Origin of the sequence: Pantoea sp. JKS000250 (genome assembly GCF_003201065.1) — a bacterium.
Classification (GTDB): Bacteria; Pseudomonadota; Gammaproteobacteria; order Enterobacterales; family Enterobacteriaceae; genus Pantoea; species Pantoea vagans.
On sequence record NZ_QICZ01000001.1, the window covers coordinates 3720198 to 3776482 of the forward strand.

60 protein-coding genes (2 of these 60 cut by a window edge) are annotated in these 56285 nt (G+C 55.4%); 41 read left to right on the forward strand and 19 right to left on the reverse strand.

What is annotated here, in order from left to right; all coding sequences use genetic code 11:
- The 6 genes from BY447_RS17620 to BY447_RS23405 form a co-directional block, all read left to right on the forward strand.
- Window positions 1-1152, forward strand: the 3' portion of a protein-coding gene (locus BY447_RS17620; RefSeq protein WP_110331678.1) for a beta-ketoacyl-[acyl-carrier-protein] synthase family protein. 9 nt of this gene lie to the left of the window's left edge; the window shows 1152 of its 1161 coding nt (coding positions 10-1161); the start codon falls outside the window, past its left edge; it ends in the stop codon at window positions 1150-1152.
- On the forward strand, window positions 1142-1618 hold the full coding sequence (locus tag BY447_RS17625; protein ID WP_033782599.1) for a hotdog family protein: 477 nt from the start codon (window positions 1142-1144) through the stop codon (window positions 1616-1618). Before BY447_RS17620 ends, BY447_RS17625 begins: the two co-directional genes overlap by 11 nt.
- Window positions 1615-2346, forward strand: coding sequence for a 3-ketoacyl-ACP reductase FabG2 (locus tag BY447_RS17630; protein ID WP_110331679.1), 732 nt, complete (start codon window positions 1615-1617; stop codon window positions 2344-2346). The genes BY447_RS17625 and BY447_RS17630 overlap by 4 nt, the downstream gene beginning before the upstream one ends.
- Window positions 2343-3578, forward strand: a complete 1236-nt coding sequence (locus BY447_RS17635) for a beta-ketoacyl-ACP synthase (protein WP_197061485.1) — start codon at window positions 2343-2345, stop codon at window positions 3576-3578. The genes BY447_RS17630 and BY447_RS17635 overlap by 4 nt, the downstream gene beginning before the upstream one ends.
- 131 nt (window positions 3579-3709) lie before the next feature.
- Window positions 3710-3853, forward strand: a complete 144-nt coding sequence (locus tag BY447_RS23400) for a hypothetical protein (protein ID WP_010246429.1) — start codon at window positions 3710-3712, stop codon at window positions 3851-3853.
- Between the two features lie 40 nt (window positions 3854-3893).
- Window positions 3894-4067, forward strand: a complete 174-nt coding sequence (locus tag BY447_RS23405; protein WP_197061486.1) for a hypothetical protein — start codon at window positions 3894-3896, stop codon at window positions 4065-4067.
- Here the strand turns inward: BY447_RS23405 and BY447_RS17640 are convergent.
- Window positions 4055-5218: a hypothetical protein gene (locus BY447_RS17640; RefSeq protein ID WP_061062140.1), complete on the reverse strand. Its 1164-nt coding sequence runs from the start codon at window positions 5216-5218 to the stop codon at window positions 4055-4057. The genes BY447_RS23405 and BY447_RS17640 overlap by 13 nt on opposite strands.
- Window positions 5219-5373: 155 nt before the next feature.
- On the opposite strand from BY447_RS17640, the gene BY447_RS17645 reads away from it, so the two are divergent.
- Entirely contained in the window at window positions 5374-6834 is a 1461-nt protein-coding gene (locus BY447_RS17645; protein ID WP_110331680.1) for a phospholipase D family protein, read from the forward strand.
- Window positions 6835-7002: 168 nt separating this feature from the next.
- Here BY447_RS17645 and mdoC read toward each other — a convergent pair whose 3' ends face one another.
- Window positions 7003-8145 (reverse strand): glucans biosynthesis protein MdoC, encoded by a 1143-nt coding sequence (mdoC, locus tag BY447_RS17650; RefSeq protein ID WP_013357417.1) that lies wholly within the window; start codon window positions 8143-8145, stop codon window positions 7003-7005.
- Between the two features lie 268 nt (window positions 8146-8413).
- On the opposite strand from mdoC, the gene BY447_RS17655 reads away from it, so the two are divergent.
- The 3 genes from BY447_RS17655 (at window position 8414) to BY447_RS17665 (ending at window position 12864) form a co-directional block, all read left to right on the forward strand.
- The gene (locus BY447_RS17655) at window positions 8414-9949 is read left to right on the forward strand and encodes a glucan biosynthesis protein G (protein WP_179291200.1); all 1536 of its coding nucleotides are present in this window, start codon (window positions 8414-8416) and stop codon (window positions 9947-9949) included.
- Window positions 9942-12494 (forward strand): glucans biosynthesis glucosyltransferase MdoH, encoded by a 2553-nt coding sequence (gene mdoH / locus BY447_RS17660; RefSeq protein WP_110331681.1) that lies wholly within the window; start codon window positions 9942-9944, stop codon window positions 12492-12494. Before BY447_RS17655 ends, mdoH begins: the two co-directional genes overlap by 8 nt.
- Before the next feature lie 157 nt (window positions 12495-12651).
- Window positions 12652-12864 (forward strand): YceK/YidQ family lipoprotein, encoded by a 213-nt coding sequence (locus tag BY447_RS17665; protein WP_161733850.1) that lies wholly within the window; start codon window positions 12652-12654, stop codon window positions 12862-12864.
- Here the strand turns inward: BY447_RS17665 and BY447_RS17670 are convergent.
- From BY447_RS17670 to BY447_RS17680, 3 genes are all read right to left on the reverse strand, one after another.
- Window positions 12855-13256, reverse strand: coding sequence for a MysB family protein (locus BY447_RS17670; protein ID WP_110331682.1), 402 nt, complete (start codon window positions 13254-13256; stop codon window positions 12855-12857). The two genes, BY447_RS17665 and BY447_RS17670, sit on opposite strands and share 10 nt — an antisense overlap.
- Window positions 13257-13386: 130 nt before the next feature.
- Window positions 13387-13653 carry a hypothetical protein gene (locus BY447_RS17675; RefSeq protein WP_110331683.1) on the reverse strand — a complete coding sequence of 89 codons (267 nt, stop codon included), beginning with the start codon at window positions 13651-13653 and terminating at the stop codon, window positions 13387-13389.
- Window positions 13654-14192: 539 nt separating this feature from the next.
- The gene (locus BY447_RS17680; protein ID WP_013357422.1) at window positions 14193-15116 is read right to left on the reverse strand and encodes a Kdo(2)-lipid IV(A) acyltransferase; all 924 of its coding nucleotides are present in this window, start codon (window positions 15114-15116) and stop codon (window positions 14193-14195) included.
- Window positions 15117-15369: 253 nt separating this feature from the next.
- Here BY447_RS17680 and BY447_RS17685 point away from each other — a divergent pair, with 253 nt between their 5' ends.
- Complete coding sequence (locus BY447_RS17685) at window positions 15370-16419, forward strand: rhodanese-related sulfurtransferase (protein ID WP_110331684.1); 1050 nt, start codon at window positions 15370-15372, stop codon at window positions 16417-16419.
- Between the two features lie 39 nt (window positions 16420-16458).
- Here the strand turns inward: BY447_RS17685 and BY447_RS17690 are convergent, their stop codons facing one another.
- From BY447_RS17690 to grxB, 9 genes are all read right to left on the reverse strand, one after another.
- On the reverse strand, window positions 16459-17034 hold the full coding sequence (locus BY447_RS17690) for a YceI family protein (protein ID WP_107319529.1): 576 nt from the start codon (window positions 17032-17034) through the stop codon (window positions 16459-16461).
- Between the two features lies 1 nt (window position 17035).
- Window positions 17036-17611 (reverse strand): cytochrome b, encoded by a 576-nt coding sequence (locus BY447_RS17695; protein ID WP_033782613.1) that lies wholly within the window; start codon window positions 17609-17611, stop codon window positions 17036-17038.
- Window positions 17612-17906: 295 nt separating this feature from the next.
- Window positions 17907-19019 carry an N-methyl-L-tryptophan oxidase gene (solA, locus tag BY447_RS17700; protein WP_110331685.1) on the reverse strand — a complete coding sequence of 371 codons (1113 nt, stop codon included), beginning with the start codon at window positions 19017-19019 and terminating at the stop codon, window positions 17907-17909.
- Window positions 19020-19113: 94 nt separating this feature from the next.
- Window positions 19114-19368 (reverse strand): biofilm formation regulator BssS, encoded by a 255-nt coding sequence (gene bssS / locus BY447_RS17705; protein WP_110331686.1) that lies wholly within the window; start codon window positions 19366-19368, stop codon window positions 19114-19116.
- 246 nt (window positions 19369-19614) lie between these two features.
- The gene (locus BY447_RS17710; RefSeq protein WP_013357428.1) at window positions 19615-19887 is read right to left on the reverse strand and encodes a hypothetical protein; all 273 of its coding nucleotides are present in this window, start codon (window positions 19885-19887) and stop codon (window positions 19615-19617) included.
- A gap of 145 nt (window positions 19888-20032) precedes the next feature.
- Window positions 20033-20278 (reverse strand): DNA damage-inducible protein I, encoded by a 246-nt coding sequence (gene dinI, locus BY447_RS17715; protein WP_003849907.1) that lies wholly within the window; start codon window positions 20276-20278, stop codon window positions 20033-20035.
- Between the two features lie 62 nt (window positions 20279-20340).
- On the reverse strand, window positions 20341-21384 hold the full coding sequence (gene pyrC, locus BY447_RS17720; protein WP_110331687.1) for a dihydroorotase: 1044 nt from the start codon (window positions 21382-21384) through the stop codon (window positions 20341-20343).
- Window positions 21385-21518: 134 nt separating this feature from the next.
- Window positions 21519-22082 carry a lipoprotein gene (locus tag BY447_RS17725; RefSeq protein WP_013357430.1) on the reverse strand — a complete coding sequence of 188 codons (564 nt, stop codon included), beginning with the start codon at window positions 22080-22082 and terminating at the stop codon, window positions 21519-21521.
- Window positions 22083-22197: 115 nt separating this feature from the next.
- The gene (gene grxB / locus BY447_RS17730; protein WP_013357431.1) at window positions 22198-22845 is read right to left on the reverse strand and encodes a glutaredoxin 2; all 648 of its coding nucleotides are present in this window, start codon (window positions 22843-22845) and stop codon (window positions 22198-22200) included.
- A 288-nt stretch (window positions 22846-23133) separates the two neighbouring features.
- Here grxB and rimJ point away from each other — a divergent pair, with 288 nt between their 5' ends.
- The 4 genes from rimJ to murJ all read left to right on the forward strand — a co-directional run bounded on the left by rimJ (window position 23134) and on the right by murJ (window position 26961).
- On the forward strand, window positions 23134-23727 hold the full coding sequence (gene rimJ, locus BY447_RS17735) for a ribosomal protein S5-alanine N-acetyltransferase (RefSeq protein WP_013357432.1): 594 nt from the start codon (window positions 23134-23136) through the stop codon (window positions 23725-23727).
- A gap of 13 nt (window positions 23728-23740) precedes the next feature.
- Window positions 23741-24379, forward strand: a complete 639-nt coding sequence (locus tag BY447_RS17740) for a DUF480 domain-containing protein (RefSeq protein ID WP_110331688.1) — start codon at window positions 23741-23743, stop codon at window positions 24377-24379.
- A gap of 1 nt (window position 24380) precedes the next feature.
- A complete protein-coding gene (locus BY447_RS17745) occupies window positions 24381-25301 on the forward strand; it encodes a Gfo/Idh/MocA family protein (RefSeq protein WP_110331689.1) in 921 nt (306 codons plus the stop codon).
- Window positions 25302-25422: 121 nt separating this feature from the next.
- Window positions 25423-26961, forward strand: a complete 1539-nt coding sequence (gene murJ / locus BY447_RS17750; protein WP_110331690.1) for a murein biosynthesis integral membrane protein MurJ — start codon at window positions 25423-25425, stop codon at window positions 26959-26961.
- A gap of 66 nt (window positions 26962-27027) precedes the next feature.
- On the opposite strand, the gene flgN is transcribed toward murJ, so the two are convergent.
- From flgN to flgA, 3 genes are all read right to left on the reverse strand, one after another.
- Entirely contained in the window at window positions 27028-27459 is a 432-nt protein-coding gene (flgN, locus tag BY447_RS17755; protein ID WP_013357436.1) for a flagellar export chaperone FlgN, read from the reverse strand.
- Between the two features lie 5 nt (window positions 27460-27464).
- Window positions 27465-27770: a flagellar biosynthesis anti-sigma factor FlgM gene (gene flgM, locus BY447_RS17760; RefSeq protein ID WP_033732238.1), complete on the reverse strand. Its 306-nt coding sequence runs from the start codon at window positions 27768-27770 to the stop codon at window positions 27465-27467.
- A 104-nt stretch (window positions 27771-27874) separates the two neighbouring features.
- Complete coding sequence (gene flgA, locus BY447_RS17765) at window positions 27875-28534, reverse strand: flagellar basal body P-ring formation chaperone FlgA (protein ID WP_033782620.1); 660 nt, start codon at window positions 28532-28534, stop codon at window positions 27875-27877.
- Between the two features lie 154 nt (window positions 28535-28688).
- Between flgA and flgB the strand changes: the two genes are divergently transcribed.
- From flgB to flgL, 11 genes are all read left to right on the forward strand, one after another.
- Entirely contained in the window at window positions 28689-29102 is a 414-nt protein-coding gene (gene flgB, locus BY447_RS17770; RefSeq protein WP_013357439.1) for a flagellar basal body rod protein FlgB, read from the forward strand.
- A gap of 2 nt (window positions 29103-29104) precedes the next feature.
- Window positions 29105-29509: a flagellar basal body rod protein FlgC gene (gene flgC / locus BY447_RS17775; RefSeq protein ID WP_013357440.1), complete on the forward strand. Its 405-nt coding sequence runs from the start codon at window positions 29105-29107 to the stop codon at window positions 29507-29509.
- A 12-nt stretch (window positions 29510-29521) separates the two neighbouring features.
- Window positions 29522-30196 (forward strand): flagellar hook assembly protein FlgD, encoded by a 675-nt coding sequence (flgD, locus tag BY447_RS17780; RefSeq protein ID WP_013357441.1) that lies wholly within the window; start codon window positions 29522-29524, stop codon window positions 30194-30196.
- A 26-nt stretch (window positions 30197-30222) separates the two neighbouring features.
- On the forward strand, window positions 30223-31479 hold the full coding sequence (flgE, locus tag BY447_RS17785; protein ID WP_110331691.1) for a flagellar hook protein FlgE: 1257 nt from the start codon (window positions 30223-30225) through the stop codon (window positions 31477-31479).
- Between the two features lie 20 nt (window positions 31480-31499).
- Window positions 31500-32255, forward strand: coding sequence for a flagellar basal body rod protein FlgF (locus BY447_RS17790; RefSeq protein WP_013357443.1), 756 nt, complete (start codon window positions 31500-31502; stop codon window positions 32253-32255).
- Between the two features lie 17 nt (window positions 32256-32272).
- Window positions 32273-33055: a flagellar basal-body rod protein FlgG gene (flgG, locus tag BY447_RS17795; RefSeq protein ID WP_003849881.1), complete on the forward strand. Its 783-nt coding sequence runs from the start codon at window positions 32273-32275 to the stop codon at window positions 33053-33055.
- A 60-nt stretch (window positions 33056-33115) separates the two neighbouring features.
- A complete protein-coding gene (locus BY447_RS17800; RefSeq protein WP_033732242.1) occupies window positions 33116-33826 on the forward strand; it encodes a flagellar basal body L-ring protein FlgH in 711 nt (236 codons plus the stop codon).
- Window positions 33827-33835: 9 nt separating this feature from the next.
- Window positions 33836-34945: a flagellar basal body P-ring protein FlgI gene (locus BY447_RS17805; RefSeq protein ID WP_095707388.1), complete on the forward strand. Its 1110-nt coding sequence runs from the start codon at window positions 33836-33838 to the stop codon at window positions 34943-34945.
- The gene (gene flgJ, locus BY447_RS17810) at window positions 34945-35907 is read left to right on the forward strand and encodes a flagellar assembly peptidoglycan hydrolase FlgJ (RefSeq protein WP_013357446.1); all 963 of its coding nucleotides are present in this window, start codon (window positions 34945-34947) and stop codon (window positions 35905-35907) included. Before BY447_RS17805 ends, flgJ begins: the two co-directional genes overlap by 1 nt.
- Window positions 35908-36030: 123 nt before the next feature.
- Window positions 36031-37680, forward strand: a complete 1650-nt coding sequence (gene flgK / locus BY447_RS17815) for a flagellar hook-associated protein FlgK (RefSeq protein ID WP_110331692.1) — start codon at window positions 36031-36033, stop codon at window positions 37678-37680.
- 14 nt (window positions 37681-37694) lie between these two features.
- Window positions 37695-38660: a flagellar hook-associated protein FlgL gene (gene flgL / locus BY447_RS17820; protein WP_110331693.1), complete on the forward strand. Its 966-nt coding sequence runs from the start codon at window positions 37695-37697 to the stop codon at window positions 38658-38660.
- Window positions 38661-39008: 348 nt separating this feature from the next.
- On the opposite strand, the gene rne is transcribed toward flgL, so the two are convergent.
- Window positions 39009-42437 (reverse strand): ribonuclease E, encoded by a 3429-nt coding sequence (rne, locus tag BY447_RS17825; protein WP_110331694.1) that lies wholly within the window; start codon window positions 42435-42437, stop codon window positions 39009-39011.
- Between the two features lie 573 nt (window positions 42438-43010).
- Here rne and rluC point away from each other — a divergent pair.
- A complete protein-coding gene (gene rluC / locus BY447_RS17835; RefSeq protein ID WP_110331695.1) occupies window positions 43011-43967 on the forward strand; it encodes a 23S rRNA pseudouridine(955/2504/2580) synthase RluC in 957 nt (318 codons plus the stop codon).
- A 13-nt stretch (window positions 43968-43980) separates the two neighbouring features.
- Here the strand turns inward: rluC and BY447_RS17840 are convergent, their stop codons facing one another.
- A complete protein-coding gene (locus BY447_RS17840; protein ID WP_110331696.1) occupies window positions 43981-44568 on the reverse strand; it encodes a Maf family protein in 588 nt (195 codons plus the stop codon).
- Between the two features lie 140 nt (window positions 44569-44708).
- Here BY447_RS17840 and yceD point away from each other — a divergent pair, with 140 nt between their 5' ends.
- From yceD to ptsG, 14 genes are all read left to right on the forward strand, one after another.
- On the forward strand, window positions 44709-45230 hold the full coding sequence (gene yceD, locus BY447_RS17845) for a 23S rRNA accumulation protein YceD (protein WP_008925931.1): 522 nt from the start codon (window positions 44709-44711) through the stop codon (window positions 45228-45230).
- A gap of 14 nt (window positions 45231-45244) precedes the next feature.
- Window positions 45245-45415 carry a 50S ribosomal protein L32 gene (gene rpmF, locus BY447_RS17850; RefSeq protein WP_003849870.1) on the forward strand — a complete coding sequence of 57 codons (171 nt, stop codon included), beginning with the start codon at window positions 45245-45247 and terminating at the stop codon, window positions 45413-45415.
- A 25-nt stretch (window positions 45416-45440) separates the two neighbouring features.
- Window positions 45441-46481 carry a phosphate acyltransferase PlsX gene (gene plsX, locus BY447_RS17855; protein ID WP_013357452.1) on the forward strand — a complete coding sequence of 347 codons (1041 nt, stop codon included), beginning with the start codon at window positions 45441-45443 and terminating at the stop codon, window positions 46479-46481.
- Complete coding sequence (locus tag BY447_RS17860; RefSeq protein WP_110331697.1) at window positions 46482-47435, forward strand: beta-ketoacyl-ACP synthase III; 954 nt, start codon at window positions 46482-46484, stop codon at window positions 47433-47435.
- A 16-nt stretch (window positions 47436-47451) separates the two neighbouring features.
- Window positions 47452-48384 carry an ACP S-malonyltransferase gene (fabD, locus tag BY447_RS17865; protein WP_013357454.1) on the forward strand — a complete coding sequence of 311 codons (933 nt, stop codon included), beginning with the start codon at window positions 47452-47454 and terminating at the stop codon, window positions 48382-48384.
- Between the two features lie 10 nt (window positions 48385-48394).
- Complete coding sequence (gene fabG, locus BY447_RS17870) at window positions 48395-49129, forward strand: 3-oxoacyl-ACP reductase FabG (protein ID WP_013357455.1); 735 nt, start codon at window positions 48395-48397, stop codon at window positions 49127-49129.
- A gap of 154 nt (window positions 49130-49283) precedes the next feature.
- The gene (acpP, locus tag BY447_RS17875) at window positions 49284-49520 is read left to right on the forward strand and encodes an acyl carrier protein (protein ID WP_003849865.1); all 237 of its coding nucleotides are present in this window, start codon (window positions 49284-49286) and stop codon (window positions 49518-49520) included.
- Between the two features lie 85 nt (window positions 49521-49605).
- Window positions 49606-50847: a beta-ketoacyl-ACP synthase II gene (gene fabF, locus BY447_RS17880; protein WP_033782642.1), complete on the forward strand. Its 1242-nt coding sequence runs from the start codon at window positions 49606-49608 to the stop codon at window positions 50845-50847.
- A gap of 91 nt (window positions 50848-50938) precedes the next feature.
- On the forward strand, window positions 50939-51754 hold the full coding sequence (pabC, locus tag BY447_RS17885) for an aminodeoxychorismate lyase (protein ID WP_110331698.1): 816 nt from the start codon (window positions 50939-50941) through the stop codon (window positions 51752-51754).
- The gene (gene mltG, locus BY447_RS17890; protein WP_110331699.1) at window positions 51751-52770 is read left to right on the forward strand and encodes an endolytic transglycosylase MltG; all 1020 of its coding nucleotides are present in this window, start codon (window positions 51751-51753) and stop codon (window positions 52768-52770) included. The genes pabC and mltG overlap by 4 nt, the downstream gene beginning before the upstream one ends.
- Window positions 52760-53392, forward strand: a complete 633-nt coding sequence (gene tmk / locus BY447_RS17895) for a dTMP kinase (protein WP_110331700.1) — start codon at window positions 52760-52762, stop codon at window positions 53390-53392. Before mltG ends, tmk begins: the two co-directional genes overlap by 11 nt.
- Complete coding sequence (holB, locus tag BY447_RS17900) at window positions 53392-54381, forward strand: DNA polymerase III subunit delta' (protein ID WP_033732261.1); 990 nt, start codon at window positions 53392-53394, stop codon at window positions 54379-54381. Before tmk ends, holB begins: the two co-directional genes overlap by 1 nt.
- Window positions 54382-54399: 18 nt before the next feature.
- Window positions 54400-55191, forward strand: coding sequence for a metal-dependent hydrolase (locus tag BY447_RS17905; protein ID WP_110331701.1), 792 nt, complete (start codon window positions 54400-54402; stop codon window positions 55189-55191).
- Window positions 55192-55480: 289 nt separating this feature from the next.
- Window positions 55481-56285, forward strand: partial view of a PTS glucose transporter subunit IIBC gene (gene ptsG, locus BY447_RS17910; RefSeq protein WP_110331702.1) — the 5' portion only. Its footprint extends 632 nt past the window's final position; the window shows 805 of its 1437 coding nt (coding positions 1-805); the start codon lies at window positions 55481-55483; its stop codon lies off the right edge, out of view.

The window sequence follows — 56285 nt, forward strand, 5'->3', positions numbered from 1 at the left end:
ATCTCTGCCATCGGCATGCTGAATGCCCTGGGTAATGACAATCAGCAGATTGTGGCCAGCCTGAAGAAAGGTGAGGCGCCCGGCATGCAGCTGCGTCATGGCTGGCTGAGCGGTAATCGTAGCTGCTGGCTCGGCAGGGTTGACGGCGAATTACCCCCGATCCCGGTCGCCCTGAGTGCGCATAACACCCGTAATAATCAGCTGCTACTTGCCGCGCTGGCGCAGATCCGCCCGGCACTTGATGCGGCGATTACGCGCTATGGTGCCAGCAGAGTGGCGATTGTGCTGGGGACCAGCACCTCGGGCGTGGATGAGGGCGATCAGCAGATTTGCGGTAGCCAGCCGGATTATCACTACCAGATGCAGGAGCTGGGCGATCCTTCCCGTTTTCTGGCTCACTATCTGCATCTGGATGGTCCGGCCTATACCATTTCCACCGCCTGTTCCTCCAGTGCCCGCGCCATTATCAGCGGCCAGCGGCTGATCGCGGCAGGGCTGGTGGATGTGGCGCTGGTGGGCGGTGCGGACTCGCTGAGCCGGATGCCGATTAACGGCTTCGACAGTCTGGAATCGCTGTCGGAACGCCGCTGCGCCCCGTTCAGCCGCGATCGCGACGGCATCTCGATTGGCGAAGGGGCCGCGCTAATGCTGCTGACGCGCGAACCGCAGCCGCTGGCGCTGCTGGGCGTCGGCGAATCTTCTGACGCCTGGCACATGTCTGCGCCCCATCCGCAGGGTGAGGGCGCTGAACGGGCGATGCGCATGGCGCTGCAACAGGCGAATCTGTTGCCGCAGCAGGTGGGTTATATCAATCTGCACGGCACAGCGACGCCGCTGAACGATCAAATGGAAGCCGCCGTGATAGCGCGTCTGTCTGGCAATGCAGTGCCGTGCAGTTCGACCAAACATCTGACCGGCCATACGCTCGGTGCGGCGGGCGTATGCGAAGCCGCACTCAGTGCGCTGATCCTGCAGGAAAATCTGCCGCTGCCCGCGCAGGATTTCAGTGAGGCGGCGCAGGATGAGACACTGCCGGATTGCGGCTTGCTGTTACAGCCACAGGCGCTGCAACGGCCGGTCATCGCCTCTAATTCATTCGCCTTTGGCGGTAACAACACCTGTCTGATTCTGGGGCGGCCTGATAATGATTAACTCTCCCGCGGCGCTCTGGCTGCCGCACGCTGCACCGATGCTGCTGCTTGATCAACTGATTGCCGTCGATGATGAGCAGGTTCACTGTCAGGTGTCGACCTGCGCTGGTGGCTTACTGGCACCGTTCCTGACGCCACAGGGTGAACTGCCCGCCTGGTTTGGCGTGGAGATGATGGCGCAAACTGTGGGCGTCTGGTCGGGCTGGCATGCAAAGCAGGGCGGTGCAACCCTGATCCCACCCGGTATGCTGCTGGGCGGACGCGGCTGGCGGGCAGAGCATCCCCGGTTTCCCGCTAATGTCACGCTGGATATCCGGATGACGCTGCTGATGCGCGACGACCGCATGGGCAGCTTTGAAGGCGACATTCGTTATGGCACGCAGCGGCTTGCCAGCGGCCGTCTGAATACTTATCAACCCAATGAAGCAGAGTTACAGCAATTAATGTCACAAGGAAATCAGCCATGACAGATTCAGTATTGGTCACGGGCGCCAGTAAAGGCATAGGCCGCGCAATAGCGCTGCGTCTCGCTCAGGATGGCTATCAGGTTATCGTACATTTCAACCGCGATCGCGATGGTGCTGAGCAGTGCCTGCAACAGATCGAGACTGCAGGCGGCAGTGGACGGGTGCTGGGATTTGATGTTGCTGACCGGGCGGCAACCCGCGCCGCGCTGGAGGCGGACATTGCGCAACACGGTGCCTACTATGGCGTGGTGAGCAATGCCGGTATCAGCCGTGATGCAGCCTTTCCCGCGCTGACGGATCAGGAATGGGACAGCGTAATCCATACCAATCTCGACAGCTTTTACAACGTGATCCAGCCCTGCGTGATGCCGATGATCGGCCTGCGACGCGGTGGCCGCATTATCACGCTCTCTTCGGTATCCGGGATGATGGGCAATCGCGGCCAGGTCAACTACAGTGCGGCTAAAGCAGGCATTATTGGTGCCACCAAGGCGCTGGCGATTGAACTGGCTAAACGTAAAATCACGGTTAACTGCATCGCGCCGGGGCTGATCGACACCGGCATGGAAGGGCTGGAGCCGCAGGTGATTGAAGAGGCGATGAAGATCGTGCCGATGAAGCGCATGGGTGCGGCTGAAGAGGTCGCCGGGCTGGCGAGCTATCTGATGTCCGATATCGCCGGTTACGTGACGCGTCAGGTGATTTCGATTAATGGAGGCATGCTGTGATCCAGCGGGTCGTCGTAACCGGCATGGGCGGCGTGACCGCCTTTGGGGAGTCCTGGGCTGAGATCTCGGCACGCATCCGTGCTGGCCGCAATGCGGTACGTTTTATGCCGGAGTGGCAGGTTTATGACGGACTGCATACTCTGCTGGCCGCGCCCGTGGATGATTTTGTGCTGCCTGCGCACTACACCCGCAAGCGTATCCGCGCCATGGGCCGTGTTTCGCTGCTGGCAACGCGCGCGACCGAGCTGGCACTGACTCAGGCGGGCCTGATTGATCATCCGGTGCTGACCAGTGGAGAAACGGGTATCGCCTACGGTTCGTCGACCGGCAGCACCGGGCCGGTCAGCGAGTTCGCCACCATGCTGACGGAAAAGCACACTAACAATATTACCGGCACCACCTATGTGCAGATGATGCCGCATACCGCTGCCGTTAATGCCGGGCTGTTTTTCGGCCTGCGCGGCCGGGTGATCCCGACCTCCAGCGCCTGCACCTCTGGCAGTCAGGCGATTGGCTATGCCTGGGAAGCGATTCGTCACGGCTATCAGACGGTGATGGTGGCGGGGGGAGCCGAAGAACTCTGTCCGTCGGAAGCCGCAGTGTTCGATACGCTGTTTGCCACCAGCCAGCGTAACGACGCTCCCCACACCACACCCGCGCCTTTTGATCAGCAGCGCGATGGTCTGGTGATTGGTGAAGGGGCAGGCACGCTGATTCTGGAGTCGCTGGAACATGCTCAGGCGCGCGGCGCCACCATTTACGCCGAGCTCACCGGTTTTCACACCAACTGTGACGCGGCCCATATCACGCAGCCGCAGCGGGAAACCATGCAGATTTGCATCGAGCGGGCATTACAGAGTGCAGGAATTACAGCGTCAGAGGTGGGCTACGTGAATGCGCACGGCACAGCCACTGAGCGCGGTGATATGGCCGAAAGTCTGGCGACTGCGGCGGTTTTTGGCGAAACCACGCCCATTTCTTCATTGAAATCCTATTTTGGTCATACGCTGGGTGCCTGTGGGGCGCTGGAAGCCTGGATGAGCATTGAGATGATGCGCGAAGGGTGGTTTGCACCCACCCTGAATCTGACACAACCTGCCGCCGACGGTGGTCAGCTGGATTACATCATGGGTAAGCCTCGAGAGCTGGAGACCGACTATATCCAGAGCAACAATTTTGCCTTTGGTGGAATTAATACCTCACTGATCTTCAGGCGCTGGCGCGGCGTCTGATCTCAGGCCCGTGCTGCACTGGCACGGGCCGGTTTATCTTTCAGAAGAAAAAAGGGACGATAATCAGCCTTTGATTTACACTGTCACCCGCCGCATCACTGTCGGCGATCCCTATTTTTCACAGGATAGTTATGTCTTTGCCCTTGCCGCCCGACGATCACGATGAGCCGATTCGCCAGTCACTGGACGATGCGCACTTTGCGATAGTGGTGCTTGCGGTGACCTCGGTAACGCTTATAATCTTTGTGCTGATGATTACGCTCTGGATGAGCTGACGCAGACAGGGGATCCAACGGACTGAATAAGGAGAAGGCGATGGACTCCGGAGATGATAAATTAATCGCAATTATCGGTTTACTGGCTGCCTGCCTGATCGGGGTGACCTTCCTGTTTACGATGGTCTGGCTGACCGACGTTCGTCATCCTGCCGACCCCACGCTCGACGTTCAGTCCTGTCACCCCAAAAAAGTACCGTCTCAGCCTGTCTGATTACGCGTCGCAAACTTAATCTGCTGACTGCGCAACACCAGCGCCAACGCCTCATGCAGGTTCCGGTTGCCATTGGGATCGGCTAATCCCAGCAGCGGACCTGGCGAACGTCGGTCATCGGCCCAGGCGGGATATTCCACCACCGGATAGAGCGATATCCCCTCCACCGCAATGCCCTGATCCAGCGCCACCGCCACATTTTCACTGATCTCCTGTAGCCAGGGCGCACGTGCATCACCTTCTGCGCCGGTTTCGGCAATCAGCATCGGACGCCGGAAGCGTTGCCAGCACTGCGCCAGCAGAATATGCAGCGGCTCGCGCACCGGATCATCCTGTGACATCGGCTGATTGGGGAAAAACCAGTGGTTGTCGGGATAGTAGTTCAGGCCCAGAATATCCAGGCAATCTTCACTGCCGCCTAACTCCTTATCAACGCGGCCAGCCAGCATATCCCAGGCTTCAAACTGCGCCTGGTGATGCGCATCGGCATAAGGCTTGCTGTCCGGGTTATCAGGATGATGGGCAATCTGAACCAGCGGGTCGGTCAGCACAAAGCGTGCCTCCGGATAGACGTCGCGAATCGCATGAATCGCCGCCAGCGAGGCGCGGACCAGCTGGCGCTTCAGCTCTTTACCACGCTGTGCGGCATGGGGATTAAACCAGGCGACATCCGCACCGGCCCACGACCAGAATGAGATTTGATTCACCGGTGTAAAAAAGGGGCGCTCAATGCCCTGGTCGCGCATCAGTTGCGCCATCGCGCGGGCGAACCGGCTAAAATGATCAACAAATTCGGCTTTCCAGATATTAAGATGATCGGGATAACCAAAGTGCGCCAGCTCCCAGATGATCTCCATCTGCTGACGTCGTGCGGCGTCAACCATGGGCAGAAAGCTCTGCCAGTCATACTGACCGGGAATCTTTTCAATCAGATGCCAGCGCGCACCGTCGCGGGCGGTGAGCAGATGCTGCTCAGCCAGCGCGGCATAATCTTTTTCCAGCAGCATATCGTGTCCGCTGCTGATCACCATATCCAGACGTTTCCCTGGCGTACGGCAGGCGGTGGAGCAGGGGAAACTACCCTGGAAAAAGCTGCGAAACAGGCTGGGATGGTAGCGCTGGCGGGCATCTGTAAGGGATTGATGAGACATATTCCTCTCCTGCCGGACAAATGCCGGTCACAGATCGTCCGGTTAAGTCTAGACTAAAAAACGCCCGTGACCGCTCACTCAATCGGAGCAGAGGTATGGCGTCAGACGCCGGGCCGGGGAATAATAAAAATAACTGCATTTTACAGGGAATTTTCATGACCGAAGCGTTTGAGCTCTCGCAGCCATCAGAACAGACCAGCTGGCTGGAAACACGGCTGGAGCCTCAGTGTCAGCGCCATCCAGGGCTGAGCGGTGTCCATCAGCTGAGCGACGGGCTGGATGCCTTTGCTGCCCGCTATCTGCTGATGCAGAAAGCGGAGCGTTCACTCGATATTCAGTATTACATCTGGCAAAACGATCTCTCTGGCCGGCTGCTGTTCAGCGCTGTACTGGAAGCAGCCCGGCGCGGCGTGAAGGTACGGCTGTTGCTGGATGACAATAATACGCCGGGTCTGGACGAGACGCTGGCCCAGCTTAATCGCCATCCCAATATTGAGGTCCGGCTGTTTAACCCATTCTCGTTTCGCACGCTGCGAGCGCTGGGCTATCTCACCGATTTTGCCCGTCTGAACCGCCGCATGCACAACAAAAGCTTTACGGTGGATGGCGTGACGACCGTGGTCGGCGGGCGCAATATCGGCGACGAATATTTCGGCACCGGAAATGAACCGCTGTTTGCCGATCTCGATGTGATGGCGATTGGCCCGGTGGTGAAAGAGGTTGCAGAGGATTTTGAGCGCTACTGGCACAGTAAGCCGGTGTCGCCGCTGCAGAAGGTGCTGGATGACGAGGCGCCGGAAGAGGACAGTGTGAGTCTGCCAGCAGAATGGCGTCACAGTGAACCGGTGCAGCGCTACCTGCAGCGGCTGGAAAATTCATCGCTGCTGCAGGAGCTGGAAGAGGGGACGCTGGCGCTGACCTGGGCAAAAGCGCGTCTGCTGAGTGACGATCCGCGTAAAGGGCTGGGTAAAGCGCGCGCCAGAAGCCTGCTGCCGCAGCGGATGCTGGAGGTGATTGGCACGCCACAGCAACAGTTCGACATCATTTCGGCCTACTTTGTGCCAACCCGCGCAGGCGTCGCCCAACTGCTGGCGCTGAAGCGCAAAGGGGTGAAAATTGCCATTCTGACCAACTCGCTGGCGGCCAACGATGTGTCGATTGTTCATGCCGGTTACGCTAAATGGCGCAAAAAGCTGCTGCGCCACGGCATTGCGCTTTATGAGCTGAAACCGCAGGCGGGCGTCCCTGAAGCCCCGCACGACCGGGGCTTAACCGGTAACTCTGGCTCCAGCCTGCATGCCAAAACCTTTTCGGTGGACCAAAAAACGTTGTTTATCGGCTCGTTTAACTTCGATCCCCGTTCAGCGGTGCTGAATACCGAGATGGGACTGGTTATCGAGAGTGCGGCGCTGGCCGGAGAAACGCATCAACGTTTCAGCCAGTCGATGCGCGATCGGGCATGGACACTGCGGCTGGATAAGTGGGGACGGGTAAACTGGCTGGAGTATCCGGATGAGCCGCAGCAGATCGTGCACAAGCACGAGCCGGGCTGCTCCTGGTGGCAACGGCTTCAGGTGCGGTTAGTGTGGCGACTGCCGATTGAGTGGCTGCTGTAAGATCCAGGATGGACCCTGCGCGGGCTCAGGGAGCATACGCCCTTCGCAAAGACGCAAAACCCGCCATCCATGGCGGGCTCAGCGCGGGTCATCCCTGGCCCGCTATGCTTTGCTACTGGCGTTTGCTCCCATCGCTTTAATTTTTTGTGCTGTCTGTATATAACACCATCAATTCCCTTGTCCGGCCTGTTTGCGCTCAAACTTCCCGGAGAACAGGAACCGCAGCAGCGGGATGCGCAGGTGAATCTCATACAGCAGAAACGCGATGCCAAACACCATCAACAGGCCAACGAAGAAGCCCAGCGTGTTATTTTCGATGCGCGGCGTGACATAAATGCCATACAGCAGCGTCAGCGGATGGTGCACCAGGTAGATAAACAGCGATGCATTGACCAGATACATGATGCGCGGTGAATGCGCGTTCAGCAGTTTGTGACCAAAGCAGAAGCAGACGTTCAGCATGCAGAGGCCCATCAGCGTCGTGATGATCGCATCCAGCTCATATAACCAGCCATCGCCGCTGCTCAGTCGCTGATTGGTACAGTAGGCGACAAACATCAACACCGCGCCAATCCACATCACCGGATTAAACCGTACAAACAGCTGCTTCAGCGGTGGATGCTTCCACGCCAGCGCCCCGAGCATAAAGAATGGCAGATAGAAAAGTGTCTGCATCACAACAATGCTGAACAAACCATCCATCAGCCAGGCGGGCTGAAACATAAACACCAGACGGCGGAACACGCACCACACCAGCGCCCACGCCAGCATGCCAGCGGTCAGTGCACCCCAGCCAACCCGTGTGTAATCAATGGTGCGATGCTGATCGCGCAACCAGCGGAACGTCACCATGCCCAGCGTAGTCAGCATCACCAGCACCACCAGGAACCACAGGTGTGAAATGAGCTCCCACATCAGGTTATTAAACTTCTGATACGGCGTGAAACGCGGCCAGTCAGCCAGTTTATCTGTCCACGCTTTCAGCATGAAAAATTGCGGCAGCGTGAGCAGCGGAACGGCGGTGAGAAGCGGTATCCCCACGCGTTCCAGTCGCACCTTCAGGAAACGGCGTGGCTGATAGCGCAGATACAGCATGTAGGAGAAATAGCCCGAGATGACAAAAAAGACCTGCATGCGAAACGCATGGATAAAATCATTCAGCAGCGTCAGCCATAACGAGGCCTCCTGGCTGTTTACTGCCCATTTCTGTGCTGAGTAAATGAGGGAAACGTGAAACGGCACCCCCAGTAACATCAGATATGCGCGGATGGAGTCGAGGAAGTATTCACGTTCAGGTTTTACAGTACTCATAAAGTTCCAGTTCGTTAGTACGTTTGGCCAGTTTCACCCTGAAACCGGATTATGCTCTGGCAGAATTCTACCTGGGATAAACCGGGTATACTATCAGTGGAATCCGTAGTGTCTAATTGTCCTAAAAGTAGCGTTAAGCCTGACGAAATGCGGGAACAATGTTGCGCATAAGCTGTCGGAAAACCGAATAATCCTTTAAGATAAACGGGTTTGATTTAAGCACACGAAAGGGGGGGATGTGCTGACTAAAGAAAAAAATAAAGCCGGACTGATGAAGGTACGCTGGATTGGTACTGCGGTTCTGCTGGCGTTGTACGCTAATAACAGTTGGGCGTTTAACATCGATGATGTTGCAAAACAAGCCAAAGCGTTGGCAGGGAAAAGCTTCGAAGCGCCTAAAAGCAATTTACCCTCTCAATTTCGTGAAATGAAATTTGCTGATTATCAGCAGATCCAGTTTAACCACGATAAAGCGTATTGGGGCAAACTGCGCACGCCATTCAAGCTGGAGTTCTATCATCAGGGTATGTACTTCGATACCCCGGTGCAGATTAACGAAGTGACCGCCAGCGCGGTGCGCGAGATTAAATACAACCCCGATTATTTTAATTTCGGTAATGTAAAACATGACGCGGATGCGGTGAAAAACCTCGGTTTTGCCGGTTTCAAAGTGCTTTACCCTCTTAACAACAAGGGTAAAAACGATGAGATCGCCAGCTTCCTGGGTGCCAGCTACTTCCGGGTGATCGGTGCCGGTCAGGTTTATGGCCTGTCGGCGCGTGGACTCGCCATCGATACGGCACTGCCGTCCGGTGAAGAGTTCCCGCGTTTCAAAGAGTTCTGGATTCAGCGTCCTAAACCACAGGACAAACAGCTGGTGATCTATGCACTGCTCGATTCGCCGCGCGCGGCGGGTGCCTATCGCTTTGTGCTGCATCCGGGTGAGGCGTCAACCGTTGATGTGCAGTCAAAAGTTTACCTGCGTGATAACGTCGGCAAACTGGGTATTGCGCCGCTGACCAGTATGTTCCTGTTTGGTCAGAATCAGCCATCCACGGTGAACAACTTCCGTCCGGCACTGCACGACTCGGACGGTCTCTCCATCCACAATGGCAACGGGGAGTGGATTTGGCGTCCGCTGAATAACCCGCGTCATCTGGCGGTGAGCACTTACACCATCGAAAATCCAAAAGGTTTTGGTCTGCTGCAGCGCGGGCGTGACTTTAACAACTATCAGGATCTTGATGACCGCTATGACCTGCGTCCAAGCGGCTGGGTTGAGCCAATCGGCGACTGGGGTAAAGGCCGGGTTGAACTGGTTGAAATCCCGACGGCAGACGAAACCAACGACAACATCGTTGCGTTCTGGACGCCAGAGACACTGCCAGAGCCTGGCAAAGAGATGAACTTCAAATACCGTCTGCATTTCTCGCGCGACGAAAACCAGCTGCACTCCGATGATACGGCCTGGGTCAAAAATACCCTCCGTTCAGCGGGTGACGTGAAGCAGTCTAATCTCGTGCGTCAGCCGGATGGCACCGTGGCTTTCACCATCGACTTCGTGGGTAAAGACATGAGTAAGATGGCGGAAAACAGCCAGGTGGCCCCGCAGGTCAGCGTCGGCAAAAATGCCGATGTGGTTGAGCAGAGCGTACGTTATAACCCGGTCACCAAAGGCTGGCGTCTGGTGTTGCGTCTGCGTGTGAAAGATACCAAGCAGTCCACCGAAATGCGTGCGGCCCTGGTAAGCGGCGACAAGACATTGACGGAAACCTGGAGCTATCAGTTACCTGCCAATGAATAAATCCACTTTTACACCTCAACGTTATGTGGAATCTCTGCCGCTGGATGCGGCAGGGAAGGCCCGCCTGAGCGTCTCATTGCAGAATGCCGGTGAGTTCCACTTCATCCATGATGCGCTGGGCAGGGATGTCGCAGCCAGTGATCGTCCCGACGATGCGCCGTTAAAATCGGTCTCATCGCGGGTCGAAATGGCCTGGCCCGATTCGCTGGCTGACGGCCAGCAGTTAGGTAAAGATTATCTCGACCGCACCACGCTGAAAGCGATGCCGAAGGTCAAACGCTCACTGATGTTCCCGGAAGCCTGGCGTACCAACCCGGTTGCCCGTGCCTGGGACTCATTGCGTGGACACAAATCGGTGCCGCGTTATGCCAATGCGGAAGAGCAGCGTGCCGAAGAGAAGTGGCGTCATGTCGGTTCGATTCGCCGCTACATCCTGCTGATCCTGACTATTTTCCAGACCGTGGTCGCCACCTGGTACATGAAGAGCATTCTGCCCTATCAGGGCTGGACGCTGCTGGACCCGATGGAGATGATCAATCAGAACTGGCAGCAGTCGGTGATGCAGATCCTGCCCTATGTGTTGCAGACCGGCATCCTGTTCCTGTTCGCTATCCTGTTCTGCTGGGTTTCAGCCGGTTTCTGGACCGCCCTGATGGGCTTCCTGCAGCTGTTGATTGGCCGTGACAAATACAGTATCTCGTATTCAACGGTCGGAGATGAGCCGCTTAATCCGGCGCATCGTACCGCGCTGATTATGCCGATTTGTAATGAAGACGTTGAACGTGTCTATGCGGGTCTGCGTGCAACCTGGGAATCCGTGGTTCGCACCGGGAACGCTGAACATTTTGACGTCTACATTCTCAGCGACAGTTACGATGCGGATATCGCCATTGCCGAGCAGAAAGCCTGGATGGAACTGGTGCGGGATGTTGGCGGGGCGGGCAAGATCTTCTATCGCCGCCGTCGTCGTCGTGTGAAGCGTAAAAGCGGTAACATCGATGACTTCTGCCGTCGCTGGGGTAGCAACTACAGCTACATGGTCGTACTGGATGCCGATAGCGTCATGAGCGGTGAGTGTCTGACCGGTCTGGTGCGCATGATGGATGCGAATCCGAATGCCGGTATCATCCAGTCGTCGCCGAAAGCTTCGGGTATGGATACGCTCTATGCACGCTGTCAGCAGTTCGCAACCCGCGTCTACGGTCCGTTGTTTACTGCCGGTCTGCACTTCTGGCAGCTGGGCGAGTCTCACTACTGGGGCCATAACGCCATTATCCGCGTGAAACCCTTTATTGAGCACTGTGCGCTGGCCCCGTTACCGGGTGAAGGCTCTTTTGCCGGTTCGATCATGTCGCATGACTTCGTTGAAGCCGCGCTGATGCGTCGTGCAGGCTGGGGCGTCTGGATTGCCTATGACCTGCCGGGCTCATATGAAGAGCTGCCACCAAACCTGCTGGATGAGCTGAAGCGTGACCGCCGCTGGTGTCATGGTAACCTGATGAACTTCCGCCTGTTCCTGGTAAAAGGGATGCACCCGGTTCACCGTGCGGTGTTCCTGACCGGTGTCATGTCCTATCTGTCGGCTCCGCTGTGGTTCATGTTTCTGGCGCTCTCCACTGCCTTACAGGTGGTGCATACGCTGATGGAACCGACCTACTTCCTGCAACCCAGACAGCTGTTCCCGGTCTGGCCGCAGTGGCGTCCTGAGCTGGCGATAGCGCTGTTCTCAACCACGATGGTGCTGCTGTTCCTGCCGAAGATGCTGAGTGTGGTGTTGATCTGGTTTAAAGGATCGAAGGCCTACGGTGGTCCGCTGCGCCTGCTGGCATCACTGGTGCTGGAAACGCTGTTCTCGGTGCTGCTGGCACCAGTGCGCATGCTGTTCCATACGGTGTTTGTGGTCAGTGCTTTCCTCGGCTGGGAAGTGGTGTGGAACTCACCGCAGCGTGATGACGATGCCACTCCATGGAGCGAGGCGTTTAAACGTCACGGCTCGCAGATGGCATTGGGTCTGGTGTGGGCAATTGGTATGGGACTGCTGGATCTTAACTTCCTGTGGTGGCTGGCTCCGATTGTCTTCTCACTGATCCTGTCGCCGTTTGTTTCGGTGATGTCGAGTCGCTCAACCCTGGGGATTAAGAGCAAGAAAGCCAAACTGTTCCTGATCCCGGAAGAGTACTCGCCGCCGCAGGAGCTGGTCGATACCGATCGCTATGTGCTGCTGAATCGTGAGCGCGCGCTGGAAAATGGCTTTATGCATGCCCTGTTCCATCCCGCCTTCAACGCGCTGGCAACGGCACTGGCGACATCGCGTCATAAGCAGAGTCAGTTACTGGACTATGCGCGTGACCGCCGTGTAGATCAGGCGCTGAGCGATGCTCCGGATAAACTGGGTCGTGAACAGCGTCTGCAGTTGATCAGCGATCCGGTAGTGCTGGCCCGTGTTCACACCCGACTGTGGGAAAACGCGGACAAGTATCATCAGTGGGTAGAGAGTTATCAGAAACTTAACCTCAACCCTCACGCGCTGGCAAAAAACGCGTAATCTGAAAAAGCGGCAGCGATGCCGCTTTTTTTATCGGATTAAAACAGCGTCAGGATGATAAATTGAGTGCTGGACGCTACCGCAGGTAGCGCGTGACGACTTCAACGGCTGTTCAGGGCGGATATCAGTGGTGAAAGGGTTATTAAAGACAGGCGTTATCGTTGCGGCTGTGCTCTGTTTAAGCGGATGCGGCAGTATTATCAGCCGTACCGTGCCCGGACAGGGGCACGGTAATCAATATTATCCCGGCGTGCAGTGGGATGTGCGTGACAGCGGGTGGCGGGTACTGACTATCCTTGATCTGCCGCTGTCCCTGGTGATGGACACCCTGTTGTTACCGGTGGATGCCAGTCACGGTCCTTACGAATAACTGCGATCGGAGTCGCTGTTATCATCCTCCCACTCTTGTGCCGCTGCTTCACCCTCTTCGGTGTCAAGCGGCGGCTCCAGCTGGAATTCGCCATCATCCCACTCGTGCAGCGTATTTTCCCCCAGCCACTCCTGACGCAGCTCCACTTCATCAAAGTCAGCATCAAAAATAGCCTGTGCGCCTTCACCGCTGCGGAAAGGCAGACATTCACCCGCATCACCTTCATCTGCCAGGAACTCAGCCTGCCACATGATATCGCCGTCCTGCATCACATATTTCTGCAGACCAAACTGACCGATTGAGGCTTCTTCTTCATCCACTTCAGGGTTGTTAGCGAGAAACTCCTCACGTGCAGCATCAATCGCTTCCTCTAACGTACTGTACATGCTCATCGCTCTTCTCCTTACGGGTTCATTAACTACGGATTGTTTTGATTTCAGTGAAGGATAGACGAAATCTGTAGGAGGGAAAGGGCAGGGCGGTGCAACTGGCGGGAAATAAGCCATTTCCCGCCAGCCAGGGTCAGATCATCTTTTGCGGGAAGTGCAGAACAGGTTGAACAGACTCATGAATCACCGGTGCGGAGTAGCGGATACAACATTTTATACAGGGCTTCACTTTCTTAAAATTAATTCTGGCGATCGAAAGTGCCTGACTCAGATTATATAATGTGCCGATAAATATCAGCTCTTCTTTATCTGGCAGGCGTTTGCACCCCTTTCGATGCAGAAAATGATAATTGTCCTGATCGGTGCTGATAGTAACGTAATAGTAGAGACCTTTGTTCATATAATCTGTCCCGCTAGAGGTTGCTGTGTATTGTCTTTTTATAATTTTAGTCAGGTCCATTAAAGGTCTGACTGTTACAAATGAAATTACCGATAAGCATAAACGACTACAAATTCCATAACGATCTATCCGCATGTTAAAAAAAAGCAAAATGGAATATAAGCCAAATTAACCAGGTAATTGATTGTAAAATAAGTTAATTTTTATCGATTGATAAGCGCGGAGATACCATTAAGGCTGGCTAAATAGGATTAGGCCTGGAATACGGAATAAATAGCGCCAGATGAAATTAAACCGAGATCGATGCAATATTAATTAATAAAAAGCTAAAGTGCGCGCGCAGCGCTTTCCGGTAAAGGAATGGGTTAGCGAGTTTAACGGTAAACAGAAAGAAATTATATTCCGTCTATGGTCCCATACTCATCACTGGCACTGAAATATGGCTGAAAGGATTCTTCTGTGATGAGCGACTGATTTATTTAGCTGGATGTCGGGTCAGAAACGCGCTAAATGCCTGGCGGACATTTAGCGCGAACTGATTAATAACGTGAGGGCTCGCCTTCGGGGCGCGTTTTAAAGCGGCGGTGGAGCCACATGTACTGTTCGGGGGCCAGCAGGACGCCCTCTTCGACCACTTTATTCATTCTGGCGGCGGTCACTTCATCGCTTTCCAGCGTAAATTCGGCGCTGATGTCAGGCAGTATCATCAGTTCATAACCACGTCCGCCGGGCAGACGACGTGGCACGAAGGGGATAACCGCCGGTTTGCCGGTGCGGATCAGCAGATGAGTGCCCACCGTCGTGGCTGCTTTTTCCACGGCAAAAAAGGGCACAAAGACGCTGCTACGCGGGCCATAATCGTGATCGGGTGCGTACCAGATGATGTCACCGTTCTTCAGTGCGCGGATCATGCCTTTGAGATCTTTCCGGTCGATCATGCTTTTATTCGACCGCATCCGGCCTTTTACCTGCAGCCAGTCGATCAGTTTGTTGTCATTAGGACGATAGACGCCAATGCCAGGATTATGGATGCCAAACATGCGTGCACCAATCTCCAGTGTCAGAAAGTGCATACCAATGAGCAGTACGCCACGCTGACTATCGCGCGCCTGCTGGATATGCTCCAGTCCCGAAGGCTTATGCCATTTGTTGATGCGCCAGTCCGGCCAGAACCATGCCATACCGGTCTCAATCAATCCCATGCCGACTGATTCGAAATTGTGCTTAACCATCGCTTCGCGTTCATTAACCGGCATATCCGGAAATGTTAATTCCAGATTACGTCGGGCTATATTGACGCGGCGCTTCATAAAACGCATCCCAATACGACCAATATTGCAGCCGAGCACATAAAGCAGGGGATAAGGAAGTAGCACCAAAAGATAAAGAGAAGCGACACCCAGCCAGGTCAGCCAATAGCGCGGGTGAAGCAGTTCTCGTGAAAACTGAGGCAACTGAGTCATGTGAAGGTTAATTTTCCTGCGTCGCGCACCATTCAGTGCTGATATCTCATTGATTTGCGCCATTGTGCCAGTTTTTATCGTGCGTATAAATATCACTGACAGACCAGGCTACTGCAGGCTGATGTTAAATAACCAGATAGTGCCGGAAAAAACAGCAATCCGCGCATAATTCCGAGACTGGCCTTTGCATCCCGGTGAAATCAGGTATCATGTGCCCGCTAAATTTCTCCTATTGATAACAGGAAAGAACACCATGCCAGTGTTACATAACCTCGTTTCCAATAAAGAGCTAAAGGCGCGCATGCTGGCTGAAACCGAGCCGCGCACTACTGTCTCTTTTTATAAATATTTCCAGATTGCCGACCCTAAAGCCTTCCGCGATGCGCTCTACCTTGGCCTGACGTCACTCAAAGTCTTTGGCCGCGTCTATGTCGCACATGAAGGCATCAATGCGCAGATCAGCGTGCCCGCCAGCCAGTATGAAAAGATGAAAGCGTGGCTGTATGGCTTTGACCCGGCGCTAAACAACCTGCGAATGAATATTGCGCTGGATGACGATGGAAAATCATTCTGGGTGCTGCGTCTTAAAGTGCGCGACCGCATTGTGGCGGACGGTATTGAAGACGATAGCTTTGATGCCAGCGACGTGGGTCAGTATCTCAAAGCGGCCGAGGTTAACGCCATGCTGGACGATCCTGATGCCCTGTTCGTCGATATGCGTAACCATTATGAATATGAAGTGGGCCGCTTCGATAATGCGCTGGAAGTGCCTGCTGATACCTTTCGCGATCAGCTGCCGATGGCGGTTGATATGTTGCAGGATCAAAAAGACAAAAAGATCGTCATGTACTGCACCGGCGGGATCCGCTGTGAAAAGGCGAGCGCCTGGATGCGGCATAACGGCTTCGAGGATGTCTACCACATTGAAGGCGGCATCATTGAGTATGCCCGACGCGCCCGTGAACAGGGATTACCGGTTCGCTTCAAAGGCAAAAACTTTGTGTTTGATGAGCGAATGGGTGAGCGGATCTCTGACGACGTGCTGTCGAACTGTCATCAGTGCGGCGAACCCTGTGATACCCATGTCAATTGCGTGAATGACGGCTGTCATCTGCTGTTTATCCAGTGCAAAAGCTGCGCAGAGAAGTTTGAGAACTGCTGTAGCCCGATCTGTCAGGAAGAAGCAAAACTTTCACCGGAGGAGCAGCGCGCTCGCCGGGCGGGACGTGAGAATGGTAACAAGATCTTTAACAAGTCGCGTGGCCTGTTAAACATGACTATTCCGTCGCCAGTGAAGAAATAAGCGTGGCCGCCTGAAATGAGCTTCAGGCGGCTTGCTGTTTTACTGGCGCACACCTTCAACCGAGATCATCAGCTCAACCTTCTGCGAAGCTGGTCCCAGATCTTTGGTAATATTAAAATCTTTCAGTGTAATTTCGCCTTCGGCTTCAAAGCCAGCGCGGTAACCGCCCCACGGATCTTTACCTTCACCCAGCATTTTCGCCGCCAGCGTCACCGGTTTAGTCACGCCATTCAGCGTGAGATCGCCGGTAATCTTCAGCTCGTCACCCTCTTTTTTCACTGCTGTGGATTTGAACGTTGCCTGCGGGTTTTTGCTGCTGTTCAGGAAGTCAGCACTACGCAGGTGCTTGTCACGCTCCGCATGATTGGTGTCAACGCTGCTGGTATTAATGGTCACGTCAACTTTATCTGAGGCCGGATTCTTTTCATCGAAGGTGAAGCTGCCGTCAAAATCTTTGAAGGTGCCGTAGAGCCAGCTGTAACCCAGATGCTGAATGCGGAACTGGATAAAGGCGTGCTGACCCTCTTTATCAATCTTATAGTCCGCGGCACCGGCAGTCATCGAGCCGAGCAGCAGGCCGGCACCGGTCATCGCCAGTAAAGTCTTCTTAAACATATTATTTATCCTTTTCAGAGGGTAAGGGGAGACGTAAACCTGACATCCGTTTTAGGGTGATATCGCGATCGATAACGTGATGCTTTAGCGCAGCCAGACCATGCAGTACCGACAGGACCACAACCGTCCAGGCCAGCCAGAGATGAATGTCGCCTGCCAGATCTGCCTGTTCGCCTGCGCCGCTGAACAGTGCGGGCAGTGTAAACCAGTTAAATACGGCGATCGGTTTGCCATCGGCGGTGGAGATCAGATAGCCACTGATCAGAATGGCCAGCAGCAGGGTATAAAGGAGCAGGTGCGCCACTACCGAACTGATGCGTACCAGCGGGGAATAGCTGCTTAGCGGCTTTGGCGGCGGGGAAATAACGCGCCACAGCAGACGAATGATCAGCGTCAGCAACAGGATGACGCCAATACTTTTGTGGATTTCCGGTGCGTCGTGATACCAGCTGTCGTAATAGCCGAGACCAACCATCCAGAGTCCCAGTGCAAACATGGCATAAATTGCCAGCGCCATTGACCAGTGCAGTAGTACAGCAACCAGCCCAAACTGATGAGGTGTATTACGTAATAACATAATATGGGTTTCATGAAGAAATAATCTGAAATAAGCATCCACATTATGAAATATAAAAGCAATCGACCTTACGCTTCTATAAATTTTAATTTTCGGGGTGAAAAGGTTGAATAAAACTGCGGCGAGATGACCAGTATTACTGAATGAGATATTTCTGGCGGGATAGTCGTCAACGTTAAATGACGGTAATTAACGATATGGGCGAAATATAAGTCACCGTTATGTCATTAAGGTTCAGTTTTCGTCAGTTTATGTCAGCAGGGCGGCATCATACTGATGCCACCCGTTTTCAGAGTCAGAAACGCGAGAGACGGAAGGGGGACAAATCAAAGGAGAACGGTTTTTGCTGTGCGAATTCCGCAGCAAGCTCGCCTAACACGCTGGCAAATTTAAACCCATGTCCGCTGAGTCCGGTGATCAACAGGCGGTCAGGTTCACCCGGCAGGGTATCGATAATAAAGTCTTCGTCCGGGCTGAAATCGTAGCTGCAGGCTTCGCCATGCAGACAGACGCCGACGCCAGGTAAAAACTGACGGAGAAAACCAAAGGCCTCACTGCCGTCCGCCGCTACCGCGCCAAAAGGTTTACGATCTTCAGGCTGCTGCATCAGCTGACCGCCATCATGGCGACCTACCTTCAGTGCGTTATTATCCGCTGGAAAGCCGTAAAACTGGCTGCCATCTGCCATTTCAACCGTAAAGCCGGGAAACTTATTATTCTCGCTGTAGCGGCCATCTGCCTGATACCAGGCAAATACTTTGCGGGTAGGGACGACCGGCAGGCCAGGGATTAATTTGCAGACCCAGGTGCCAGCGCTTATCAGCATTTTGCGGCCCCGATAGATGCCATCCAGAGTGGTGACCTGCTGCAGGTCGCCATCACGACCAATCTCTGAGACCGGGCAGTTAAACAGCTGCGCACAGCCCGCCTGTTCCGCCAGCTGGATCCAGCTGCGAACCGCCTGTTCACATTTCAGAAAGCCGGACTGCGGCTCAAAGACGCCCATATAACCCTCTGGCACGTTGATTTGCGGCCAGCGCTTACGCACGTCATCGGGCTGCATCACCTCGATATTGAGCTGCCAGCGGCTCGCGCTGTCGATAACGTTCCGGATAAAGGGGGAGTGGTCAGGTGCAAGGTTAAGTACGCCGCTGCGGTGCATGATGCGCTCACCGGCGCGCTGTTCCAGCTCATCCCACAGCGTCTGCGCCCGCAGAACCAGCGGAACATAATGTTCGCCTTCACCATACGCGTGACGAATCAGCCGGCTCTCGCCATGATGCGTTCCCTGATTGTGGGGAGGATGGGCGCTGTCGATCATTAATACCGATAAACCCGCCTGGGTAGCATAGTAGGCAGCCGCTGCGCCCACTGAGCCGCTGCCGACGACGATAAGATCATAAATCATGATAACGACACTCTAAGAGTCACATAATCAAAAGCATACCAGAAACAGAAACGAAAAAGGCACCCCTGAGGGCGCCTCTTTGATGCGGCAGAAATTAATGCTTATTGAGGAGTCGTTCTGGTTGCTCGGCTGATTCTATCTTGGCGATGCCTGCCTCGAGGATCGAGATAAACTGCCTTGCCACATCCGTTGTCAGCCAGTAGGTCGGGCCAACATCCGCTTCTTCTTCTTTTTGATCCTGCGACGACAGCGAGTGCAGGCGGATCATCATGGCGTCATAGCTATCAACGGTACTGATGTCCCAGCCCACCAGTGGATGGGTCTGGATAACGTCTTTTTTTCTGTCCATTATAACCTCCTTATTACTCGTTAAACGAAGTGCATGATGAGGTTCAATGCGGCTTTTTTATTCCGATAGCGAAACAATTATAACAGTAAACCCGGGTATCACTGTTTAAAAAATGCCGTGAGCCAGCTTCTCACAGAATATTTGCGTTTGAAAGGAGGGCGTTGAAAAATAAAATGCCTGACGGGCAGGCATTTTTATCACTGTTCAATGGGCATGCAAAAAGCGGGTTAAGCCGCGTGAACGGGCTTAAAGTGCCGGCGTTTCCGGCACGATGCCGCCGCCACGTTTTTGCAGTGTTTCTGCCAGACGGGCAAAGTGCTGCTGAAGCTGCTCATCATGGTTTTGATTTTGGGCTTCCAGCGACAGATTGTGCACCAGCAACTGACTGGCACGATCGTCAAGACAGAAAATCAGACTGGAAAAGGCATTTTCCAGCACCGTTAAACGACGCTGCTGATCACCAATCAGTGCTAACAACTCACCAAAGGTCATCGCCTCTTCCGGTTTATCAGTAGTCATGGTGTCGCACCTCCTGTTATGCGTGACGAGCGCAAGGATAGGGCATTGATCAGTAAGAGTCTAGATGCAGAGAGGGGGAAGTGCGAGAGGGGAGAAAAGATAAAAAAACCGGGTGGCGACACCCGGAAAAAAAGCACAGTGGCGGTTAATCAGTAATGAACCAGTCGTCAGCGCTTTCCCACGTCTGCTGCAGGATTTCGCTGATCTGGTCGCGCGTCTCTTTTCCACCGCCCAGCACGCTGAGATTGTTAGCACTGGCGTAACGTACCTTGACGTGATTGGTCGAGTCAGGGAACTGTTCGTCGATGCGGCGCGATAATTCATCGCTTAACGCTTCTATCGCGCCAGCAGGAAGAGGTCGGGTATTGGATACGGTAATTTCAACGCGCATAATAGCCTCCGGTTAAGATACTGTATATATTTACAGTATTGGTGGTCCGGAGGCAAGTAAAATTATGCGATGCGCCAGTTCAGCGTTTCACCGGCCAGGAACGGCACCAGTGAGTGGCTGCCGAGCGCAATTGACTCCGGCACCTGCCACGGCTCACGCACCAGCGTGATCGTCCCCTCATTCAGTGGCAGACCGTAAAAACGCGGGCCATTTTCAGAACAGAACGCTTCAAAATGTTCCAGCGCATTCAGCTCTTCAAAAACGGTGGCGTAGGCGGGCAACGACGTCGGCGCATTAAAAACGCCCGCACAGCCGCAACTGGCCTCTTTAAGATGACGCAGATGCGGCGCGGTATCGGTGCCAAGGAAGAAGCGTGGATTCCCGCTCGCTACCACTTTACGCAACGCTTCCTGATGCACGTTGCGCTTAAGGATGGGCAGGCAGTAGAGGTGCGGGCGAATTCCGCCCACCAGCATATGGTTGCGGTTAAACATCAGATGCTGCGGGGTAATGGTTGCGCCCAGCGTCTCACCGGCATCAGCAACATATTCAGCGGCGTCCTGCGTCGTAATGTGCTCCATCACCACTTTCAGTGCCGGAAACTGGCTGCGTAGCGGCACCATCACGGTTTCAATAAAGCGGGCTTCGCGGTCAAAAATATCGATATGTGCATCAGTCACTTCACCATGGATCAGCAGTGGCATACCGAGCGTCTGCATCCGATCCAGCACGCGGGCAATCGACGCGATATTGGTCACGCCATGACTGGAGTTGGTGGTAGCGTGCGCCGGATAGAGCTTCGCCGCGGTGAACAGACCGGCGGTGAAACCGCGCTCAAGCTCATCAGGATCCAGCGAGTCGGTCAGGTAGCAGGTCATCAGCGGCGTAAAGGCGTGATCGGCGGGCAGTGCCGCCAGAATGCGATCGCGGTACGCTTCACCGGCCGCCACGCTGGTTACCGGCGGCACCAGGTTTGGCATCACAATGGCACGACCATTCACTGCGGTGGTATAAGGCAGGACCGTTTTAAGCATCTCATCATCACGCAGATGAATATGCCAGTCGTCAGGGCGACGCAGGGTAAGTTGCTGAGGTTGTGCTGTCATCAGTGAAGCTCCGGCAGAAAGGAAACAAAAGGCGTGTTTTGGCCGGGGTCTAAGCATAAGGATTCAGGCAACCGTTTGCACCTGCTTTTTATGCCGCCAGAGAAAATCCGCGCCAGTAGGCGCGGAAATCGGGATTACTGCGTAAAGGGAATGACCAGTTCGCCGGGCTTCACTTCCAGTCCTTTGGCAAATTTTTTCGCCAGCGATTCGCCTTTGCTGCGGTCAGCGCTGAGCACATAGGCGGGTTTTTGATCAAAATAGCTTTTCAGCGACTGATTCAGATAAGGCGTCAGCGTCTTCATGATTGAGGCCATTTTTTCCGGGGCAACCTGGGCATCGACAATCTCCAGATCGCGCAGATAAATTGCGCCCTGCTGCTGATCATAAACCGGCTGAGCACGCATCTTCAGTTGCATATCGGCCTGCTGCGGGCCAAACAATGAGGTCACATTAATTTTAGCGTTGCCGGAGAGCGTCACTTTACCCGGCTCTTCGCGGCCAATCTGACTGGTCAGGTTGTTCAGCACGATGTGTGCGTTAACCAGTCCGGAAACGCCAATATCCTTCTCGTAGTTGTTGTGCTTCTGCAGCGCCTGGTTTACTTCCTGTTCGCTGATGGTGTATTGCGTCAGTTGATTACAGCCGCTGACCAGCAGCGCCATCAACAGGGCAGTCAGCCCGAAAAAAGCCTTTTTCATCGATCTTTATCCTGAATATCAGAGCCAGTAAACAGGCCATAGCCTGCCTGAATGCGTGACGGGTGTCATCAGGAAAGGGATGAGAAACGCCGCAGCGTCTCTCATCAGGGCGGGACTAATGCGCTATCGAAGAGAGCAGATTAACCTGGGTCTGTTTGGCCATGTTATCGCGGTAGTCCGCCACCCGGCTCGGCCAGTCGATACCGGCGACCAGCGTCAGGGAGCGCAGTAGCGGGAAGAGATTAAAATCATCTTCCGACAGTTCGCCGTTTACCGCATTAGGCTGAACGATGAGTTTGTCCAGTTTGCGCAGATCCTCACTCACATTCTTAATCAGCCCGGCAGAGTGACTCTTCAACGTTTCAAAATCACCGAGGCTCGCCTGTTTTTTGCTGCGGAAATAGGCACGCGCCTCAGGCGTCGCGAATTCGGCAAAGGCCGCTTCGGCAATGCGCGGCAGCAGCAGTTTATTGACATAGCTGTTCATGTGGCGCAGCCAGTCGCCAATCGCCGGGTTCAGCGCGCCGGTGATCAGCGGCGCGCCATCCTGCTGATCGACATAATGCACGATCTCCATGCTCTCAGGCATTGCGCTGCCATCCTGCTTTTGCAGAATCGGTGCCATTTTTTGCCCGATCAGTCGTTTTGGCGTCTCTTCATCGTCGTTGAGCATCACCACCAGCTCAACCGGCTTATTCTTCAGACCGAAAATCATTCGCGCCTTAACGCAGAAAGGACAGTGGTCATAGATATAGAGTTTCATCCTGATCTCCCGGATTTTTACAGGTTTAGTGTTTAACAGAGTGAATCAATTCATCCTGTTTTCGGGCGCTCAAAAAGTATGGAAGAGATTACCCTGCAGGGCAAACCTGCCAGCCAGGATTGGTGGCTGTAGCCGGGCGAACCGACGGGTCATCGCTGTGATAACAGAGCAAAATCAACCTCTTTAAAGCTAAACCGCTGTAACGTTTTACCGCAGCCCAGGCGGCGGTTATAGTGAAAGCCGGGTAATGACGGCTTTCACTCACAGCCATTGATTTCAGGAGTCAGGATGTTTGGCTATCGTTCTGCCGCGCCCAGGGTGCGATTAACCACCGATCGACTGGTGGTCCGTCTGGTTCACGAACGTGATGCCTGGCGAATGGCAGATTACTATTCGGAAAACCGCCTGTTTTTAAAACCGTGGGAGCCGGTGCGCGATGACAGCCACTGCTACCCGTCGGGCTGGCAGGCGCGCCTCGGGCTGATTTCCGACATGCATAAGCAGGGGTCGGCCTTCTATTTCATTTTAATGGACAGCGATGAAACCGAAGTGCGGGGCGTGGCGAACTTCAGCAACGTGCTGCGTGGTTCCTTTCACGCCTGTTATCTCGGCTATTCACTGGGTGAAAAGTGGCAGGGGCAGGGGCTGATGTTTGAAGCCTTGCAGTCGGCTATCCGCTATATGCAGCGCCAGCAGCATATTCACCGCATCATGGCGAACTACATGCCGCACAACCAGCGCAGCGGCGATCTGCTGGCGCGACTCGGTTTTGAAAAAGAGGGTTACGCGAAAGATTATCTGCTGATCGACGGACGCTGGCAGGATCACGTGCTGACGGCCTTAACCCTGCGGGAATGGACGCCTGACCGGCGTGGACAATAATGAGGACGCGAGCATGAAGATGGCTTTATCCGCGCAGGCATTGCGCGTGCTGGGCTGCCTGCTGGAGAAGCAGGTCACCACGCCAGAGCAGTATCCGCTGTCACTGAATGGCGTAGTGGTGGCCTGTAATCAGAAATCGAATCGCGAGCCGGTGATGGAGCTGAGTGAAAGCGAGGTACAGAATCAGCTCGATCAGCTCGAAAAGCGTCATCTGGTCACCGGCAGCAGCGCCGCCGGACAGCGGGTGGTGAAATATGAGCAGCGTTTCTGTAATTCCGCGTTTGGTACACTGAAACTCAATAGTGCGGAAGTCGCTCTTCTCACCCTGCTGCTGTTGCGCGGGCCGCAGACGCCAGGCGAACTGCGTACCCGCAGCGGACGTCTGCACGAGTTCAGTGATGTCGGCGACGTCGAGCAGACGCTGGAAGGCTTGATGCAGCGCGAAGACAGTGCACAGGTCATCCGCCTGGCGCGTGAGCCAGGCAAGCGTGAAAGCCGCTTTATGCATCTGCTGGGCGATGAAGATGACGCGCATCAGGCTGCCGACGCGCCGGAAGAGCAGGGCGACCTGGCGGCGCGCGTCACTACGCTGGAACACCAGGTCGCCGCGCTGCAGGCACAACTCACCCAATTGCTGCAACCGGAGAGCTGAGATGACATTACGTATTGGCGTGGTGGGATTGGGCGGTATCGCACAGAAAGCCTGGCTGCCGGTGTTGTCGGCCGCGACAGACTGGACGCTGGTGGGGGCGTTTTCCCCGAATCAGGCCAAAGCCCGCCCGGTCTGTGACAGCTATCGCATGCAGTGCTTTGGCTCACTGAATGAGTTAGCCGCAGCCTGCGACGCGGTGTTTGTTCACAGCAGCACCGCCACCCACTATGAGGTGGTCAGGGCGCTGCTGCTGGCAGGAAAAGATGTCTGCGTCGACAAGCCGCTGGCTGAAACCCTGGAGCAGGCTGAAGCGCTGGTGGCGCTGGCGGAAAAACACCAGCGTAAACTGATGGTGGCCTTTAACCGCCGGTTCGCCCCGCGCTATCAGCAGCTGCGGGCGGAGATGGCTGGCGCGGCTTCTCTGCGGATTGAAAAGCACCGCAGCGACAGCGTCGGACCATGGGATCTTCGCTTTACCCTGCTTGATGACTACCTGCATGTGGTGGACACCGCGCTCTGGCTGGGCGGCAAGCCGTTTCGCCAGGTTCAGGGACGCATTGATACCAACGAGCAGGGGCAGATGCTCTATGCCGAGCACCATTTCGCTGTTGAAGGCCTGGCGATCACCACCAGCATGCACCGGCGCGCAGGCAGTCAGCGCGAGCGGGTCAGCGCAGTGTGTGACGGTAAGTGCATCGACATCAGCGAGATGCGCGACTGGCAGGAAGAGCGCAGTGATGGCCTGCTAATCACCCCGCCGCCCGCCTGGCAGAGTCATCTGACACAGCGCGGCTTCAGCGGTGCCGCACGCCATTTTATTGACTGCGTACAAAATCAGACGAAGCCTGAAACCAGCGGTGAGCAGGCGCTGATGGCGCAGCGTGTGGTGGAAAAACTGTGGCGTGAGGCGACGCAGGAATAACGCCTTGTAACACTCCGCGCTGGTCATTTCCCTCCGTGGCAGTAGACTGTCGCCGGGCATCCTCGGGTGCCCGCGCTAATTCTCCTTTTTTGCCGATTCTTTTCAGGATGCGCCGTCAATTATGAATTTGTTGAAATCGCTGGCAGCGGTCAGTTCTATGACCCTGTTTTCCCGCGTACTGGGCTTTGCCCGTGATGCCATCGTGGCGCGGGTGTTTGGTGCCGGAATGGCGACCGATGCCTTCTTTGTTGCGTTTAAACTGCCCAATCTGCTGCGCCGTATTTTTGCTGAAGGCGCATTTTCTCAGGCGTTCGTGCCGATTCTGGCTGAATATAAAAACAAGCAGGGTGAAGAGGCGACGAAACTGTTTCTGGCTTACGTCTCAGGCCTGCTGACGCTGGCACTGGCGCTGGTCACGGTGGCGGGGATGATCGCTGCGCCCTGGGTCATCATGGTCACGGCCCCCGGCTTTGCCGACAGTGCTGATAAGTTTGCCCTGACCAGCTCGCTGCTGCGGGTGACGTTCCCCTACATTATGCTGATTTCGCTGGCCTCGCTGGCGGGGGCGGTGCTGAACACCTGGAACCGCTTCTCGGTGCCGGCGTTTGCGCCAACCCTGCTGAATGTCAGCATGATTGGTTTTGCGCTGTTTGCTGCGCCGCACTTTCATCCACCGGTAATGGCGCTGGCCTGGGCGGTAGTCGCGGGCGGCGTGCTGCAGCTCGGCTATCAGCTTCCTCATCTGAAAAAGCTGGGAATGCTGGTGCTGCCGCGTCTTAATCTGCGCGACGCGGGCGTATGGCGAGTGATGCGTCAGATGGGCCCGGCCATTCTGGGCGTTTCCGTCAGTCAGATCTCGCTGATCATCAACACCATCTTCGCCTCGTTTCTGGTTTCGGGTTCGGTCTCCTGGATGTACTACGCGGATCGCCTGATGGAGTTCCCTTCGGGTGTGCTGGGTGTGGCGCTGGGCACCATTCTGCTGCCGTCGCTGGCTAAAAGTTTTGCCAGCGGCAACCATGATGAATATTCCCGACTGATGGACTGGGGTCTGCGCCTCTGCTTCCTGCTGGCGCTGCCGAGTGCCGTGGCGCTGGGCATGCTCTCCGGTCCGCTGACCGTGGCACTGTTCCAGTACGGTAAGTTCACCGCCTTTGATGCATTGATGACGCAGCGTGCGCTGATCGCTTACTCCGTCGGACTAATGGGCCTGATTGTGGTTAAGGTGCTGGCGCCGGGCTTCTATTCCCGTCAGGACATCAAAACGCCGGTGAAAATCGCGATTATCACGCTGATCATGACGCAGCTAATGAACCTGGCGTTTATTGGCCCGCTGAAACATGCCGGTCTGTCACTGTCGATTGGTCTGGCGGCCTGTCTGAATGCGTCGCTGCTCTACTGGCAGCTGCGTAAGAAGAATATCTTTATGCCGCAGCCGGGCTGGAGCAGCTTCCTGCTCCGCCTGCTGATCGCTGTGGTAGTGATGGCCGGCGCGCTGTTTGCCATGCTGCAGTGGATGCCGGCCTGGGAGCAGGGCTCCATGCTGTGGCGACTGCTGCGTCTGGCGGCGGTTTGTGCTGTCGGCGGCGGCGCTTATTTCCTGGCGCTGGGAGTGCTGGGCTTCAGGCTGCGCGACTATGCACGGCGCACCGCTGTGTAAGACTGAGCCTAAAGCAGACAATAAAAAATCCCGCACCAGGCGGGATTTTTTTCGCTACTTTGCGGCTCAGGCTTTACGACTTAACGTCGCCTGGCCTTTACCCATCCCATCCGGGCCATAAAAGGCCTGAGTCTGATGCGGCTTCAGCACTTCAAGTGCATTTTCGGTGTAGCGAATCTGATGCTGCAGCAGCATGCCATTATGAACATTGGCATCCTGCAGACGACGGGTATGCTGCTGAATAGTGTCCCAGCGGCGCGCCATGTCGTTCTGACCACGATAAGGTGCCGATGTCGCCTGACTCTGTTCAGCGGTACGGCGCATCTCATCCAGATAGTTCAGCGTACTGAGCAGCGCACTTTTATCTTCGGTGATGCGCTGCAACAGGTTGCTGTTAATGCTGCCCGCTGCCAGTTGCTGCTGCTCTTCTTCCAGCACCGCTGAAAGCGACGCCAGCACGTCCTGCATCTTATCTAATGTGGTCTGCAAATTACTCATGGGAATTAATTACCCTCTAAATACGCCTTAGTGTCGGCAATCAGCGCATCGGCGATTTTGCCGGTATCCATCTTCAGTTCGCCATTACGAATGGCGGTTTTCAGTTGTTCAACGCGCTCGACGTTAATATCTTTGCTGCTCGGCTGCATCAGCTGCGACTGCGCGCTGCTCAGGCTGACCTGCGCTGCAGCAGGGGTCGTGGCTGCTACCGGGCTGGCACTCTGACGCACTTTGCTGCTGCCAGACTCACTGCTGTCGCGGCTTTGTACGGTGCTGGCGGGTTTCAGAGGTTGCGTTCTGTCAATGCTCATATTCGGGCTCCTGTACGGTCAGGGGAAGTCTGCCACCTGAATCATAATAGCGTTATCGCTTTGTTGATTCTTCTATCGGCAGCACTGCGGGCTTCTTTAACACTTTACAGCGTTATAAGAATATTCCCATCGTCGCGCACCTTACCGCTGACAATCTGGCCATTTCCCATCCTCACCCGAACCGACTGCGAGCGGGCGGCGTTGTTCAGCGCCTTGCCTTCACCGCTGGCGTCAAAGCCGTCACCGCTGGCAATTACCATCACATTCTGACCCGCCTTAACACGCCATGGCTGACGCAGCGTGGAGGGATTAATCGGCTGTCCTGGCTGGATATCACGCAGCACTACGGCGTCTGCGACTGCGTCCGCATTCAACAGGGCGCGGGCAGGCAGGGTATCAAGGCGGCCGGTCTGCAGCGTGAAATCACTTTCGCTGACGCTGCTGCCCTGGCTCAGCAGCCGGGTCGCCACCAGATAAGACCCGGTGACCTGAACCTGTACCTGGATATAACGGCGATTCTCATCGCAGTTTGCCGCCACGCTCATGTTGCCCCATAACCGGCTATTGCCTGGCAGGGTGAACTTAGGCGTCTCACAGGCTGGCCATTGCTCTTTCGGCGTGCGCACCACGACCACCATGCCTTCAGCATGCTGAGCGTCACGCGCTTTAAAAAATTGATTCAGTTGTGCATTGAGATCCCCGGCAGAAGCCGGCAGGGCGATCACGACCAGCAGGCTGGTCAGCAGAGTCAGATATCGACGCATTGTGCAGTTCCTCACTGATGATGGCGACGAGTGTACTCGTTAAGAAAAATCCTCAATTGTCAAAATAGCGGTCATTTAAGGCGTTATTCAGACGATGACGGCTTGCTTTTTCAAATTAAGCTGCGAGCTCGAAATTCTCATACGCGGAGGAAACATGCTCGACAAACTGGATGCGGCGCTGAAATTTGGAACGGAGGCCCTCAACCTGCGTGCTCAACGTCAGGAGATCCTGGCGTCAAATATTGCCAACGCCGATACCCCTGGTTATCAGGCCCGGGATATCGACTTTGCCAGCGAGCTGAGTCGGGTGATGTCCAATGGTCGTGCGGAAGGCAGCAGCATGGCGTTAAAAGTCACGTCAGCTCGCCACATTGAAGCACAGACAAACGGGGCGCCATCAATGGATATGCTTTATCGCATTCCTGACCAGCCGGCTGCCGACGGCAACACCGTAGATATGGACCGTGAGCGTACACAGTTCGCGGATAACAGCCTGAAATATCAAACCGACCTCACCCTCATCAGTAGCCAAATCAAAGGCATGATGAGCGTGTTACAAGGGCAATAATTATGGCCTTGCTGAATATTTTTGACATTGCCGGCTCAGCGATGACCGCGCAATCACAGCGATTAAACGTCAGTGCCAGTAACCTGGCAAACGCCGACAGCGTCACCGGCCCCGATGGCAAGCCTTACGTGGCAAAGCAGGTGGTCTTCCAGACTGATGCGGCACCGGGTTCAGCGACCGGCGGTGTGAAAGTGGCACGCGTCGTGGACGATCCTACCCCTGCGAAGCTGGTCTATGACCCGGGCAACCCGATGGCCGATGCCAAAGGCTACGTGAAGATGCCGAACGTGGATGTGGTTTCTGAAAGCGTCAACACCATGTCGGCGTCACGCAGCTACCAGGCCAACGTCGAGGTGCTCAACACCGTGAAGTCGATGATGATGAAAACCCTGACGATCGGGCAATAACGGAGAAAAATTATGGCTATCGCGGTAGGCGTTAATGAAAAGCTGGACCCCACGGTCCTTAGCTCATCCAGCACCAGTGGCACCGGCAACAACGCGCAGGATCTGCAGAATCAGTTCCTGACCATGCTGGTGACGCAGTTAAAAAACCAGGATCCAACCAATCCAATGGATAACAGCCAGCTCACCACGCAGCTGGCACAGATCAATACCCTGAGCGGCATTGAAAAACTGAATACCACACTGGGATCGATCTCCGGACAGATCAGCACCAGCCAGTCGCTGCAGAGCTCCACGCTGATTGGGCATGGCGTGATGGTTAATGGCGGACAGATTCTGGTAGGCAACGGCACCACAACACCATTTGGCGTGGAGCTGGCTTCCGCCTCTACCGGCGCATCCGCCACCATTAAAGATGCCAATGGCACGGTGATCGACACCGTCGATCTGGGCGCGCTGAGTGCTGGCGTCCACACCTTCTCGTGGGATGGCAAGCTGACTGATGGCTCTGTCGCACCGGATGGTAAATACAGCGTTGCGATTGCCGCAAGCAATGGCAACACACAACTGGTGGCACAACCGCTTAACTACGCCTACGTCAATGGGGTGAGTACTGCGAACAACACCACAAAACTGGATCTCGGCACCATGGGCTCCGCCACCCTTGACGACGTACGTCAGATTCTCTGATTAACCTGTAGACAGGAAACAAACACATGTCATTTTCCCAAGCGGTCAGCGGCCTTGGTGCTGCTTCAAGTAACCTTGATGTCATCGGTAACAACATTGCTAACTCCGCGACAGCGGGCTTTAAATCCAGCACCATCGCGTTTGCCGATATGTTTGCCGGTTCTAACGTCGGTCTCGGTACCAAAGTCGCTGCGGTGATCCAGAACTTTAACGATGGCGCGACCACCACCACCAGCCGTGGCCTGGACGTTGCGCTGAGCGGCAACGGTTTCTTCCGTATGACCGACAGCAGCGGCGGCGTCTTCTATTCACGTAACGGCCAGTTAACGCTGGATGCCAACCGTAACCTGGTGAACACCCAGGGTCTGAACGTGACCGGCTATCCGGCAAGCGGTTCACCGGCCACCATCCAGGCGGGTGCGAACCCGGTGGCGCTGACTATTCCTACCACGCAGATGTCAGCCCGCGCGACCACCACTGCTGGACTGGTTGCCAACCTGAACTCAACGGATACCACGCCAACGGTGACCACCTTCTCGACGGCGAACGCAGACAGCTACAACAAGAAAACCACCGCCACCGTGTTCGATTCGCAGGGTAATGACCACGCGCTCGACATGTATTTCGTGAAAGACACCACGAGCAACAGCTGGACCGTCCACACCATTGATGGTAACACCGGCACCTCAGCGGGTGACTTCAGAATGGCGTTTGACACCAGCGGTAAGCTGACCAGCGTCTCTAAGCTGGATGCCACCGGTGCCGTTGTGAGCACCACCACGGATGGCACCGTCGGCCTGACGCTGAACGTGGGCGGCGCCAATGGCGCGGTCGCCAATCAGCCGATCAACCTGAGCATGCTGGGCAGCCTGCAGCAGAACACCGGCACTACCACCTTTGGCAGCCCGACGCAGGATGGCTATGCACCAGGCGATCTGACCAGCTACGCGATCAATGATGACGGCACCATTACCGGTAGCTACTCAAACCAGAAAACCCAACTGCTGGGTCAGATTGTCCTGTCGAGCTTCTCAAACCCGGAAGGTCTGGAATCGAAAGGCGACAACGTCTGGCAGGCTTCGAGTGCATCCGGTCAGGCAGCCATTGGTCTGGCTAACACCGGCACCTTCGGCTCACTGACGGCAGGCGCACTGGAATCGTCCAACGTCGATATGAGTAAAGAGCTGGTGAACATGATCGTCGCACAGCGTAACTATCAGGCGAATGCGCAGACCATCAAAACTCAGGACCAGATTCTCAACACGCTGGTTAACTTACGTTAATTCGCTAACAGGATTGCCATATGGATCACGCGATATATACCGCGATGGGCGCGGCCAGCCAGACGCTGGATCAGCAGGCGGTTACCGCCAGCAACCTCGCCAACGCCTCAACACCCGGTTTTCGTGCACAGCTGAATGCGCTGCGCGCGGTGCCGGTGAGTGGCTGGTCGCTGCCGACCCGTACGCTGGTCGCCGCCTCAACACCCGGCGCCGACATGAGTCAGGGCGCGATGGATTACACCGAGCGTCCGCTCGATGTGGCGGTGCAGCAGGATGGCTGGCTGGCGGTGCGTACCGCTGACGGCAGCGAAGCCTATACCCGCAACGGCAATATGCAAATCAGTCCGACCGGTACGCTGACGGTTCAGGGCAATCCTGTGATGGGCGATGGCGGTCCGATTGTGATCCCGCAGGGTACGGAAATCACCATTGCGGCAGACGGCTCCATCACCGGGCTGAACGCCGGTGATTCGCCGAACGCCACGGTTCAGCTGGGCAAGCTGAAGCTGGTCAGGGCAACCGGACAGGAGCTGCAGCGCAGTGATGACGGCATGTTCCGTCCGACTGCATCGACGCAGGCGACTCGCGGTGCTGCACTGCAGGCTGACGCCACCATGCAGGTAATGCCTGGCGTGCTGGAAGGCAGCAACGTTAAACCAGTGGAAACCATGGTCGATATGATCGCCAACGCCCGACGTTTTGAGATGCAGATGAAAGTCATCACCAACGTCGACGAAAATGAACAAAAAGCCAATCAGCTCCTGAACATGAGCTAAGGCGCGAGGATAACAACATGATTCGTTCTTTATGGATCGCTAAGACCGGTCTTGATGCGCAGCAGATGAACATGGACGTCATTGCCAACAACCTGGCAAACGTCAGCACCAACGGCTTTAAACGTTCACGTGCCGTGTTCGAAGATCTGATGTACCAGACTATGCGCCAGCCGGGCACGCAGTCATCAGAACAGACAACGCTGCCATCGGGCCTGCAAATCGGTACTGGTGTGCGTCCGGTGACCACTGAGCGTCTGCACACCCAAGGCAACCTGTCGCAGACCAGTAACTCAAAAGATATCGCTATTAACGGTCAGGGTTATTTTCAGATTCAGATGCCGGACGGCACCTCTGCGTATACCCGTGATGGCGCGTTTCAGGTTGATCAGAACGGCCAACTGGTGACTAACTCCGGTTTCCCAGTGCAGCCAGGCATTACCATTCCGGCCAACGCCACCAGCATTACGGTGTCGCGTGACGGTGTGGTCAGCGTGACGCAGCAGGGGCAGGCTCAGGCAGCGCAGGTCGGTCAGTTAACGCTGAGCACCTTTATGAACGACGCCGGTCTCGATAGCGTGGGTGAAAACCTCTACAAGGAAACCCAGGCATCGGGCGCACCGACGGACAGTACCCCAGGCCAGAACGGCGCGGGTCTGCTCTATCAGGGCTATACCGAAACCTCGAACGTTAACGTAGCGGAAGAGCTGGTCACCATGATTCAGACGCAGCGTGCTTACGAAATCAACAGCAAAGCGATCAGCACCTCTGATCAGATGCTGGCGAAATTAACTCAGCTTTAATCCCGAACAGGGCCAGCCCGTGCTGGCCTGAGATACAGACATTAATAAGGTCGTGACACCGTGGCGAAGCAACAGATTCTCAAGCCTGGACATTGGTTAGTCGCCTCGTTGCTGCTAACTCTTAACGGATGTGCCCTGGTCCCGCGTACTCCGCTGGTCGAAGGGGCAACCACGGCGCAGCCGATGCCGTCCGCGCCACCGGTGGTAAACGGCTCTATATTCCAGGGCGTCGCGCCACTTAACTACGGCTATCAGCCGCTGTTTGAAGATCGCCGTCCACGCAACATCGGCGATACCCTGACCATCACGCTGCAGGAAAACGTCAGCGCCAGCAAAAGCTCCTCAGCCAGTGCCAGCCGCGACGGCAGCAACAGCTTTGGTGTGAGCGGCGTGCCGACGGGTCTGGCAGGCCTGGTGGGTGCAGGTGGCGAAAAAGCCAATCTCAGCGCCGAAGGCAAAAACGACTTCGCAGGTAAAGGCGGCGCATCTGCCAATAACACCTTTACCGGCACCATTACCGTCACCGTGGATCAGGTGTTGTCAAACGGCAACCTGCACGTGGTCGGTGAAAAACAGATCGCCATTAATCAGGGCACGGAGTTCATTCGCTTCTCGGGCGTGGTCAACCCACGCACCATCAGCGCCAGTAACGCCGTGTTATCTACCGCTGTCGCCGATGCACGTATTGAGTACGTCGGAAATGGTTACATCAATGAGGCGCAGACCATGGGCTGGTTCCAGCGTTTCTTCCTGAACATCTCGCCGATGTAAGAGGTTTCAATGAAAAAGTTAACGCTGTTACGCGCCGGGCTGGCGCTGCTGCTGGGCGTCAGCCTGCTGGCCAAAGCCGATTTGATTCGCGATTTAACCACGATACAGGGCGTACGTGATAACCAGCTGCTGGGCTACGGCCTGGTCGTGGGCCTGGATGGCACCGGTGACCAGACCACGCAGACGCCATTTACTACCCAGACAGTGAGCAACATGTTGTCACAGCTTGGCATCACCGTGCCTGCGGGCACCAACATGCAGCTGAAAAACGTGGCAGCCGTTATGGTGACCGCTAAGCTGCCGTCGTTTGCCCGTCAGGGACAGAACCTGGATGTGGTGGTCTCATCGCTGGGTAATGCAAAAAGCCTGCGCGGCGGCACGCTGTTAATGACGCCGATGAAAGGGGTTGATAACCAGGTCTATGCGCTGGCGCAGGGCAACATCCTGGTCGGTGGTGCGGGTGCCTCTGCGGGCGGCAGCAGCGTTCAGGTCAACCAGCTGAACGGTGGCCGTATCACTGGCGGTGCAACGGTTGAACGTGAACTGCAGAGCAACTTTGGTTCGCAGAACACCATTAACCTGCAGCTTAATAACGAAGACTTCTCAATGGCGCAGCGTATTGCTGATGCGATCAACGCCCGTGGCGGTTATGGCGCAGCGCAGCCGCTGGATGCCCGTACCGTGCAGATCCGCGTGTCACCCAATAATGGTGCGCAGGTGCGTCTGCTGGCTGAGATCCAGAACATTGATGTCTCGATTCCGGTTGAAGATGCCAAAGTGATCATCAACTCCCGTACCGGCTCGGTAGTCATGAACCGCGAAGTCACGCTGAATCAGTGTGCGGTAGCACAGGGCAACCTGTCAGTGACGGTTAACCAGCAGCAGAACGTCAGTCAGCCTGATACACCGCTGGCCGGTGGTCAGACCGTGGCGACGACGCAGACCCAGATTGATCTGCGCCAGACCGGCGGTGCGCTGCAGCGCGTCAATGCCAGCGCTAACCTGAACAACGTAGTGCGTGCGCTGAATGCGCTGGGTGCATCACCTATCGAACTGATGTCGATTCTGCAGTCGATGCAGAGTGCCGGCTGTCTGCGTGCCAAACTGGAAATTATCTGATGGCTGATATGCAATCTGTCACGAGTCCGGCTTTCGACAGCCGCTCCCTGAATGATCTTAAACGCCAGGCAAGCAACGATCCGAAAGGACATGCGTTGCAGGTTGCACGTCAGGTCGAAGGGATGTTTGTACAGATGATGCTGAAGAGTATGCGCGATGCGTTGCCGCAGGACGGCATTATGGGCAACGAGCAGACCAAACTCTTTACCTCTATGTATGACCAGCAGATTGCACAAGAGATGGGCAAGCGTGGCCTCGGCCTGGCGGAAACCATCGTCAAACAGATGCAGCCCGCCACCGCGCCGGATGAAAAAGCGGGTACGGTGCCGATGAAGCTGGATAACAGCTTTATTCTCAGCACCAGCGGGGCCACACCACTGCCCGCCCAGCAGCTGGAGCAGATGGTGCGTAAGGCGATGCCGCGTCTGCCGCCGGTCGCATCACCGACCGGTCTGCCCAGCGACAGCCGCGAGTTTATCGCCCAGCTGACGCAACCGGCACAGGCTGCCAGTCAGCAGAGTGGCATTCCTCATCACCTGATTCTGGCGCAGGCTGCGCTGGAGTCGGGCTGGGGCCAGCGTCAGATCCTGACCCGCGACGGCAAGCCGAGCTATAACGTGTTTGGCATTAAAGCCAGCGGCGACTGGAAAGGTGAGACTACCGATATCATGACCACCGAATATGAGCAGGGTGCAGCGAAGAAAGTGCGTGCCAGCTTCAGGGTGTATAACTCCTATTTCGAGGCGCTGACGGACTACGTCAAACTCCTGTCCAATAACCCACGCTATGCGGCGGTAACCAACGCCACATCGGCAGAGCAGGGTGCGCAGGCGTTACAGGCGGCAGGCTACGCTACCGATCCGAAATATGCGCAAAAGCTGGTGGGAATGATTCAGCAATTCAAAAGTATGGGCGACAAAGTCGTCAAAGCGTACAGCCAGGATATGGGCGACCTGTTCTGATCATTACGCCTCAAGTTTCACTTAAGCAAGCCGATAACATCCCTATAGCCAGAAGCGTTTTCGCCTGCTGGCGCCCACTTTGATGTCTGCCAGCCCGGTTGACGGGGAACGTAAGGAACCGAGATGTCCAGCATAATTAACTCCGCGATGAGCGGATTGAGTGCCGCGCAGGCCGCTCTGAGCACTACCAGTAACAACATTTCTAACTACACCGTGGCGGGCTATTCACGTCAGACCACGGTACTGGCGCAGGCGAACAGTACCCTGCAGGGCAACAGCTATTATGGTAACGGCGTGAACATCACCGGTGTACAACGTGAATATGATTCATTCATTGCCACACAGCTGCGGGGTGCCAGCGCGAGCTACAGTGCGGTCGATACTCAGCATACGCAGATTTCTAATATTGACGATCTGCTGTCGACCGCGACGACCAGCCTGTCGACCTCGCTGCAGGGCTTCTTTACCAACCTGCAGAACGTCGTCAGCAACGCCAACGATCCGTCAGCGCGTCAGTCGATGCTCAGCAATGCGCAGGGTCTGGTGAACCAGTTCCAGACCTCAGCGCAATACCTGAACAATATGCAGAACAGCGTCAATGCTGATGTCAGTTCCAGTGTTAAACAGGTCAACACGATCACCAGCCAGATTGCCGATCTTAATAAACAGATTGGTAAACTGAGTACTGCCGGCGGTGCCACACCTAACGATTTGCTCGACAAGCGTGATCAACTGGTCAATGACCTGAATAAAGTCGTTGGCGTGACGGTGTCTCAGCAGGATGGCAGTTACACCGTTTCAATGGCAAATGGCCTGACGCTGGTGAACGGCGATAAATCGCATGAACTGGTCGCGATGGCCTCCAGCAGCGATCCGACGCGCACCACCATCGGCTATGTCGATAAGCAGGCGGGCAACGTCGAGATCCCGGAAAAGCTAATCACCACCGGCTCGCTCGGCGGTCTGCTGGCGTTCCGTACTCAGGATCTGGATCTGGCACAGAATCAGCTGGGTCAGTTAGCAGCGGCGTTTACCACCAGCTTTAACGATGTCCATAAGCAGGGCTTTGACAGCAATGGCGACCAGGGCGTCGATTTCTTTAATATCGGCAGCCCAACTGTGGTGAGTAACAGTAAAAACAGCACCGCCGCTTCCGTGACCGCAGAATGGACTGACACCAGCGCGCTGAAATCCACTAACTACAACGTCAGCTTTGACGGCAGTAACTGGACCGCCACGCGAGCCTCTGACAGCACGGCTGTGACCATCACACAGGGTACTGATGCCAGTGGCAATACCACACTGAGCTTTGATGGCCTGGAACTGACCGTTGCCGCTACGCCAGCACCCGCCGCCAAAGACAGCTTCCTGGTGAAACCGGTTCAGAATGTGATTAACGACATGTCCGTGGCGATCACCAGTGAATCTCAGGTGGCTGCTGCGAGCGCCGTTGGCGGTGAGAGCGACAACCGCAATGCGCAGAAACTGCTGAATCTGCAGGATCAGAAGCTGGTGGGCGGCAACGCCACACTGTCACAGGCCTATGCCGCTATCGTCAGCACCGTGGGTAACAAAACCAGCTCACTGGAAACGACCAGTACGACTCAGAAAAGTGTGGTCACTCAGCTGACCGAACGCCAGCAGTCGGTCTCTGGTGTAAACCTTGATGAAGAGTACGCCAATCTGACCAAGTATCAGCAATATTACATGGCCAATGCGCAGGTGCTTCAGACTGCCAGCACCGTGTTTAATGCATTGATCAATATTCGCTAAGGGCAGGAGATAACATGCGAATCAGTACAAACATGATTTTTGAACAGCAGGTGCGCGGCATTACTGACTCGCAAGCCTCCTGGCTGAAAGTGGGCGAGCAGCTTTCCAGCGGCCGCCGTGTCACCAACCCTTCAGACGATCCGATTGCCGCGTCACGCGCTGTGGTGCTGTCACAAACCCAGCAGCAGGGCAAACAGTATGCGCTGGCACGTACCTTTGCTGAGCAGGGGTTGTCACTGGAAGAGAATGCGCTGAAAGGCGTAACCAGTGGTATCCAGGATGCACAGACGCTAATCGTTAACGGTTCAACCGGTACGCTGAGCGACGACGATCGGGCTTCTATTGCCACGCAGCTGGAGGGGATTCGTGCCCAGTTGCTGAACCAGGCCAACAGCCAGGATGCCAATGGCCGTTACATTTTTGCTGGTTATAAAACCGACAGTGCACCGTTTGTGGATACGGCGGGCACCGGCGTCAGTTATGCCGGCGGCACTGAGGCTATCACTCAGAAGGTCGACACCAGCCGTAGTATGACCGTGGCTCACACCGGTGATAACGTATTTATGTCTATTACCGGTAATGCCACCAAAGAGCCGGACGGCAGTGCCAGCGAAACCAATCTGTTTAAGATGCTGGACAGCGCCATTGCTGCGCTGAAAGTGCCACAGGATGCTGCTGATGCCGCAACCAAACAGACCTTCCAGGATGCAATGGATAAAACCAACCGCGGCCTGGGCAACGCGCTGAATAATGTCTTAACGGTACGTTCTGAGATTGGTACCCAGCTGTCTGAGATTGATACGCTGAATGCCCAGGGCGACGATCGTGGGGTGATTTACGACTCGCAGATGAGTGATCTGGTTAACGTGGATTTAACGGAAGCGGCTTCCAGCTATACCATGCAGCAGACAGCACTTCAGGCCTCTTATAAGACTTTCACTGATATGTCCAAGATGTCGCTGTTCCAGATGAATTCGTAATCTGACCTGAAATTTTGAGCGTACTTTAACCGGATGCGCTTACTTTTTCCCATCCTCCTGCTAAAGGAGGGTGGGATTTTTTTGCCTGTGATTCAGCCGACGGCAGGGCGATTTGTCATAAAGCCTGCATGCATGGCTTTCCTGCTTATTCATTTCACACTATCCCGCAGCCATGCATGCCTGATGTTATCCCGCACTTAGTTACGCCAGGGTAACTGACGCCGTCTTTCCTGATGGCTGACGACGTAAACGGGGCGGTATTAATTCTTTGTCTGCCTGCGGACTGAATTGATGCCATAAAAAAACCCCGGCTTTCAGGCCGGGGTTCAGTTCACAACAACTTATGGGTTAGGGCTTTGTCGCCGGGGCAGTGGCCTGATGGGTGGCGCTATGACCACCCGCAGAACCGCGACCGTCGAACTCATACGGCGCACGGACCCAGTCACTGTGCGGAGCGGGTTCTGACTGCCAGACCGGCGCAGGCGCTTTAGTCATCGGCGCAGAGGCATAGTGCTTCCAGCGAGTACCGTCATTCGGCACCGCTTCAGCAGCCGGCGCTGATGTAGCAGGTTCAGCTGCCGTTACCGGTGCTGCAGGCGCGACATCACGCGCGGCAACCGGCGCATGAGGTTCACTGACTGGCGCGATTTCAGCGTTAGCAGCAACCGGCGCGTTCAGCACTTCTTCCACTTCTGCTGCGATCGCTTCGCTGACATCAGTAGCTGACTGCTCAGCAACGTCGGCAGGCTGTGAAACCTCAGCAGCTGACGTTACCACCGCTGTTTCGGTGACCGGCTCAGCAGGCTGTGATACGGGCGTTTCAGCGACGGGCTCAGCAGGCACGGCTTCAGCCGCTACAGCTTCCGCTTTAGCTTCATCAGCAGCCGGAACAACAGAAGGCTGCTCATCAACCGGGGCGTCGATAGCACGGGTATCGTCAGTGTTGACGATCGCCACCGGCGTTTCTGCCTGCGGCTCGGCCCGTTGCACTGGCGCGTCCTGAGCAACCGATTCAACGGCGGCAGCAACCGGCAGCGCAGGGGTCGCGTCTGCGGTCTCTTCGCTGTTATAAGCTGGCGTCTCATGCGTTACATTATGAACCTGCTCTTCGCTAGCCTGGCTCACCGGATAGCGAATCCAGACTTTGCCGGATGCCATTTCAGGTGAAGCAGCGGCAGCGGCCAGAGGCATAGCTGACTGCGTCGGGTAACGCTCATCACGGTAACGACGACGACGCTGTCCGCTGACGCGCAGATGACGTGGCGAACGACGTGAACGACGCGGCATATTGGCGTTATCACGGCTGTCGTTGTCATCCTGCTCGTCACTCTGCGAAGCCTGGAACTCAGGCTGTGTCTGAGCAACGTCAGCTGGCTGTGACGGACGCACTTCAGCAGGCTGGGCAATGTCGCTGGCTTCGGCTGGCATAGGCGGACGGTTATCATCCACACGCACCTTCTGGTTAAGCTGACGCGGCTTACGACGCGGCATAACCTGAACGCGTTCATCATCCTGCGCCTCAGTGACGTCCAGGGCTTCAGCAACGACGGCTGGCTGCTCAGCGGCTTTGGCCGCTTCTTCACCGGCACGTTTCTCTTCCTGACGACGACGCTGACGTTCAGCACGCTGTTCACGACGCTGTTGCTGCTGCTCATCACGCTGCTGACGCGCTTCTTCGCTCAGTGCCGGACGCTCTTCGCGCACTTCACCCGTCTGAGACTGACGCTTGTTGCGACGGTTGTCGTTGCCATCGCGCGGCTCGCGGCTTTCACGTGGCTCACGACTTTCGCGCGGTTCACGGCTTTCACGCGGCTCGCGACTTTCGCGTGGTTCACGGCCTTCACGGGACTGTGCATTGTCACCGTTACGCGGCGTACGTTCACGGCGATTGTTGTTACGACGGTTGTTATTGTTGCTGCGGCGCTCGCCACGGCCGCTGTTGCTTTCCTGCTCTTCAGTCGCTTTCTGCGTTTCAGCAACCTCAGTGGCCACTGGTGCAGCAGCAGGCGCATCTTCGCCAGCGAACATTTTTTTCAGGCCGCCAAGCAGACGCCCGAAGAAACCGGTGCTGACGGTCGCTGGTGCAGCAACAGCCGGGGCTGATTTTGCTGCTGGCTGAGCTTCAGTGCGCTTCACTTCAGGCTCAACTTCTACCGGCGCAGGAGGCGCATCAGGCATCACAAAGGCGGCCAGAGCAGGCTGCTCAGGACGACGGCGCTCAGCATGTTCCTCTTCCGATGGCATCGCCATTTCGGCTTCATGCAACTTCGGCAGATGATAACTCAGGGTCTGCGTCTCTTCGCCTTTACGTACGCGCAGCACGGAGTAGTGCGGGGTCTGCATCTTGTCATCAGGAACGATGATTGCCCGAACGCCACCCTGGCGTTTTTCGATCGCGTTAACCGCTTCACGTTTTTCATTCAGCAGGTAAGAAGCAACCTGAACCGGAACAATGGCGTGAACTTCTTTGGTGTTGTCTTTCAGCGCTTCTTCTTCAATCAGACGCAGAATGGACAGCGCCAGTGACTCGTTATCACGGATGGTGCCGGTGCCGCTACAGCGTGGGCAGACGTGATGACTGGATTCACCTAATGACGGGCTCAGACGCTGACGGGACATCTCCAGCAGGCCGAAACGTGAAATGTGGCTGATCTGAATACGGGCGCGGTCCTGACGGACAGCTTCACGCAGACGGTTCTCAACGGCGCGCTGATGGCGTACCGGCGTCATATCGATGTAATCGATAACAATCAGGCCGCCCAGGTCACGCAGGCGCAGTTGACGGGCAATCTCATCGGCCGCTTCAAGGTTAGTGTTGAAGGCCGTCTCTTCGATGTCACCGCCACGCGTGGCGCGAGCTGAGTTGATATCGATAGCGGTCAGCGCTTCGGTACTGTCGATCACAATCGAACCACCGGAAGGCAGGCGGACTTCACGCTGGAAGGCGGATTCGATTTGCGATTCGATCTGATAGTGGCTGAACAGCGGGATTTCACCGGTGTAGAGCTTAATTTTGCTGCTAAAATCCGGACGACCCAGCGCCGCGATATGCTGACGCGCGAGTTCCAGCACTTTCGGGTTATCGATAAGGATTTCACCGATGTCCTGACGCAGATAGTCGCGGAAGGCACGCACAATCACGTTGCTCTCCTGATGGATCAGGAACGGAGCAGGGCGGTTTTCAGCGGCTTTTTTAATCGCTTCCCAGTGTTTGAGACGGAAGCTTAAGTCCCACTGCAGCGACTCGGCAGATTTACCAACGCCGGCAGTGCGCACAATCAGGCCCATGCCTTCCGGCAGATCCAGCGCTGACAGGGCTTCTTTCAGTTCGGTACGATCGTCACCTTCAATGCGGCGAGAGATACCGCCTGCACGTGGGTTATTCGGCATCAGTACCAGGTAGCTGCCCGCCAGAGAGATAAAGGTTGTCAGCGCAGCGCCTTTATTGCCGCGTTCTTCTTTGTCGATCTGAACAATGACTTCCTGGCCTTCACGCAGCACGTCTTTAATATTCGGACGGCCATGTGCGTTGTAGCTGGAGGGGAAATATTCGCGGGAAATTTCTTTTAACGGGAGGAAACCGTGACGCTCTGCGCCATAATCGACAAACGCAGCTTCAAGGCTGGGTTCAATTCGAGTGATTTTACCTTTGTAGATGTTGGCTTTTTTCTGTTCGTGTCCAGGACTTTCGATATCCAGATCGTACAGACGCTGACCGTCAACCAGGGCAACGCGCAACTCCTCCTGCTGAGTTGCGTTTATTAACATTCTTTTCATCGTGACTTACTCGTTATTCTTTCATGAGTGATTACAGCTGCGGGCATAGTTACCCTGGACGAGTATCAACCGATGGCCCCGTGACTTAGTGCAATGTCGTCAGCCTCACGGCTGTCGACCGCGCGAGGGGCGCAAATAACGTCGGTGGCCTGTTTTTCATAAGGGAAAACAGCACCAGATAGTGGAAATGCCTGAGAGAATAATAAAAACCCGTGCATCCCATACTGTTGTCCAGGCCGCAACCCGCAGCCCGCTAAGTGCCTGATTTCGCATTACGTCTTACGCCATTGCTGCGTGTCTGCTCAATCCGGCAAAATGACAATTTCGCTCGGTTTCTGCTCTGAAATGCTTCAGTTAAGAAACTCAGGCATTATTCCATTGCTAACCTTCATATAGCAAGGCGACTTTAGCCAGCTTGTGAAGTTTCTTTACATTTAACTTGCTAATGTGTCGGACAAAGCAGCGGTTTGCTGAAAAAGCCAGCAGAGAAGCGACCTGCCATCACATCAACCCCAGAGTTAAGCACAGAAAAAGGGGTGGCGCTATCAGGGGACACTATTTAGAATCGCCGCCATGAAAACAGAGAATCCCGGCGTACATTTTGTCGCCATCACGGCTGAAAATGCCGGACAACGTATTGATAACTTTTTGCGCACCCAGCTCAAGGGTGTGCCAAAGAGCATGATTTATCGCATCGTACGCAAGGGCGAGGTGCGGGTGAATAAAAAGCGCGTCAAGCCAGAGTATAAGCTGGAGGAAGGGGATGAGGTTCGCATTCCGCCGGTCCGGGTCGCGGAGCGCGATGAAGACGCCGTATCACCTAAGCTGGCGAAGGTCGCTTCGCTGGCGGACGCTATCCTCTTTGAGGATGAGTCGCTGCTGGTGATGAACAAGCCGTCTGGCACGGCCGTGCATGGCGGCAGCGGGCTCAGTTTCGGGGTGATTGAAGGGCTGCGTGCGCTGCGCCCGGAAGCGCGCTTCCTGGAACTGGTGCATCGCCTGGATCGTGATACCTCCGGCATTCTGCTGGTCGCAAAAAAACGCTCGGCGCTGCGTTCCCTGCACGAGCAACTGCGTGAAAAGGGGATGCAGAAAGATTATCTGGCCCTGGTACGCGGCAACTGGCCGTCGCATCTGAAGGTCGTTCAGGCTCCTCTGCTGAAAAATATTCTCCAGAGTGGTGAGCGTGTCGTGCGCGTCAGCAGCGAAGGTAAAGCCTCTGAAACCCGCTTTAAAGTGGAAGAGCGGTTTGAGTTTGCCACACTGGTGAAAGCCAGTCCGGTCACCGGACGCACCCACCAGATTCGTGTACATACGCTGCATGCTGGTCATCCCATCGCCTTCGACGATCGCTATGGCGAACGTGACTTTGACAGTCAGCTGGCATCAACCGATCTGAAACGCCTGTTCCTGCACGCAGCGGCACTGACCTTTACCCATCCCGCCACTGGCGAAGTCATGCGTGTCGAAGCACCACTGGATGAGGGCCTGAAGCAGTGCCTGAATAAGCTGCGTCAGCTGAAAGCATAACGGTTCCCCGGCATCACTCCGTTAAAGGATTGATGCCGGCCTGCTGCAACATCCCGTTGAGCGCAATCAGCGGCAGCCCGACCAGCGTATTAGGATCGCGCCCTTCCAGCCGGTCAAACAGACAAATTCCCAGACCTTCACTTTTAAAACTTCCTGCACACTGCAGCGGCTGCTCCTTGTCTACATATCCGGCGATTTCAGCGTCGGTCAAGGTGCGGAAATGCACCACGAAGGGTTCGCAATACTGCAGCAGCCTGCCACTGGCCGGATGAAACAGCGCCAGTCCGGTGTAAAAGGTAATCGCCTGACCGCTGGCGGCACGCAGTTGCGCCCGCGCATTCTCAGCCGTGTGTGGTTTACCGGCGATCGCGCCATCCAGCACGCAGACCTGATCTGAGCCGATTATCCAGTGGCGGGGATAGGTTCCAGCCAGCGCCTGCGCTTTCGCCACGGCAAGACGAATCACCAGTGCTTCGGCATTTTCACCGGGCTGCGGTGACTCATCTACATCAGGCGCAGCGGTAATAAAAGGCAGGCCCAGCTTACGCAGTAATGCCTGCCGGAAGGGCGAGGTTGAAGCTAAAAGAATCGATGGCGTCATTTTTTTTCAATAGTGATAGCGAATTGGTGACAGTCATTTTAAACTGTGCGCCGCACTGGATGCGAATAGTGGTTGAAAGATGCTGTTTAACGGCCTTTTTCTTTGACTCTATGACATTACAAAGTTAATATGCGCGCCCTATGCAAAAGGTAAAATTACCCCTAACGCTGGACCCTGTCCGCACCGCTCAGAAGCGCCTTGATTATCAAGGTGTCTACACATCTGTTCAGGTGGAGCGTGTGGCCGAGTCGGTCGTTAGTGTGGACAGTGATGTGGATTGTGCCATGTCGTTTGCGGTTGATAACCAACGTCTGGCGGTACTGACGGGTACTGCTGAAGTACAGGTGACGTTACGTTGTCAGCGCTGCAACCAGACCTTTCCCCATCACGTAAAAGTGAGTTATTGCTTCAGCCCTGTCTCTTCTGAAGAGCAGGCCGAAGCATTACCGGAAGCGTACGAGCCGGTCGATGTCAACGAGTTTGGTGAAATCGATCTGCTGGCGGTTGTCGAGGATGAACTGATTCTCGCGCTGCCGGTCGTTCCGGTGCACGATTCTGAACACTGTGAAGTGTCCGAGGCGGACATGGTCTTTGGCAAACTGCCTGCAGAGGCGGAGAAACCAAATCCATTTGCCGTATTAGCCAGTTTAAAGCGTAAGTAATAGGAGTAAGGTCCATGGCCGTACAACAGAATAAACCCACCCGTTCTAAGCGTGGTATGCGTCGTTCACACGATGCGCTGACCACTGCTGCTCTGTCAGTAGATAAAGTTTCTGGCGAAACTCATCTGCGTCACCACATCACTGCGGACGGTTACTACCGCGGTCGCAAGGTTATCGTTAAGTAAGTTTCTTGCTTAGCAAGGCGATACCTTGACACGTTTGACCCTGGCGATTGATGCCATGGGCGGGGACTTCGGTCCCTGCGTGACAGTGCCTGCAGCATTGCAGGCACTGGCCTCTCATTCGGAACTATTCCTTCTTCTGGTCGGACATCCCGACACTCTCACGCCATTGCTTGCTAAAGCGGATTCCTCCCTGACGGGGCGTTTGCAGGTGATCCCTGCCGAATCGGTTATTGCAAGTGATGCGCGGCCCGCTCAGGCCATCCGGAACAGTCGCGGCAGTTCAATGCGCGTGGCACTGGAGATGGTGAAAGAGGGACGTGCAGAGGCCTGCATCAGCGCCGGCAATACCGGTGCGCTGATGGGGCTGTCGACACTCTTATTAAAACCGCTGGATGGAATTAAGCGTCCGGCGCTGATGTCCGTTTTACCGCATCAGCAACAGGGTAAAACCGTGGTGCTGGATCTGGGTGCGAATGTGGGCTCAGACAGTGCGATGCTGGTGCAGTTTGCTGTGATGGGGTCGGTGATGGCTGAGCATGTGCTTGGTATTCCACGGCCCCGTGTCGCGTTGCTCAACATTGGTCATGAAGAGACCAAAGGGCTGGAAACCATCCGCGATGCCGCAGTAGTGCTGCGAGAATCACCGCAAATCAACTATATTGGTTACCTCGAAGGTAACGAGCTGCTCACCGGCAAAACGGATGTGATGGTCTGTGACGGTTTTGTCGGAAACGTCACGCTGAAGACGATGGAAGGCGTGGTAAGAATGTTTCTTTCTCTGCTGAAGTCATCAGGGGAAGGTAAAAAACGGTCATGGTGGCTTCAGTTGCTGGGGCGCTTAATCCAGAAACGTCTGGCAAAACGCTTCGGGCAACTCAACCCTGACCAGTACAATGGCGCTTGTCTGTTAGGATTGCGCGGAACAGTGATCAAGAGTCACGGCGCAGCAAATCAACACGCCTTCGCCGTGGCGATAGAACAGGCAGAGCAGGCGGTGAGGCAGCAAATTCCCGAGCGAATTGCTGCGCGCCTTGATGCTGTATTAGCCAGGAGTGACAAAGCCTAGATGTATACCAAAATTATCGGTACGGGCAGTTATCTGCCCAACCAGGTTCGCACCAATGCCGATCTGGAAAAAATGGTGGAGACGTCGGACGAGTGGATTGTTACCCGTACCGGCATCCGTGAGCGTCGCATTGCTGCGCCTGACGAAACCGTCGCCACCATGGGATTCAGCGCGGCGCAACGCGCGCTTGAAATGGCAGGCATTGAGGCGAACGATGTTGGGCTGATTATTGTCGCCACAACCTCGTCCAGCCATGCTTTCCCCAGCTCCGCCTGCATGATCCAGCAAATGCTGGAGATTAAAGATTGCGCGGCATTTGACCTTGCTGCCGCCTGTGCGGGTTTCACCTATGCACTGAGCGTAGCCGATCAATACATCAAAAATGGCGCAGTTAAGCATGCTCTGGTTATCGGCGCTGATGTCCTGGCGCGCGCGCTGGATCCGGAAGATCGCGGCACCATCATCCTGTTTGGTGATGGCGCGGGTGCGGTCGTGCTGGGCCAGAGTGAAGAGCAGGGGATTATCTCTACCCATCTTCATGCTGATGGTCGCTATGCGCAGCTTCTGACGCTGCCTTATCAGGATCGTGCCCATCAGGATCAGCCCGCCTATGTCTCCATGGCAGGTAACGAAGTCTTCAAGGTCGCCGTCACCGAACTGGCCCACATCGTTGATGAAACGCTGCAGGCTAATAATCTCGATCGTGAAATGCTGGACTGGCTGGTTCCGCATCAGGCAAACCTGCGCATTATCAGCGCTACCGCGAAAAAACTCGGTATGACCATGGACAAAGTGGTCGTCACACTGGATCGCCATGGCAATACCTCTGCTGCATCGGTGCCAAGCGCACTGGATGAAGCGGTTCGTGATGGCCGCATCAAACCCGGACACCTTATTCTGCTGGAAGCCTTTGGTGGTGGATTCACCTGGGGTTCTGCGCTGGTTCGCTTTTGATTGACAGGAACAGAAGATGACGCAATTTGCATTTGTTTTTCCAGGTCAGGGTTCACAGACCGTGGGCATGCTGACTGAATTAGCGGCGACGTATCCGCTGGTAGAAGAGACCTTCCGTGAAGCCTCTGACGCGCTGGGTTATGACCTGTGGCAGTTAGTGAGTCAGGGGCCGGCTGAAGAGCTGAACAAAACCTGGCAGACTCAGCCTGCGCTGTTAGCTGCCTCTGTGGCCATCTACCGTGTCTGGCAGCAGCAGGGCGGTGAACAGCCTGTCCTGATGGCGGGTCACAGCCTGGGCGAATATTCGGCGCTGGTTTGTGCGGGTGTGCTTAACTTTGCGGATGCCGTGAAGCTGGTTGAACTGCGTGGCAAACTGATGCAGGAAGCGGTGCCAGAAGGCACCGGCGCAATGCAGGCGATTATTGGCCTGGATGACGCGGCTATTCGCAAAGCCTGTGAAGAGAGCGCGCAGGGCCAGGTTGTCTCACCGGTTAACTTCAACTCGCCAGGCCAGGTGGTTATTGCGGGTAACAAAGAAGCCGTTGAGCGTGCAGGCGCTGCCTGTAAAGCTGCGGGCGCTAAGCGAGCCCTGCCACTGCCGGTCAGCGTGCCTTCTCACTGTGCACTGATGAAGCCTGCTGCCGATAAACTGGCGGTTGCGCTGGAGAGCATTACGTTTAATGCACCAGCGGTGCCGGTGATCAATAACGTCGATGTGAAAGCGGAAACTGACGCTGCGGCCATCCGTCATGCGCTGGTTCGTCAGCTCTACAGCCCGGTTCGCTGGACCGAGAGTGTGGAAGCGATGGCGGCACAGGGCGTGACACAGCTGCTGGAGATGGGTCCAGGTAAAGTCCTGACCGGTCTGACCAAACGTATTGTCGATACCCTGACAGCGGCTGCCGTTAACGATACGGCATCCCTGGCGGCTGCACTCGGTAAGGAATAAGAGGAAAATCATGAGCTTTGAAGGTAAAGTTGCGCTGGTTACCGGCGCGAGTCGCGGCATTGGTCGTGCGATTGCAGAAACCCTGGCGGCACGTGGTGCCAAAGTGGTAGGAACTGCAACCAGCCAGAGTGGCGCCGACGCCATCAGTGCTTACCTTGGCGACAAGGGTAAAGGCCTGTTACTGAACGTGACTGACGCTGATTCAATTAACAGCGTTTTAGAGAATATTCGCGCTGAATTTGGCGAAGTAGATATTTTAGTCAATAATGCAGGCATTACGCGTGATAATCTTCTCATGCGCATGAAGGACGATGAGTGGCAGGATATCCTGGATACTAACCTCACATCGGTATTCCGCCTTTCTAAGGCGGTCCTGCGTGCCATGATGAAAAAGCGCGTGGGCCGTATCATCACCATTGGTTCCGTTGTTGGCACCATGGGTAACGCGGGCCAGGCAAACTACGCAGCAGCAAAAGCGGGTTTGATTGGCTTTAGCAAATCACTGGCGCGCGAAATCGCGTCACGTGGCATTACCGTCAACGTCGTGGCTCCAGGCTTTATTGAGACTGATATGACGCGGGCACTGAACGAAGATCAACGTTCCGGTATTTTGGCGGAAGTCCCTGCGGGTCGCTTAGGCGACGCACAGGAAATCGCCAATGCTGTGGCATTTTTAGCCTCTGACGAAGCAGCCTACATCACAGGTGAAACGCTGCACGTCAATGGCGGAATGTACATGGTCTGATAAATCACGAAATCATTTGCTTTATTTGCGGTTAAAACCGCAAAATAACGCAAAATCGTGGTTCGACCAGCCGGGATTTTGTTGCATCTTTTTCACCATTTTATACACTACGAAAACCATCGCGTAAGCGAGTTTTGATAGGAAATTAAATAGTATGAGCGATATCGAACAACGCGTTAAGAAAATCATCAGTGAGCAGCTGGGTGTGAAAGAGGAAGAAGTCACCAACTCTGCATCTTTCGTAGAAGACCTGGGTGCCGATTCTCTTGATACCGTTGAGCTGGTGATGGCTCTGGAAGAAGAGTTTGATACTGAGATTCCAGACGAAGAAGCTGAGAAAATCACTACCGTTCAGGCAGCGATCGACTACATCAATAGCCATAAAGGCTAATGAATATCTTCAGGCGGTCGCTCGACCGCCTGATTTTTTTGTTTGTCCCACATAGTTCCCTATTTCCCCTCCCTGGAGGACGAACGTGTCTAAGCGTCGTGTAGTTGTGACTGGTCTTGGCATGTTGTCTCCTGTCGGCAATACCGTAGAGTCTACCTGGAGTGCTCTCCTTGCCGGTCAGAGCGGCATTACCCTGATCGACCATTTTGATACCAGTGCTTATGCAACCCGTTTTGCAGGTCTGGTAAGAGATTTTAATTGTGATGACTACATCTCGCGCAAAGATCAGCGCAAGATGGATGCCTTCATCCAGTACGGCATTGTGGCCGGTATGCAGGCCATGCAGGACAGCGGTCTGGTTATTACCGATGAAAATGCAAGCCGTATGGGCGCAGCAATTGGCTCCGGCATCGGTGGCTTAGGTCTGATTGAAGAGAATCATACCTCACTGGTCAACGGCGGCCCGCGTAAAATCAGCCCATTCTTTGTGCCTTCAACCATCGTTAACATGGTGGCGGGTCATCTCAGCATCATGTATGGCCTGAAAGGTCCAAGCATCTCTATCGCGACAGCCTGTACCTCTGGTGTGCATAACATCGGTCATGCCGCACGTATCATCGCCTATAACGATGCTGACGTGATGCTGGCGGGTGGCACAGAGAAAGCCAGCACGCCATTAGGCGTCGGTGGTTTTGGTGCAGCACGCGCCCTCTCAACCCGTAACGACAACCCGCAAGCGGCCAGCCGCCCGTGGGATAAAGATCGTGATGGTTTTGTGCTGGGTGACGGCGCTGGCATTGTGGTGCTCGAAGAGTACGAACATGCGAAGAAACGTGGTGCGAAAATCTACGCAGAAATCGTAGGTTTCGGTATGAGCAGCGATGCCTACCACATGACGTCACCACCAGAAGATGGTTCGGGTGCCGCGGCGGCAATGATCAATGCGCTGCGTGATGCTCAGCTTACGCCAGAGCAGATCGGCTATGTCAACGCACACGGCACCTCCACGCCAGCCGGTGATAAAGCTGAAGCGCAGGCGGTGAAATCGGTCTTTGGGGCAGCAGCCAGCAGCGTCATGGTCAGCTCAACCAAATCAATGACCGGACACTTACTGGGTGCCGCAGGCGCTGTTGAATCGATTTACTCGATTCTGGCACTGCGCGACCAGGCCGTTCCACCGACCATTAACCTTGACAATCCGGATGAAGGCTGCGATCTCGACTTCGTGCCTCACACCGCGCGTCAGGTTCCTGGACTGGAGTACACGCTGTGTAACTCCTTCGGTTTCGGCGGAACCAACGGTTCGTTGATCTTCCGTAAAGTGTAATCGTTGCAGATTGCTAAAAAGGCCCGCGATGCGGGCCTTTTTTTATCCTGCAAAATGCGCTGAAATCACGTCTCACGCTCAGGAGAGAACGATGTGGATTAACGGAGTCAAACAATCGACGCTGGCTGCCAGCGACCGCGGCATGCAGTTCGGCGATGGCTGCTTTACCACCGCCGCCGTCCTTCAGGGTAAAATCCTGCTGCTGGAGAGCCATCTGCTGCGCCTTAAAGCAGGCTGCGAGCGGTTATGGATCGGCGGCGTCGACTGGGATCAACTGGAGGCTGAGATGAGACAGGCCGCACAGGCGCAGGCGCAGGCAGTGCTGAAAGTCATCATCAGCGCGGGCAGCGGCGGACGGGGTTATAGCCGCCTGGGCTGTGGTGAACCCACGCGCATCGTCTCATTTGCGCCCTGGCCGCAACACTACGCCGGGTTACAGCAGCATGGTGCTTCACTCCGGCTGAGTCCGGTTCGTCTGGCGCGAAACCCGCAGTTTGCCGGTATCAAGCACCTTAACCGTCTGGAGCAGGTGATGATTCGGGCTCATCTTGACCAGACAGACGCTGACGAGGCGCTGGTGCTTGACACTGAAGGTTGGGTGGTGGAATGCTGTGCGGCCAATTTATTCTGGCGGCAGGGCGGACAAATTTTTACGCCCGATGTATCCGCGGCAGGCGTGGACGGCATTATGCGGCGAAATCTGATGGCGCAACTTGCAGCAGCAGGTCACGCTTGTCAGGTGATAAAAAGCGAACCGGCACAGCTGCTGGATGCTGATGAAGTGGTGATATGTAACGCGCTGATGCCGGTTCTGCCGGTCCGACAGATAGAAGCCGTACAGTTTACTGAGCGCTCGCTGTTTAATCAGTTGCACGCTAGCAGTAAAAAGATAATGGATGCATCATGATTCGAAGCAAAAAAATTCTCGTCAGCCTGCTGGCGATTGTGGGTCTCGCGGCTGTGCTGAGTTACTGGCAGGTTAAGCAGTTTGCGGCCACCCCGTTGACCATTAATCAGGAAACTATCTACACATTGCCAGCCGGTACAGGCCGGGTCGCACTCCAGGCGCAGCTGGAAGAGAAAAACATCATTCCGCGCAGTATCTGGTTTGGCGCGCTGCTGCGTCTGGAGCCGGAGCTGGCGACCTTTAAGGCGGGCACCTATCGCCTTGAACCAACCATGACCGTGCGCGCGCTGTTACAGCTGCTGGCCAGTGGTAAAGAGGCGCAGTTCCCTGTGCGGTTTGTGGAGGGGCAGAGGCTGAAAGAGTGGCTCAGCGAGCTGCGTAAAGCGCCCTATATCCGCCACACTCTGAAAGATGATCAGCTCGCCACCCTTGCCAGCGCACTCAACGTGGAGCCAGAGCAACTGGAGGGCAACTTCTTTCCGGACACGTATCTCTACACCGCCAACACGACTGATATGGCGCTGCTGCAACGTGCGCATGATCGGATGAAGAAAACCATCGATGAGGTGTGGCAGGGACGGGCGGATAATCTGCCTTACAAAACGCCACAAGATCTGGTGACCATGGCCTCGATCATCGAGAAAGAGACCGGCGTCAGCGAAGAGCGCGCGCGCGTGGCCTCGGTGTTTATTAATCGCCTGCGCACAGGTATGCGTTTGCAGACCGATCCCACGGTGATCTATGGCATGGGTGACAGCTACAACGGTACACTGACCCGCAAAGATCTTGAGACGGCCAGCGCGTACAATACCTATATTATTAATGGCCTGCCGCCTGGACCGATCGCGATGCCGGGCAAAGCCTCAATGCAGGCAGCGGCCCATCCCGAGAAAACGAACTATCTCTACTTTGTTGCAGACGGCAAGGGCGGACATACGTTTACCACCAATCTCGCCAGCCATAACAAGGCGGTGCAGGTCTACCGGCAGACGCTGAAGGAAAAAAATGAACAGTAAGTTTATCGTCATTGAAGGCCTGGAAGGCGCCGGAAAAACCACCGCGCGCGACGCCATTGTCGCTACGCTGCATGCCCGTGGTATCAGTGATCTGGTCTTTACCCGCGAGCCTGGCGGTACGCCGCTGGCAGAACAGCTTCGGGTTTTGGTTAAGCAGGGTATTGAAGGTGAGCAGGTGACGGATAAAGCCGAACTGCTGATGCTCTATGCAGCGCGGGTTCAGCTGGTAGAGACCGTAATCAAACCGGCGCTGGCTCGCGGTGCCTGGGTAATCGGCGATCGTCACGATCTCTCCTCGCAGGCTTATCAGGGTGGTGGGCGGGGTCTTGACAGCGGACTGATGCAGACGCTGCGCGATGCGGTATTAGGCGATTTTCGTCCCGATCTGACGCTCTATCTTGATGTCACGCCTGAGATCGGTCTGCAGCGCGCCCGTGCGCGTGGTGAGCTGGATCGTATTGAGCAGGAGTCGCTGCGCTTCTTTGAACATACCCGAGCGCGCTATCTGGCCCTTGCTGCAGAAGATCCCACTATCCTGACCATCGACGCCACTCAGTCGCTGACCGAGGTGACAGCGTCACTTCAGCTGGCGCTGGCGAGCTGGCTGGCGGAGCAGGCGTGATGAACTGGTATCCGTGGCTGAATCAGCCTTATCGCCAGGTGATTGGCCAGCATCAGGAGAATCGCGCGCATCATGCGCTGTTGATCCAGGCGATGGCTGGCATGGGCGATGACGCGCTGGTCTGGGGGATGAGCCGCTGGCTGATGTGCCAGCAGCCGGATGGACTGAAAAGTTGTGGAGCGTGCCACGGTTGCCAGCTGATGCAGGCTAATACTCACCCTGACTGGTATCGGTTAGAGGCGGAGAAGGGCAAAAGTACCCTGGGCATCGATGCGGTGCGGCAGGTGACAGAAAAAATGTATCACTTTGGCCAGCAGGGCGGCGCGAAAGTGGTCTGGCTGCCGGATGCTGCACAGCTTTCGGAAGCGGCCGCTAACGCCCTGCTGAAAACGCTGGAAGAGCCGCCAGCCAACAGCTGGTTCTTCCTTAGCAGCCGCGATCCGTCACGTCTGCTGGCCACACTGCGCAGTCGCTGCATGACGCTGCATCTGACGCCGCCCGATGAAGGACAAAGCCTGCTCTGGCTGAAGAAGCAGTCCTCGCACGATGAACAGATGCTGCTGGCGGCGCTACGCCTGAGCGCCGGCGCGCCGGGGGCGGCGCTGAGCCTGCTTGAAAACGGGCCGTGGCAGGCGCGGCAAAAGCTCTGCGATGCGCTGCCCGCGGCATTGCAGCAGGACATCCTGCAACTGCTGCCTGCGCTGAATGCTGACGATGCGGCAGCGCGTATTGGCTGGCTGCTCTCTTTACTGCTGGATGCGATGAAATGGCAGCAAAATGCAGGTCAGTGGCTGAGTAATATTGACCGCCAGGATGTGGTGCAGTTGCTGGCCGGATACTTTTCAGCCAGCGCACTCAACAGCAGTACCCTGGCATGGATGCGCTGTCGCGAGCAGTTACTGCATGTGGCGTCAGTGAATCGCGAATTATTGCTGACCGATCAGCTTCTGAGCTGGGCGGACAAACAGAAGCCTGCGCTGGTCGGCTAAACCTATCTGAGAGTAATTATGTTTATTGTGGATTCCCATTGCCATCTCGATGGCCTGGATTATGAAAAGAACCATCGTGACCTTGATGATGTGATCGCTAAAGCGGCGGCACGTGATGTGAAATTTATGCTGGCTATCGCCACTACGCTGCCGGGTTTCCATACCCTGAAGAGCCTGGTCGGCGAGCGGAAAAATATTGCGCTCTCCTGCGGCGTGCATCCGCTGAATCAGGAAGAGGCTTATGACGTTGAAGAGTTTCGCCGGCTCTCTGCCGATCCTCAGGTGGTAGCGCTCGGTGAAACCGGGCTGGATTATCACTATCAGCCAGAGACCAAAGATCAGCAGCAGCGCTCATTCCGGGAACATATCCGAACCGGGATCGCGCTGAATAAGCCGATCATCGTCCACACCCGTGATGCGCGCGAAGATACGCTGGCGATTCTGCGTGAAGAGCAGGTTGAGCGCTGCGGCGGCGTGCTGCACTGTTTCACTGAGGATCAGCCCACCGCCGCTAAGCTGCTCGATATGGGCTTTTATATCTCCTTTTCCGGGATCGTCACCTTCCGTAATGCTGAACAGCTACGTGAAGCTGCGCGTTATGTGCCGCTGGACCGGATGCTGGTGGAAACGGATTCACCTTATCTGGCACCCGTGCCGTATCGTGGCAAAGAGAATCAGCCTGCTTATACGCGCGATGTTGCCGATTACCTGGCGGTACTGAAAGGTGTCGATGTGGAAACGCTGGCTGCCGCCACCACGCAAAATTTCTTAACGCTGTTCCATATCCCGATGAGCCAGCTCGGCGCCTGATCGGCTTTTATTTCAGCCTCTGTAATTAATCTGTAACCTGCCTATATGACCCTGTTTTTTCAGACAGGGTCAGCTTTTTATCGTCAATTACCGATGCACATCAGTGAGAAATTTCGTAAAGTGCGCCCCTGTGATTGTCGAAACGTGATAGCCATCAAAGTAACAAAAGGGGATTTATTTTACTCTTCGTAATAAATCAAAAGGCGGTCACCGCCAGCCCGGCAAAGAATCCTCCCTCTTTGCCATGCGCATTGCGCAAATATGCACTCATACTCAGGAGCTTCACGCTATGTTCAAAAATGCTTTTGCCAACCTTCAAAAGGTCGGTAAATCGCTGATGCTGCCGGTATCGGTTCTGCCGATTGCCGGTATTTTGTTAGGGGTCGGTTCAGCCAATTTTAGCTGGTTACCTGCAGTGGTTTCGCATGTAATGGCAGAAGCGGGTGGATCGGTGTTCGCCAACATGCCGCTGATTTTTGCTATCGGTGTGGCGCTGGGCTTTACCAATAACGATGGCGTTTCGGCGCTGGCAGCAGTTGTTGCCTATGGCATCATGGTGAAAACCATGGCGGTGGTTGCGCCGCTGGTGCTGCATATGCCTGCGGCAGAGATCGAGGCTAAACACCTCGCCGACACCGGGGTACTGGGCGGTATTATCGCGGGTTCCATCGCCGCCTATATGTTCAACCGCTTCTATCGCATTAAACTGCCGGAATATCTGGGCTTCTTTGCCGGTAAACGTTTTGTGCCGATTATTTCCGGTCTGGCCGCTATCATTCTCGGCGTGCTACTCTCCTTTATCTGGCCACCGATTGGTTCCGCGATTCAGGAATTCTCGCAGTGGGCGGCCTATCAGAACCCGGTTGTCGCCTTTGGTATTTATGGCGTAATCGAACGCGCACTGGTGCCGTTTGGTCTGCATCATATCTGGAACGTTCCTTTCCAGATGCAGATTGGTGAATACACTAATGCGGCAGGTCAGGTGTTCCACGGTGATATCCCACGCTATATGGCGGGTGACCCGACCGCAGGTAAACTCTCAGGCGGCTTCCTGTTCAAAATGTACGGTCTGCCAGCGGCAGCGATTGCTATCT

What these genes read in the sequence shown, in the direction of transcription:
- mltG (WP_110331699.1), top strand. Translation starts at nt 51,751, where the DNA reads ATGATTCGAAGCAAAAAAATTCTCGTCAGCCTGCTGGCGATTGTGGGT.
- fabD (WP_013357454.1), top strand. Translation starts at nt 47,452, where the DNA reads ATGACGCAATTTGCATTTGTTTTTCCAGGTCAGGGTTCACAGACCGTG.
- BY447_RS17630 (WP_110331679.1), top strand. Translation starts at nt 1,615, where the DNA reads ATGACAGATTCAGTATTGGTCACGGGCGCCAGTAAAGGCATAGGCCGC.
- BY447_RS17805 (WP_095707388.1), top strand. Translation starts at nt 33,836, where the DNA reads ATGAAAAAGTTAACGCTGTTACGCGCCGGGCTGGCGCTGCTGCTGGGC.
- BY447_RS17840 (WP_110331696.1), bottom strand. Translation starts at nt 44,568, where the DNA reads ATGACGCCATCGATTCTTTTAGCTTCAACCTCGCCCTTCCGGCAGGCA.
- BY447_RS17640 (WP_061062140.1), bottom strand. Translation starts at nt 5,218, where the DNA reads ATGTCTCATCAATCCCTTACAGATGCCCGCCAGCGCTACCATCCCAGC.
- BY447_RS17675 (WP_110331683.1), bottom strand. Translation starts at nt 13,653, where the DNA reads ATGAACAAAGGTCTCTACTATTACGTTACTATCAGCACCGATCAGGAC.
- acpP (WP_003849865.1), top strand. Translation starts at nt 49,284, where the DNA reads ATGAGCGATATCGAACAACGCGTTAAGAAAATCATCAGTGAGCAGCTG.
- rne (WP_110331694.1), bottom strand. Translation starts at nt 42,437, where the DNA reads ATGAAAAGAATGTTAATAAACGCAACTCAGCAGGAGGAGTTGCGCGTT.
- BY447_RS17695 (WP_033782613.1), bottom strand. Translation starts at nt 17,611, where the DNA reads ATGTTATTACGTAATACACCTCATCAGTTTGGGCTGGTTGCTGTACTA.
- BY447_RS17860 (WP_110331697.1), top strand. Translation starts at nt 46,482, where the DNA reads ATGTATACCAAAATTATCGGTACGGGCAGTTATCTGCCCAACCAGGTT.
- flgL (WP_110331693.1), top strand. Translation starts at nt 37,695, where the DNA reads ATGCGAATCAGTACAAACATGATTTTTGAACAGCAGGTGCGCGGCATT.
- bssS (WP_110331686.1), bottom strand. Translation starts at nt 19,368, where the DNA reads ATGGACAGAAAAAAAGACGTTATCCAGACCCATCCACTGGTGGGCTGG.
- mdoH (WP_110331681.1), top strand. Translation starts at nt 9,942, where the DNA reads ATGAATAAATCCACTTTTACACCTCAACGTTATGTGGAATCTCTGCCG.
- BY447_RS17685 (WP_110331684.1), top strand. Translation starts at nt 15,370, where the DNA reads ATGCCAGTGTTACATAACCTCGTTTCCAATAAAGAGCTAAAGGCGCGC.
- pyrC (WP_110331687.1), bottom strand. Translation starts at nt 21,384, where the DNA reads ATGACAGCACAACCTCAGCAACTTACCCTGCGTCGCCCTGACGACTGG.
- rimJ (WP_013357432.1), top strand. Translation starts at nt 23,134, where the DNA reads ATGTTTGGCTATCGTTCTGCCGCGCCCAGGGTGCGATTAACCACCGAT.
- BY447_RS17790 (WP_013357443.1), top strand. Translation starts at nt 31,500, where the DNA reads ATGGATCACGCGATATATACCGCGATGGGCGCGGCCAGCCAGACGCTG.
- fabG (WP_013357455.1), top strand. Translation starts at nt 48,395, where the DNA reads ATGAGCTTTGAAGGTAAAGTTGCGCTGGTTACCGGCGCGAGTCGCGGC.
- BY447_RS17710 (WP_013357428.1), bottom strand. Translation starts at nt 19,887, where the DNA reads ATGACTACTGATAAACCGGAAGAGGCGATGACCTTTGGTGAGTTGTTA.
- BY447_RS17745 (WP_110331689.1), top strand. Translation starts at nt 24,381, where the DNA reads ATGACATTACGTATTGGCGTGGTGGGATTGGGCGGTATCGCACAGAAA.
- flgD (WP_013357441.1), top strand. Translation starts at nt 29,522, where the DNA reads ATGGCTATCGCGGTAGGCGTTAATGAAAAGCTGGACCCCACGGTCCTT.
- BY447_RS23400 (WP_010246429.1), top strand. Translation starts at nt 3,710, where the DNA reads ATGTCTTTGCCCTTGCCGCCCGACGATCACGATGAGCCGATTCGCCAG.
- flgN (WP_013357436.1), bottom strand. Translation starts at nt 27,459, where the DNA reads ATGAGTAATTTGCAGACCACATTAGATAAGATGCAGGACGTGCTGGCG.
- flgE (WP_110331691.1), top strand. Translation starts at nt 30,223, where the DNA reads ATGTCATTTTCCCAAGCGGTCAGCGGCCTTGGTGCTGCTTCAAGTAAC.
- BY447_RS17690 (WP_107319529.1), bottom strand. Translation starts at nt 17,034, where the DNA reads ATGTTTAAGAAGACTTTACTGGCGATGACCGGTGCCGGCCTGCTGCTC.
- flgA (WP_033782620.1), bottom strand. Translation starts at nt 28,534, where the DNA reads ATGCGTCGATATCTGACTCTGCTGACCAGCCTGCTGGTCGTGATCGCC.
- tmk (WP_110331700.1), top strand. Translation starts at nt 52,760, where the DNA reads ATGAACAGTAAGTTTATCGTCATTGAAGGCCTGGAAGGCGCCGGAAAA.
- murJ (WP_110331690.1), top strand. Translation starts at nt 25,423, where the DNA reads ATGAATTTGTTGAAATCGCTGGCAGCGGTCAGTTCTATGACCCTGTTT.
- BY447_RS17905 (WP_110331701.1), top strand. Translation starts at nt 54,400, where the DNA reads ATGTTTATTGTGGATTCCCATTGCCATCTCGATGGCCTGGATTATGAA.
- dinI (WP_003849907.1), bottom strand. Translation starts at nt 20,278, where the DNA reads ATGCGCGTTGAAATTACCGTATCCAATACCCGACCTCTTCCTGCTGGC.
- pabC (WP_110331698.1), top strand. Translation starts at nt 50,939, where the DNA reads ATGTGGATTAACGGAGTCAAACAATCGACGCTGGCTGCCAGCGACCGC.
- BY447_RS17645 (WP_110331680.1), top strand. Translation starts at nt 5,374, where the DNA reads ATGACCGAAGCGTTTGAGCTCTCGCAGCCATCAGAACAGACCAGCTGG.
- BY447_RS23405 (WP_197061486.1), top strand. Translation starts at nt 3,894, where the DNA reads ATGGACTCCGGAGATGATAAATTAATCGCAATTATCGGTTTACTGGCT.
- flgG (WP_003849881.1), top strand. Translation starts at nt 32,273, where the DNA reads ATGATTCGTTCTTTATGGATCGCTAAGACCGGTCTTGATGCGCAGCAG.
- flgB (WP_013357439.1), top strand. Translation starts at nt 28,689, where the DNA reads ATGCTCGACAAACTGGATGCGGCGCTGAAATTTGGAACGGAGGCCCTC.
- rpmF (WP_003849870.1), top strand. Translation starts at nt 45,245, where the DNA reads ATGGCCGTACAACAGAATAAACCCACCCGTTCTAAGCGTGGTATGCGT.
- mdoC (WP_013357417.1), bottom strand. Translation starts at nt 8,145, where the DNA reads ATGAGTACTGTAAAACCTGAACGTGAATACTTCCTCGACTCCATCCGC.
- flgM (WP_033732238.1), bottom strand. Translation starts at nt 27,770, where the DNA reads ATGAGCATTGACAGAACGCAACCTCTGAAACCCGCCAGCACCGTACAA.
- flgK (WP_110331692.1), top strand. Translation starts at nt 36,031, where the DNA reads ATGTCCAGCATAATTAACTCCGCGATGAGCGGATTGAGTGCCGCGCAG.
- flgJ (WP_013357446.1), top strand. Translation starts at nt 34,945, where the DNA reads ATGGCTGATATGCAATCTGTCACGAGTCCGGCTTTCGACAGCCGCTCC.
- BY447_RS17740 (WP_110331688.1), top strand. Translation starts at nt 23,741, where the DNA reads ATGAAGATGGCTTTATCCGCGCAGGCATTGCGCGTGCTGGGCTGCCTG.
- BY447_RS17680 (WP_013357422.1), bottom strand. Translation starts at nt 15,116, where the DNA reads ATGACTCAGTTGCCTCAGTTTTCACGAGAACTGCTTCACCCGCGCTAT.
- BY447_RS17670 (WP_110331682.1), bottom strand. Translation starts at nt 13,256, where the DNA reads ATGAGCATGTACAGTACGTTAGAGGAAGCGATTGATGCTGCACGTGAG.
- holB (WP_033732261.1), top strand. Translation starts at nt 53,392, where the DNA reads ATGAACTGGTATCCGTGGCTGAATCAGCCTTATCGCCAGGTGATTGGC.
- rluC (WP_110331695.1), top strand. Translation starts at nt 43,011, where the DNA reads ATGAAAACAGAGAATCCCGGCGTACATTTTGTCGCCATCACGGCTGAA.
- flgC (WP_013357440.1), top strand. Translation starts at nt 29,105, where the DNA reads ATGGCCTTGCTGAATATTTTTGACATTGCCGGCTCAGCGATGACCGCG.
- yceD (WP_008925931.1), top strand. Translation starts at nt 44,709, where the DNA reads ATGCAAAAGGTAAAATTACCCCTAACGCTGGACCCTGTCCGCACCGCT.
- solA (WP_110331685.1), bottom strand. Translation starts at nt 19,019, where the DNA reads ATGATTTATGATCTTATCGTCGTCGGCAGCGGCTCAGTGGGCGCAGCG.
- grxB (WP_013357431.1), bottom strand. Translation starts at nt 22,845, where the DNA reads ATGAAACTCTATATCTATGACCACTGTCCTTTCTGCGTTAAGGCGCGA.
- BY447_RS17725 (WP_013357430.1), bottom strand. Translation starts at nt 22,082, where the DNA reads ATGAAAAAGGCTTTTTTCGGGCTGACTGCCCTGTTGATGGCGCTGCTG.